Annotated in this window: 35 protein-coding genes and 1 pseudogene (1 of these 36 cut by a window edge); 10 read left to right on the forward strand and 26 right to left on the reverse strand. The window is 73.6% G+C overall.

Annotated elements, in window-relative coordinates:
* The 3 genes from OO54_RS12065 to OO54_RS12075 form a co-directional block, all read right to left on the reverse strand.
* A protein-coding gene (locus OO54_RS12065; protein WP_033202852.1) for an alpha/beta hydrolase crosses the window boundary here: on the reverse strand, positions 1–20 show its beginning. Its footprint begins 1540 nt before the window's first position; the window shows 20 of its 1560 coding nt (coding positions 1–20); it begins with the start codon at positions 18–20; its stop codon lies off the left edge, out of view.
* Positions 21–120: 100 nt separating this feature from the next.
* On the reverse strand, positions 121–1323 hold the full coding sequence (locus OO54_RS12070) for a DNA polymerase III subunit delta' (RefSeq protein WP_033202853.1): 1203 nt from the start codon (positions 1321–1323) through the stop codon (positions 121–123).
* A 93-nt stretch (positions 1324–1416) separates the two neighbouring features.
* Positions 1417–1596: a hypothetical protein gene (locus tag OO54_RS12075; protein ID WP_017240108.1), complete on the reverse strand. Its 180-nt coding sequence runs from the start codon at positions 1594–1596 to the stop codon at positions 1417–1419.
* A 188-nt stretch (positions 1597–1784) separates the two neighbouring features.
* On the opposite strand from OO54_RS12075, the gene OO54_RS12080 reads away from it, so the two are divergent.
* Together OO54_RS12080 and OO54_RS12085 are read left to right on the forward strand one after the other, a co-directional pair.
* Positions 1785–3041: a sensor histidine kinase gene (locus OO54_RS12080; protein WP_033202886.1), complete on the forward strand. Its 1257-nt coding sequence runs from the start codon at positions 1785–1787 to the stop codon at positions 3039–3041.
* Positions 3029–3673: a LuxR C-terminal-related transcriptional regulator gene (locus tag OO54_RS12085; RefSeq protein ID WP_017240110.1), complete on the forward strand. Its 645-nt coding sequence runs from the start codon at positions 3029–3031 to the stop codon at positions 3671–3673. The genes OO54_RS12080 and OO54_RS12085 overlap by 13 nt, the downstream gene beginning before the upstream one ends.
* 11 nt (positions 3674–3684) lie before the next feature.
* Here the strand turns inward: OO54_RS12085 and OO54_RS12090 are convergent, their stop codons facing one another.
* The 14 genes from OO54_RS12090 to OO54_RS12155 form a co-directional block, all read right to left on the reverse strand.
* A complete protein-coding gene (locus OO54_RS12090) occupies positions 3685–6270 on the reverse strand; it encodes an FtsX-like permease family protein (RefSeq protein WP_033202854.1) in 2586 nt (861 codons plus the stop codon).
* Positions 6267–7118, reverse strand: a complete 852-nt coding sequence (locus OO54_RS12095) for an ABC transporter ATP-binding protein (RefSeq protein WP_033202855.1) — start codon at positions 7116–7118, stop codon at positions 6267–6269. The genes OO54_RS12090 and OO54_RS12095 overlap by 4 nt, the downstream gene beginning before the upstream one ends.
* Before the next feature lie 119 nt (positions 7119–7237).
* Positions 7238–10606, reverse strand: a complete 3369-nt coding sequence (gene tmk / locus OO54_RS12100; RefSeq protein ID WP_200146803.1) for a dTMP kinase — start codon at positions 10604–10606, stop codon at positions 7238–7240.
* Positions 10607–10791: 185 nt separating this feature from the next.
* Positions 10792–13629, reverse strand: a complete 2838-nt coding sequence (gene topA / locus OO54_RS12105) for a type I DNA topoisomerase (protein ID WP_033202856.1) — start codon at positions 13627–13629, stop codon at positions 10792–10794.
* Between the two features lie 263 nt (positions 13630–13892).
* Positions 13893–14090 carry a hypothetical protein gene (locus tag OO54_RS12110; protein WP_017240114.1) on the reverse strand — a complete coding sequence of 66 codons (198 nt, stop codon included), beginning with the start codon at positions 14088–14090 and terminating at the stop codon, positions 13893–13895.
* Between the two features lie 235 nt (positions 14091–14325).
* Positions 14326–15117, reverse strand: coding sequence for an ABC transporter permease (locus tag OO54_RS12115; protein ID WP_051786875.1), 792 nt, complete (start codon positions 15115–15117; stop codon positions 14326–14328).
* Positions 15118–15131: 14 nt separating this feature from the next.
* Positions 15132–15905, reverse strand: coding sequence for an ABC transporter permease (locus tag OO54_RS12120; protein ID WP_033202857.1), 774 nt, complete (start codon positions 15903–15905; stop codon positions 15132–15134).
* The gene (locus OO54_RS12125) at positions 15902–16993 is read right to left on the reverse strand and encodes an ABC transporter ATP-binding protein (RefSeq protein WP_033202858.1); all 1092 of its coding nucleotides are present in this window, start codon (positions 16991–16993) and stop codon (positions 15902–15904) included. Before OO54_RS12125 ends, OO54_RS12120 begins: the two co-directional genes overlap by 4 nt.
* Before the next feature lie 111 nt (positions 16994–17104).
* The gene (locus OO54_RS12130) at positions 17105–18109 is read right to left on the reverse strand and encodes an ArsR/SmtB family transcription factor (RefSeq protein WP_033202859.1); all 1005 of its coding nucleotides are present in this window, start codon (positions 18107–18109) and stop codon (positions 17105–17107) included.
* Positions 18106–19656: a N5-glutamine methyltransferase family protein gene (locus OO54_RS12135; RefSeq protein ID WP_051786876.1), complete on the reverse strand. Its 1551-nt coding sequence runs from the start codon at positions 19654–19656 to the stop codon at positions 18106–18108. The genes OO54_RS12130 and OO54_RS12135 overlap by 4 nt, the downstream gene beginning before the upstream one ends.
* A 94-nt stretch (positions 19657–19750) precedes the next feature.
* Positions 19751–20431, reverse strand: a complete 681-nt coding sequence (locus OO54_RS12140) for a hypothetical protein (RefSeq protein ID WP_033202860.1) — start codon at positions 20429–20431, stop codon at positions 19751–19753.
* A gap of 273 nt (positions 20432–20704) precedes the next feature.
* Entirely contained in the window at positions 20705–23023 is a 2319-nt protein-coding gene (locus OO54_RS12145; RefSeq protein WP_033202861.1) for a sodium-translocating pyrophosphatase, read from the reverse strand.
* Between the two features lie 337 nt (positions 23024–23360).
* Complete coding sequence (locus OO54_RS12150; RefSeq protein WP_033202862.1) at positions 23361–23819, reverse strand: ATP-binding protein; 459 nt, start codon at positions 23817–23819, stop codon at positions 23361–23363.
* A 15-nt stretch (positions 23820–23834) separates the two neighbouring features.
* Positions 23835–24188 carry an STAS domain-containing protein gene (locus tag OO54_RS12155; protein WP_015034520.1) on the reverse strand — a complete coding sequence of 118 codons (354 nt, stop codon included), beginning with the start codon at positions 24186–24188 and terminating at the stop codon, positions 23835–23837.
* Positions 24189–24268: 80 nt separating this feature from the next.
* Here OO54_RS12155 and OO54_RS12160 point away from each other — a divergent pair, with 80 nt between their 5' ends.
* Positions 24269–26914, forward strand: coding sequence for a DEAD/DEAH box helicase (locus OO54_RS12160; RefSeq protein WP_234439671.1), 2646 nt, complete (start codon positions 24269–24271; stop codon positions 26912–26914).
* A 40-nt stretch (positions 26915–26954) separates the two neighbouring features.
* Here the strand turns inward: OO54_RS12160 and OO54_RS48545 are convergent.
* The 7 genes and pseudogenes from OO54_RS48545 to ssd all read right to left on the reverse strand — a co-directional run.
* Positions 26955–27356 (reverse strand): annotated as a pseudogene (locus OO54_RS48545) (Rv3654c family TadE-like protein); the annotation flags it as partial.
* Positions 27353–27769 carry a TadE family type IV pilus minor pilin gene (locus OO54_RS12165; RefSeq protein ID WP_234439670.1) on the reverse strand — a complete coding sequence of 139 codons (417 nt, stop codon included), beginning with the start codon at positions 27767–27769 and terminating at the stop codon, positions 27353–27355. The pseudogene OO54_RS48545 and the gene OO54_RS12165, both read right to left, overlap by 4 nt.
* Positions 27756–27983 carry a DUF4244 domain-containing protein gene (locus OO54_RS12170; RefSeq protein WP_051786877.1) on the reverse strand — a complete coding sequence of 76 codons (228 nt, stop codon included), beginning with the start codon at positions 27981–27983 and terminating at the stop codon, positions 27756–27758. Before OO54_RS12170 ends, OO54_RS12165 begins: the two co-directional genes overlap by 14 nt.
* 155 nt (positions 27984–28138) lie before the next feature.
* On the reverse strand, positions 28139–28903 hold the full coding sequence (locus tag OO54_RS12175) for a type II secretion system F family protein (protein WP_033202864.1): 765 nt from the start codon (positions 28901–28903) through the stop codon (positions 28139–28141).
* Positions 28903–29790: a type II secretion system F family protein gene (locus OO54_RS12180; protein ID WP_051786878.1), complete on the reverse strand. Its 888-nt coding sequence runs from the start codon at positions 29788–29790 to the stop codon at positions 28903–28905. Before OO54_RS12180 ends, OO54_RS12175 begins: the two co-directional genes overlap by 1 nt.
* Positions 29790–30965 carry a TadA family conjugal transfer-associated ATPase gene (locus OO54_RS12185; protein WP_033202866.1) on the reverse strand — a complete coding sequence of 392 codons (1176 nt, stop codon included), beginning with the start codon at positions 30963–30965 and terminating at the stop codon, positions 29790–29792. The genes OO54_RS12180 and OO54_RS12185 overlap by 1 nt, the downstream gene beginning before the upstream one ends.
* On the reverse strand, positions 30962–32083 hold the full coding sequence (gene ssd / locus OO54_RS12190) for a septum site-determining protein Ssd (protein ID WP_033202867.1): 1122 nt from the start codon (positions 32081–32083) through the stop codon (positions 30962–30964). The genes OO54_RS12185 and ssd overlap by 4 nt, the downstream gene beginning before the upstream one ends.
* A 448-nt stretch (positions 32084–32531) precedes the next feature.
* Here ssd and OO54_RS12195 point away from each other — a divergent pair, with 448 nt between their 5' ends.
* Positions 32532–33398, forward strand: coding sequence for an HAD family hydrolase (locus tag OO54_RS12195; RefSeq protein ID WP_033202868.1), 867 nt, complete (start codon positions 32532–32534; stop codon positions 33396–33398).
* 352 nt (positions 33399–33750) lie between these two features.
* Here the strand turns inward: OO54_RS12195 and OO54_RS12200 are convergent, their stop codons facing one another.
* Positions 33751–34569, reverse strand: a complete 819-nt coding sequence (locus OO54_RS12200) for a Fic family protein (RefSeq protein WP_026058360.1) — start codon at positions 34567–34569, stop codon at positions 33751–33753.
* A gap of 102 nt (positions 34570–34671) precedes the next feature.
* Here OO54_RS12200 and OO54_RS12205 point away from each other — a divergent pair, with 102 nt between their 5' ends.
* Positions 34672–35658, forward strand: a complete 987-nt coding sequence (locus tag OO54_RS12205) for an ATP-binding protein (protein ID WP_033202869.1) — start codon at positions 34672–34674, stop codon at positions 35656–35658.
* On the opposite strand, the gene OO54_RS12210 is transcribed toward OO54_RS12205, so the two are convergent.
* A complete protein-coding gene (locus OO54_RS12210; RefSeq protein WP_033202870.1) occupies positions 35636–36964 on the reverse strand; it encodes a polysaccharide deacetylase family protein in 1329 nt (442 codons plus the stop codon). The genes OO54_RS12205 and OO54_RS12210 overlap by 23 nt on opposite strands.
* A 260-nt stretch (positions 36965–37224) precedes the next feature.
* Between OO54_RS12210 and OO54_RS12215 the strand changes: the two genes are divergently transcribed.
* The 5 genes from OO54_RS12215 to OO54_RS12235 all read left to right on the forward strand — a co-directional run bounded on the left by OO54_RS12215 (position 37225) and on the right by OO54_RS12235 (position 44956).
* Positions 37225–39579, forward strand: a complete 2355-nt coding sequence (locus tag OO54_RS12215; protein WP_033202871.1) for a SulP family inorganic anion transporter — start codon at positions 37225–37227, stop codon at positions 39577–39579.
* 296 nt (positions 39580–39875) lie between these two features.
* Complete coding sequence (acs, locus tag OO54_RS12220) at positions 39876–41831, forward strand: acetate--CoA ligase (RefSeq protein WP_033202872.1); 1956 nt, start codon at positions 39876–39878, stop codon at positions 41829–41831.
* Positions 41832–42072: 241 nt separating this feature from the next.
* A complete protein-coding gene (gene nhaA, locus OO54_RS12225; RefSeq protein WP_033202873.1) occupies positions 42073–43464 on the forward strand; it encodes a Na+/H+ antiporter NhaA in 1392 nt (463 codons plus the stop codon).
* Positions 43465–43538: 74 nt separating this feature from the next.
* Positions 43539–44024, forward strand: coding sequence for a phage holin family protein (locus tag OO54_RS12230; RefSeq protein WP_033202874.1), 486 nt, complete (start codon positions 43539–43541; stop codon positions 44022–44024).
* On the forward strand, positions 44021–44956 hold the full coding sequence (locus OO54_RS12235; protein WP_017240134.1) for an alpha/beta fold hydrolase: 936 nt from the start codon (positions 44021–44023) through the stop codon (positions 44954–44956). Before OO54_RS12230 ends, OO54_RS12235 begins: the two co-directional genes overlap by 4 nt.
* The last annotated feature ends 113 nt before the right edge of the window (positions 44957–45069 follow it).

Genomic DNA, 45069 nt, shown 5'->3' on the forward strand with positions numbered 1-45069 from the left:
AGCAAACGCCTGGAGTCCATTCCCGGAGCGTATCCGGCCGGGTACGCACCGTGTCCAATCGCGATTCCCCCCTCCCGGGGCGTGACCCGCCGGACCAGGGCGTGACCCGCCGGACAGGCCCTAGTCGCGCAGGGCCAGGGTCATCGCCTCCATGGCGAGGAGCGGGGCCACGTTCCGGTCGAGTGCCTCGCGGCAGGCGAGGATCGACTCGATGCGGCGGAGGGTCCGCTCGGGGGTGGAGGCGCGGGCGACCCGCTCGATGGCGTCCCGCACGTCCGTGTTGGCCAGGGCGGAGCGGGAGCGGAGCTGGAGGGCGAGCACGTCGCGGTAGAAGCCGGTCAGGTCGGTCAGCGCCAGGTCGAGGCTGTCGCGCTGGGTGCGCGTCTTGCGCCGCTTCTGGTCCGCTTCCAGGTCCTTCATCACGCCGGCCGTGCCGCGCGGCAGCCGGGCGCCCGGGGCCACGCCGAGGGCCGCCTTCAGCTCCTCGGTCTCCTTGGTGTCCAGCTCCTCGGCGACCTGCTTCGCGTCCTCCTCCGCCACGTCGAAGAGTTCCTGGGCGGCCTTGAGGCAGCCACCGACGTCCTCGACGCGCAGCGGCACCTTGAGGACGGCGGCCCTGCGGGCGCGGGCCCGCTCGTCGGTGGCGAGCCGCCGGGCCCGGTCGACGTGTCCCTGGGTGGCGTGGGCTGCCGCGTACGCCGCCTCCGGCTCGATGCCGTCGCGCCGTACGAGCACGTCGGCGACGGCCGCCACCGACGGCGTGCTCAGGTTCAGGTGGCGGCAGCGCGAGCGGATCGTGGGCAGCACGTCCTCCAGGGAGGGCGCGCAGAGCAGCCACACGGTCCGCTGGGCGGGCTCTTCCACGGCCTTGAGGACGGCGTTGGCCGACTTCTCGTTCAGCCGCTCGGCGTCGGCCACGAGGATCACCTGCCAGCGGCCGTTCGCCGGCGCCGTGTACGACTTGCGCACGGTGTCGCGCATGTCCTCGGCGCGGACCACGGCACCGATGGCCTTGACCGTGGTCACGTCGGCGTGGGTGCCGACCAGCGCGGTGTGGCAGCCGGTGCAGAACCCGCAGCCCGGCGCTCCGCCCAGCGCCCGGTCGGGGCTCACGCACTGCAGCGCGGCGGCGAACGCCCGCGCCGCGGTCTCCCGGCCGGCTCCCGGGGGGCCCGTGAACAGCCAGGCGTGGGTCATCTTCGAGGCCTCGGGCGCGGGCTCGCCGGCGGCATGGGCGGTCACGAGCGCGTCGGCGTCGCGCGCGGCGGCGGCGAGCTGCTCCTCGACCCGTGTCTGTCCGACCAGGTCGTCCCATACGGCCATGTCTGCCCCTCCTCAGGTACGCACTCCATTGTGGGGCAGTCCTCTGACAACCCCCGCCGGACGCGGAGCGGCACGCCACATCGCCGCGTCACCTCACGACCGGGCCCCGTCGCGGGGCCGGGTCAGCCAGAGGCCCGCGGCCGAGCCGAGCAGGACCGTGCCGGTGCAGACGCTCCCCGCGACCTGGAGGCCGCCGGTCCACCCGGCGAAGGTGCTGATGAAGACGTTGGCGACGACGCTCGCGGCGAGCAGCAGCCAGAGAAGGGCGCGCATGGGATGCCTCCGTGAAGTGGGTCGGGTTCCCGGTGGGCCGGGTTCCGGACGGGCCGGGGCCGGCGGTGGTCGCCGGCGGCTCTTCGATCCTCGTCCGCGGCGGGCCCGCGCACAGCGGTGCCCGCCCCCGGAGCGATGGTGTAGCCCGCTCCACCGTCTCCCCGGCGGCGGCCGCCTACCCTGTCTCCATGCGCGAGGCGATCAAGGAAGCGGCCAGGGGGTGGCTCCATCTCACTATCGGGGCCGCGATCTCGCTCTTCTGCTACCTGATGGTGGGCGTCGCCCTCTTCACCGCGTTCCTCACCGCCACGGTCATCGGCGCCGGCGTGCTCCCCGAGAGCGTGCTGCTGCTGCGCCGGATGGCCGGCTGGGAACGCCGCCGTACGGCCGCCTGGACCGGGACGCCCGTCCCCGAGGCGTACCTTCCGCTCGAAGGGCCGCTCCCCGCGCGCGTGCGGACGGCCGTCACCGACCCCGGCACCCGGCGGGACCTGGTGTGGGCCGCCGCGCAGCTGCTCTACGGCTCGGTGCTCTGGTACCTGTCGCTGATCGTGTGGGCGCCCGCGCTGCTGGTCGACGGGGTCTGGACCGGGCTCGCGGGGCGGCGCCCGGTGGCCCTGCCGCTGATCGGCCGGCTGGCCGGACTCGCGGCCGACTGGTCGCGGGCACTGCTCACGCCGACCCCGTCGGCCGCCCGGGACGCCGCGCTGGCCGCCCGCATCGAGCAGCTGACGGCCACCCGGGCGGGCGCGGTCGCCGCGCACGGTGCCGAGCTGCGCCGGATCGAACGCGACCTCCACGACGGCGCTCAGGCCCGTCTGGTGGCGCTCTCCATGCGGATCGGCCTTGCCCGAAGGGTGTACGACTCCGATCCCGCGGCCGGCCGCAAGCTCCTCGACGACGCCCAGACGCAGGCCGAGGAGGCCCTCGCCGAGCTGCGGCACGTGGTCCGCGGCATCCACCCGCCGATCCTCACCGACCGCGGTCTGACCGGAGCGGTACGCGCCCTCGCCGCGAGCAGCGGCCTGGAGGTCGCGGTCTCCGTGACCGGCCTCGCCGACCACACGGGCACCGGAGACGGCCACGACCGGGACGCCTCGACCGGTCACGGTCACGGCGGGAACGGCTCGGCCGGGCACGGCACCGCCCCCCGCGCCCCCGCCGCCGTCGAGGCCGCCGCGTACTTCGTCGTCGCCGAGGCCCTCACGAACGCCGCCAAGCACAGTGGTGCCGCCCGCGCGTCCGTCGGCCTCGCACGCGAGCGGACCGGCCTGCGCGTGCACGTGCGGGACGAGGGCCGGGGCGGGGCCGAGGCGCGGGAAGGCGGCGGGTCAGGGTTGACGGGCATGCGCCGTCGCGTGGCGGCGCTCGACGGCACCGTACGTCTGACCAGCCCCGAAGGGGGCCCGACCGTGATCGAAGTGGAGCTTCCGTGCGTGTGGTGATCGCCGAGGACAACGCCCTCCTGCGGGAGGGCCTGGTCCTGTTGCTGACCTCCTCCGGCCACGAGGTCGCCGGGGTCGCGGCCACCGGCCCCGAGATCCTGCCGCTGCTCCTGGAGCACCGCCCGGACGTGGCCGTCCTCGACGTGCGGATGCCGCCCGGCTTCCGCGACGAGGGGCTGCGGGCGGCGCTCGCGGCGCGGGAGGCGCTGCCCGGCCTGCCGGTGCTCGTGCTCTCCCAGTACGTGGAGGAGACGTACGCGGCGGAGTTGCTGGGCGGCGGCGCGCGGGGTGTCGGCTACCTCCTGAAGGACCGGGTGGGGAGGGTCGACGAGTTCCTGGACGCCCTGGAACGGGTCGCCTCCGGCGGTACGGCCCTGGACCCGGAGGTCGTCACCGAGCTGCTGGCCCGCCGCCGCGACGACCCGCTGGACTCCCTCACGCCCCGCGAGCGGGAGGTCCTGGAGCTGATGGCGCAGGGCCTCGACAACGGCACGATCGCCCGCTCGATGGTGGTCACCGAGCGGGCCGTGCACAAGCACATCGGCAACGTCTTCGCGAAGCTCGGCCTGCCGCCGAGCGATGGCGGCGGCCACCGCCGGGTCCTCGCCGTGCTGGCGTACCTCGACGCCTGAGGGGCGTCGGGTCAGTTCCCCGCCCGGCGTCCCGCGCCGGGCAGGAACACCCCGGCCGCCACCGTCACCACCACCGTCCCGACGATGAGCCCCGCTTGCGCGGGCGGCAGGTACGGCAGGCCGCCGGTCAGTGCCCAGGCGAAGGCAGTGAGCGGCAGGGCGGCCACCGCGGCCCCGACGAGCAGGCCCGTCGCGGTGAGGAATCCGGCTTCGAGGCCGAGCATCCGGCGCAGCTGACCGGCCGAGGCGCCCACCTGGCGCAGCAGCGCCAGCTCCCCGCGGCGCCCCGCGGCGATCAGGGCGAGGGTGCTGAGGACCGCGAGGAGGGTGAGCCCGCCGATGGCGGCGACCACGGCGGCCGACACGATCCCGTTCAGTTCCGCCCCGGGAAGCGTGACCTGCTCGGGCACGACGGAACCGCCCGTCGAGGTCAGGCCCGTGGACGTGCGGCCCGCAGACATCAGGCCCGTGGACGTCGGGCCCGCCGGGCCGGGTTCCGTGGCGGCCAGTACGCGCGCGGGGTACGGATCGCTCATGTGCGGGGCCAGTTCGGTCTTCGGCAGCAGGAACTCGCCGAGGGCGAGGGAGCGTTCGTACACGGCCACCACCCGAAGCCGCTTCGGCGTCCCGTCGCCGAGCCGCAGCTCGACCGTCGAACCGGGCTTGACTTCAAGGGAGTCGGCCGTGGTCGCCCCGACGGCGACGGTGCCGGGCCGGCCGAGTCCGGCCAGGTCGCCCGTGACGACGCCGGGGTCGAGCGTGCCCGCCAGACCGGCGGCGTCCACGCCGAGGACGGGGAGCCGGTCGAGGCGCGGCGATCCGGCCTGCGTGCGGGCCAGGACGACCGTGGAACGCAGCACGTCCGTGGCCGACTTCACCCCCGGCAGTCGCCGCACCCGTTCCGCCGTCGTGCCGGAGAACGCGAGGTCGGCGGTGGTCGCGGCCCGCGCCTGTTCCGCGGCGGCACGTTCCATGGTCGTGCCCGCCGAGAGCTGCACGAGCGCGAAGGCGGTGACGAGGACGACGGGGACGAGCGCGGCGCCGAGGCGGCGCGAGTGCGCGGTCGCCGCCGCCGCCGTGAGGCGTCCGGGCGCGCCGCCGAACCACCGGAACGGCCGGTCCAGGACCGTCATCGCGGCCCGCGCGATCCACGGACCGAGCAGCGCGCAGCCGATGACCAGCGTCACCGTGGCCGCCCCGGCGGCGGCCGCGGCCGCGTCGCCTCCCTGGGCGGTGGCGGTACCGGCCGCCGTGGCGCCGAGCACGAGCAGCGCGATCCCGAAGGCGCGGCGCGCACCGCCCTTCCCCGGGCGGCCTGGGCGCCGCGCGGCGAAGAGGACGACGAGCCGGGTGATGCCCACCACGACGGCGACGACGACGAGGACACCGGCGAACAGCCAGGCCGGGGCGGGAAGTTCGAGGCCCTCGGGGACGACTCCGGTACGGCCCCGCAGCGTCGACCGCAGTGTGAGGAACACCGGTACGGCCGTGAGCGCGCCGAGCAGCGCCGCCGCCGCCGCGACCCGGGTCACCTCCCGGCCGGCCGCCGCCCGCACCTGGCGGGGCGTCGCGCCGACGGACAGCAGCAGGTCCCGCTCGGCGGAGCGTTGCCCGAGCGCCTGAGCGACCAGGGAGGCGAGCACGAGGACGGCGACGAGGACGATCGTCCCGGAGACGGCGGCGAGCATCTGGAGGAGGTCCGCGCGGGCGGGCAGCGCGGCGAGGTGCTCGGCCCCGCCCCGGCCGTCGCCGGTGAGCGCCCGGAGCGGCTGCCCCGCGGCGGTGTCCTTCAAGCCCACGGCGTCCAGGGCGGCCCGCACGCGCGCGTGGAGGGTGTCCACCGGTACGCCGGGCTCGCCGAGGACACCGACGGCGTCCACGGACCCCGGGTGTCCGGCGAGCCTCCGCGCCTCCCCCGCCGTGAAGTACAGCGCGGCCGGCCCGTCCGCCACGCCGACGACCGTACGCCCGGCGACGGTGTCCCCGACCCGCGGACCGCCGCGGCCCCCGGCCCCGCCGCCGACGGCACCCGCACCCGCACCCGCACCCGCACCCGCACCCGCACCCGCACCCGCACCCGCACCCGCGACGATCTCCCCGGCCTCCCGGGGTTCCCGGCCGTCGACCAGCCGGTACGGAGCGAGCGCGGCAGCCTCCCAGGACCGCCCGGTGTAGGTACGCGCCCCGGCGGCCGCGCCGGCGGCCGGTGCGGCCTGCGCACCCGCACCCGCATCCCGTACGACGAACGTGTCGTCCGGTACGGCCGTCCGGACGCCGGGGACCGCGCGGAGTACGTCGACGGCGGCCGCCGGCACGCGTACCCGCTCGGTGAGACCGGCCGTCGTCGTGGTGGGCTCGCTGCCCCACGGGGTGGCCGTCCAGCGGACCGCCTGGTCACCGGCGACGACGACGGGCGCGGCCGCGAACCGCTCCACGCGCGCGTGGCCGAGCCCGGCCGAGCCGAGGGCGAGGGCCAGGGCGCCGAGCAGCGCGGAGGTGACGGCGACGGCCGCGAACACGGCGGCCCACGCCTTGCGGTGCGTCCGCAGCGACCGGGCGGCGAGCAGCTCGACCGCCTGGTTTCCCGGCCGGATCATCGCGCCACCGCCCCGAACCGCCCGGCCCCGGCGAGAGCGCCCCGCACATCCCGTGCGCCGGCTCCGGCGCGGAGGCCCCGCGCCTCCCGCGGCCCGGCCTCGGCGCGGACGCCGAGGGCCTCCCGTACGCCGGTCTCGTCCGGGTGGTCGAGGCGGCCGACGAGCCGGCCGCGCTCCAGGAACACGGCTTCGTCCGTCCAGGCGGCGGCGACCGGGTCGTGGGTGACGAGGACGACCGTGCGGCCCCGCTCGTCGACGGCGCGGCGCAGGAGCGCGAGGACACCGGCGGCGGTGACCGGGTCGAGGGCGGCGGTGGGCTCGTCGGCGAAGACGACCTCGGGTTCGTTGACGAGGGCACGGGCGATCGCGACCCGCTGGCGCTGGCCGCCGGAGAGGTGCTCGGGGGTGTCGTCGGCGCGGTCGGCGAGGCCCACGGCGTCGAGACCGGCCAGGGCGCGGGCGTCGAGCGCCGGGCCGCCGCGGGCTCCGGCGAGGAGCAGCGGCAGGGTGACGTTCTCGCGGACGTTCAGGGCGGAGACGAGGTTGAGCGACTGGAAGACGAAGCCGATCCGGTCGCGCCGGAGCCGCGTGAGACCGGAGGCCTTCAGGGTGGCGAGGTCGGTGCCGCCGATCCGTACCGTTCCGGCCGTCGGCCGTTCGAGGCCGGCGGCGCAGCGCAGCAGTGTGGACTTGCCGGAGCCCGACGGACCCATCACCGCCACGAACCGGCCGCGCGGCACGGCCAGGCTCACCCCGTCGAGCGCGGGTGCGCCGCCTCCGTACGTCCGGGTCACCCCGTCCAGGGCGAGGGCCGCCGCACCGCTCTCCGTCACTGCTGTCGTCATCATGCCGACAACGCTAGAAAAGCGCAGGTCACATCGGTATGGGGCTGGCTTCCGGGTGGGGGGTGGAGCTAGCTACACCCCCCACCGGGCGCGAAGCCGGCCACACCCCCGCCGGGGGACGTTCAGCGGCGGCGGCCGTCGTCCTCGTCGTCGTGCGGGCCGAACAGCTCGTCGGCGAGGGTCGGCAGGTCGTCGAGCGGGGTCTCCTCGGCCCAGTCGGAGCGGCGGCGGGGCCGGCCGTTCTCGTCGAGCTGGGGCAGCTCGCGGGTGCGGTCGTTCGCCCCGTACGGCTCGTCGCGCTCGTCGCGGAAGATGCCCTGCGGGACCCGGTCGGCGGGGTCGGACGCGCGGGGGGCACGTACCGGAGCGGTGTCGCGTACGGGAGGCAGGACCGCGGTCTCGTCGGCGTCCCGGGTCTCCCGGACCCGGGGCAGGACGGCCGTCTCGTCGGCCGCGGGCCGTACGACGGGGGTGGCCACGGTGACCTCGTTCGGCGAGACCTTCGGCTCGTCCGGCTTCACGATCGGGGTCTCCACGGTGACCGCGTCCGGCTTCACGATCGGGGTCTCCACGGTGACCTCGTTCGCCGACTCCTCGGCGGCACGGGCCGCCTTCTCGGCGGCCAGTCGCTCGGCCTCGGCCTTCTTCTCCGCGGCTGCCTTCGCCGCCTCGGCCCGCTCCGCCGCGGCCTTCTCCGCGGCGGCCCGCTCGGTGGCGGCCTTCTCCTGGGCGGCCTTCGTGGCGGCGGCCCGCTGGGCGGCGGCCTGCTCGGCGGCGGCTCGTTCCGCCGCCGCCTTCTCGGCTGCGGCCTTGGCGGCGGCCTCGGCCGCGACCTTCTCCGCGGCCGCCCGCACCGCGGCCTCCTCGGCCGCCTTCGCGGCGGCGGCGGCCTCGGCCATCCGGCGGGCCTCCTCGGCGCGGAGCAGTGCCTCTTCGGCCTTGCGCTGCTTCTCCAGGCGGCGTTCCTCGGCCTCCGCCCGGAGCCGGGCCTCCTCCTCGGCCTCCTTGCGGAGCCGCTCCTGCTCCTCCTGGCGGGCCTTCTCCTCGGCGGCGAGGCGCTTGCGCTCCTCCTCGGCGGCGAGCTCCGCGGCGATCCGGGCCTCCTCGGCCTGGCGGCGGGCCTCCTCCGCCTGCCGTTCGGCCTCCACGCGGCGGGCCTCTTCCTCCTCGCGCCGCTTGCGCTCCTCCTCCTCGGCGCGGAGCTTGGCGAGCTGCGCCTGCCGCTCTCGCTCCAGGCGCTCCTCCTCGGCCTTGCGGGCGGCCTCTTCCTCGGCCTGGCGGCGGGCGTCCTCCTCGGCCTTCCGGCGCGCCTCCTCGGCGGCCTTCACCTCGGCCTCGGAGAGCGGCAGCATCCGGTCGAGCCGGTGGCGTACGACGGTGGTGACGGCCTCCGGCTCCTGGCCGGCGTCGACGACGAGGTAGCGGCTCGGGTCGGCGGCCGCGAGGGCGAGGAACCCGGCCCGTACGCGCGCGTGGAACTCCGGCGGCTCGGACTCCAGCCGGTCGGGGGCCTCGGTGAACCGTTCCCTCGCGGTCTCCGGGGAGACGTCGAGCACCACGGTCAGGTGCGGGACGAGTCCGCTGGTCGCCCAGCGGGAGATGCGGGCGATCTCGGTCGGGGACAGGTCGCGGCCCGCGCCCTGGTAGGCCACGGACGAGTCGATGTACCGGTCGGAGAGGACGATCGCGCCCCGCTCCAGGGCCGGTCGGACCAGGGAGTCGACGTGCTCGGCGCGGTCGGCCGCGTACAGCAGGGCCTCGGCGCGGTTCGAGAGCCCCGCCGACGACACGTCGAGGAGGATCGAGCGGAGCCGCTTGCCGATCGGGGTGGCGCCGGGCTCGCGGGTGACGACGACCTCGTGGCCCTTGGCGCGGATCCAGTCGGCGAGGGCCTGGACCTGCGTGGACTTACCGGCGCCGTCGCCGCCCTCCAGGGCGATGAAGAAGCCGGTCGTGGAGGGCGCCTGGACCGGGTCGGAGCCGCGCAGCGCGTCGCGCAGGTCGCGGCGGAGCGGTACCCCGGCGCGGTCGTCGGTCTTCGCGAGGACGAGCGCGGCGACGGGCAGCAGCAGGGCGCCGACGAGGACGAGCGTGAAGGCGGCGCCGCCGTGCGCGAGGACGAAGTCGCCGGAGGCGAGCCGGTGCGGGCCGATCGCGGCGGCGAGGAGCGGCGCGGCGAGCGCGCCGACGGCCATGCCGACGCGGGCTGCGGCCTGGAGGTGTTCGGTGGTCCGGGCCCGGCGGGGCTCCTCGGTCTCCTGGTCGACGAGGTGGTGGCCGGTGTTCGCGGCGACCCCGGCGGCGTACCCGGCGAGGACGGCGAGGAACAGCACGGTCGCCGTGTCGGGCACCAGGCCCATCGCGATCAGGGCGACACCGGTGACGGCGGTGACCAGGGCCAGCAGCCGGCGCCGGGACAGGACGGGCAGGACGGAGCCGGCGGTGCGGATGCCGACGGCGGTGGCGCCGCTGAGCGCCAGGACGAGCAGCGCGTACGTGACGGGGCCGCCGCCCAGGTCGTACGCGTGGAGGACGGCGACGGACGCGGCGGCGGCGATGGCCCCGGCGACGGTGGCGCAGGTCAGGACGAGCAGCGGCAGGGCGCCGGTGCGGCCCTTCTCGGCCGCGGCCTTCCCGTCCGGCGCGGTGCCCTTCCCGGCGGTCGGACGGCGCAGGCCTTCGAGGGGCGAACGGGGCCGGGGCGTCTCCCCGCCGGGCAGCGCCATGGCGTACACGACGGTGACGGAGGCGGCGAAGAGCCCGGCGGCGACGTACGAGCCGAGGGCGGCCTGGTGCAGCGAGAACCAGTCGAGTCCGGCGCCGAGCAGGTTCCCGATGAGGGTCGCGACGAGCAGGGCGGCGGCCGCGGCCGGGACGGCGAGGAAGCCGGTGCGCTGCGAGAGCCTGCGCAGGGCGCCGAGGTGGTCGGGCAGCGGCCGTACGGCGGCGCCCTCCAGCGGCGGTGCGGGCAGCAGCGCGGGCGCGGCGCTCTCGCGGCCGATCGTCCAGAGCCGCTCGGCCGCACCGGTGACGAAGACGGTGCCGAGCAGGTACCAGAGCGCGGCCGAGGGGGTCCAGTCGATCCACAGCGGGGCGACGACGAGCAGCGCGATCCGCACCCCGTCGGCGCCGATCATGGTCCAGCGCCGGTCGAGGGCGCCGCCGGGGCCGGTGAGCGCGGTCAGCGGTCCGAGCAGGACCGCTCCGAAGACGACCGTGGCCAGCAGGCGCGCGCCGACGACGGCGGCCACGGCGAACGCGGCGCCCCGGTAGCCGCCCCCGAGCGCGCCCTCGGAGACGGCCGCCTGCAGGCCGAGGAGGACGAGCACGAGGAGGGCGAGGGCGTCGCCGGTGCTGCCGAGCGCGTGGGCGCTCCACAGCCGGCGCAGCGGCTGGTGGCGCAAGAGGGCGCTGACGGCGCGCTCCCGGGAATCCGCGACGAGGGCGGCGTCGGAATCACCGAGGCGGTCTGGCTGCTCTGCTCGCGTCATCCGTCCACCCTATCCGGACGCCCTCGCTCACCGCGGCCTCCGCCCGAACATCCGGACGAGGCTGTGACGGGACGGCGACGGGGGCGGAGACACCCGGTCTCCGCCCCCGTCGTCCCGCGCGCCCTCCGCCCGGCGTACCGGGCGGTTCCGCGAGCGCTCCGCGCCGCCGTCCGGCGCGGTGGGTACTACTCCGGCTTGGCCGCCGCCGTCTTCTTGGCGGTGGTCGTCTTCTTCGCCGTCGTGGTCTTCTTCGCGGCGGTCTTCTTGGCGGTGGTGGTCTTCTTCGCCGCGGTCTTGGTGGCCGTCTTCTTCGCGGTGGCCTTCTTCGCCGGGGCCTTCTTGGCGGCTTTCTTCGCCGGTCCCTTGGCCCGCTTCTCCGCGAGGAGCTCGTAGCCGCGCTCCGGCGTGATGTCCTCCACGCTGTCGCCGGTGCGCAGGGTGGCGTTGGTCTCGCCGTCGGTCACGTACGGGCCGAAGCGGCCGTCCTTGACGACCACGGGCTTCTCGCTGACCGGGTCGGTGCCCAGCTCCTTCAGCGGCGGCTTGGCCGCGGCCCGGCCACGCTGCTTCGGCTGGGCGTAGATCGCGAGCGCCTCTTCGAGGGTGATCGTGAAGAGCTGCTCCTCCTCGGTGAGCGACCGCGAGTCCGTGCCCTTCTTCAGGTACGGGCCGTAGCGGCCGTTCTGCGCGGTGATCTCGACGCCCTCGGCGTCCGCGCCGACGACCCTGGGCAGGGACATCAGCCGGAGCGCGTCCTCCAGGGTGACGGTGTCGAGGGCCATCGACTTGAAGAGGGAGGCCGTGCGCGGCTTCACCGCGTTCTTGCCGGTCTTCGGGGTGCCCTCGGGCAGGATCTCGGTGACGTACGGGCCGTAGCGGCCGTCCTTCGCGACGATCTGGTTGCCGCTGACCGGGTCGGTGCCCAGCTCGAAGTCGCCGCTCGGCTTGGCGAGCAGTTCCTCGGCGTGCTCGACGGTCAGCTCGTCGGGCGCGAGGTCGTCGGGGACGTCGGCGCGCTGGTGGCCCTCGGCGTCCTTCTCGCCGCGCTCGACGTACGGGCCGTAGCGGCCGACGCGGAGCACGATGCCGTTGCCGACGGGGAACGAGGAGATCTCGCGGGCGTCGATGGCGCCGAGGTCGGTGACGAGTTCCTTGAGGCCGCCGAGGTGGTCGCCGTCGCCGTTCCCGGCGTCCGCCGCACCGCCGGAGGCGGCCGTGCCGGCCTCGCCCTCACCGAAGTAGAAACGCTTCAGCCACGGCACGGACTGGGCTTCGCCCCGCGCGATGCGGTCGAGGTCGTCCTCCATCCGGGCGGTGAAGTCGTAGTCGACGAGCCGCCCGAAGTGCTTCTCCAGGAGGTTGACGACGGCGAAGCTCAGGAAGGACGGCACGAGGGCCGTGCCCTTCTTGAAGACGTAGCCGCGGTCGAGGATGGTGCCGATGATCGACGCGTACGTCGACGGGCGGCCGATCTCGCGCTCTTCGAGCTCCTTGACCAGCGAGGCCTCGGTGTAGCGGGCCGGCGGCTTGGTCGCGTGCCCGTCGGCCGTGATCTCGTCGGCCGTCAGGGCGTCGCCCTGGGCGACCTGCGGCAGGCGCCGCTCGCGGTCGTCGAGCTCCGCGTTCGGGTCGTCGGCCCCCTCCACGTACGCCTTCATGAAGCCGTGGAAGGTGATCGTCTTGCCGGACGCGCTGAACTCGGCGTCGCGGCCGTCGGCCGCGCGGCCGCCGATCTTCACGGTGACCGAGTTGCCGGTGGCGTCCTTCATCTGGGAGGCGACGGTCCGCTTCCAGATGAGTTCGTAGAGACGGAACTGGTCGCCGGTCAGGCCGGTCTCCGCCGGGGTGCGGAAACGATCACCCGAAGGGCGAATCGCCTCGTGCGCCTCCTGCGCGTTCTTGACCTTGCCCGCGTAGACGCGGGGCTTCTCCGGCAGGTAGTCGGCGCCGTACAGCTGCGTGACCTGGGCCCGGGCCGCCGCGACGGCGGTGTCGGACAGGATCGTGGAGTCCGTACGCATGTAGGTGATGAAGCCGTTCTCGTACAGCTTCTGCGCCACCTGCATGGTCGCCTTCGCACCGAAGCCCAGCTTGCGGCTCGCCTCCTGCTGGAGGGTCGTGGTCCGGAAGGGCGCGTACGGCGAGCGGCGGTACGGCTTCGACTCGACCGAGCGCACGGAGAACGCGGTGTCGGCGAGCGCGGCGGCCAGGGCCCGCGCGTTCGCCTCGTCCAGATGGAGGACGCTCTCGGTCTTCAGCCGGCCGTCGGCGCCGAAGTCACGGCCCTGCGCGACCCGCTTGCCGTCGACCGACGCGAGGCGTGCGACCAGCGAGGACGGGTCGGAGGCGTCACCGGTGCGGCCGGTGCCGAAGGTGCCGGTGAGGTCCCAGTACTCGGCGGAGCGGAAGGCGATGCGCTCGCGCTCCCGCTCGACGACGAGACGGGTGGCGACGGACTGCACGCGGCCGGCGGACAGCCGCGGCATGACCTTCTTCCACAGGACCGGCGAGACCTCGTAGCCGTACAGCCGGTCGAGGATGCGGCGGGTCTCCTGGGCGTCGACCATGCGCTGGTTCAGCTCGCGCGGGTTGGCGACGGCCTCGCGGATCGCGTCCTTGGTGATCTCGTGGAAGACCATCCGGTGGACCGGGACCTTGGGCTTCAGGACTTCCTGGAGGTGCCACGCGATGGCCTCGCCCTCGCGGTCCTCATCGGTGGCGAGGAAGAGTTCGTCGGACTCGGCGAGGAGCTCCTTGAGCTTCCTGACCTGCGCCTTCTTGTCGGCGTTGACGACGTAGATGGGCTGGAAGTCGTGCTCGACGTCGACCCCGAGGCGGCGCACCTCGCCGGTGTACTTCTCCGGCACCTCGGCGGCGCCGGAGGGGAGGTCGCGGATGTGCCCGACGCTCGCCTCGACGACGTAGCCGGGGCCGAGGTAGCCCTTGATCGTCTTCGCCTTGGCAGGCGACTCGACGATGACGAGTCGGCGGCCGCCGGGTGCGGTCTCGCTGGTCGGGGACAACTTCGCTCTTCTCTCCGGGATCGACACTCTCTTGGCACGTACGGCACTGGCACGCACGGCAGCGGCACGGACGGTGACGCTCCCGTCGCTGCGGAGTGTGACGGTACAACCCGCCCCCGTGTCAAACGGCGAAAGCCCGCAACGGCCACTCGAACGGTAACCCGAGTTTTGGCATTCCTGCCGCCCGGACCGTCGGACGGGCGGGGCGGGCACCCGGGCCGGGGCCGTCGCCGGCCCGATCACGGGCGGGACCTGGGCAGGGCTCAGAGGCGGCCGAAGCACCAGAGGCCGAGGGCCAGGAAGGCGGCACCCGAGAGGCCCGTCAGCGCGGCCGCGGTGCGCGGGGCGACCCCGTACACCACGGGCTCACGGTGCAGCGAGCGCACGGTGGTCCACAGCAGCAGCGCGCCTCCGAACAGCGTGAACGCCGCCCCCGCGAAGATCGCCGGCCCGCTCTCCATGCCCGTACCCCGTTCCGTCCACGTGCGGTGTTCTTCGTCTCCCGGGGCCGAGGCTGGCACCTCCGGGCGTCGTGGGCGCGAATTCCGGGTGAACGACGCGGGGCGCCCCGGGCGGTTTCACGAAGATGGCCGGTAGTGACCCATTCCTCACTCCTCTTTTTCCCCTCCCCCTTCCTCCCCCACCCCTCGCCCCGCCCCTCCCCGCTGCCCCTCCCCTGACGTCGCGTCTCTTCCGTCACATCGTGTCGAGCGTGGCCCGGCGCCGGCTGCCGCGCTCGAACACCCCGAGCAGCACGACGGCGAGCAGCGCCCATCCGCCGCCGACCGCGAGCTCGGCCCCGAGCAGCGCCCCGTCGAGGCCGGCGCCGGCGGTCAGCGCGCGGGCCGCGTCCGCCGCGTGCGTGAGCGGCAGCAGGTCGCCGGCCGTCCGCATCCACGCGGGCAGCGTCTCCCGGGGCACGGCGGCGCCCGTCAGGAGGAGCAGCCCCGAACTGGCCACGTTCGACACGAGGAACACGTCACGGAAGCGGAGCCCGAGCGCCCCGAGCGCCAGCCCGAACGCCGAGCAGGCGCCCGCCGCGACGAGCAGCACCAGACCGAGGCCGGGCAGCGCCCCGGCGGGCACGGGCAGCCCGAGCACCAGCGAGGCCGTGGTGAGCACGAAGGCGCTGACGAACAGCCCGTTGAGGACGTACGGGAGGGCTCGTCCGATCCACAGCGGGACCCGGTGCCGGGGCGAGAGCAGGACGGCCCCGAGGGTGCCGTAGCGCCGCTCGTTCGCGACGGCCATCGTGCCGCCGTACACGCAGGAGGCGGAAGCTGCGAGGACGGCGTTTCCGACGAGGTGGAAGCGGTCGTCGGCGACACCGAGTTCCCTGCCCAGGAAGACGAAGAAGAAAACCTGGAGGAGCGGCCCCACCAGCAGGGTTCCGATGAACATCGGCGGGGTGGTCCAGTTGAACAGGGCCCGGTAGGAGATCGCCCCGCCGACGACGACGAGCCGGGCGGTGCCGAGGAAACGGAACATGTCTCTCTGGCCTTTCAGGTGAGGGCGAGGGTGGCCGCGGCGCGCGCCCGGCGCTCCACACGACCGAGGACGAGGACGGCGGCCAGGGCGTACGCGGCGCCGAGCGCGACGGCCACCAGCAGCGGCCCGCCGACGTCCCCGCCGGAGGTCGCCGCGTGCACGGCCCGGGCGCCCCAGGTCGTGGGCAGCGCCCAGGAGACCGGGTGGGTCCAGACGGGCAGCACCGTCACGGGCACGAGGAGCCCGGACAGCAGCCAGACGGGGGTGTCGAGCGGGTTGGCGAGGGCGTTGGCGTTGCGCAGCAGGACGAACGTGGCGGCGAGCAGCAGCCCCATCATGCCGAGCGCCAGGACGCAGACCGGGACGGCGACCAGGAAGAGCAGCGGGTGCGCGAAGTCGAGCGGCACGTCGAAGAGCAGCACGCCCCACAGCACCGTCGCCCCCATCGCGTAGGTGCCGATGACGGCGGTCGCGAGGGTGATCGGCAGCAGGACGAGCGCGAGCGGCGTCGGCGCGACGACCAGGGTCTCCAGGGTGCCGAGCCAGCGCTGGTTCTGCACGGCGCCGCCCGAGCCGAAGAGCACCGAGCCCCAGATGCCCATGAGTCCGGCCCCGACGGAGGCCGTGAGCAGCCGGTCCGGGTCGCCGGCGGCGCGGAACAGGTAGACGGCGAGGGTCGCGTAGACGATCGGGACGAGGACGGCGAAGGTGATCTCGATCGGGGAGCGCGACATGTACGAGACGTGCGTCCGCACCCCGACGCCGACCAGCCGCAACACGCGCCTCACGCGGACACCTCCGCCGTGCCCTGGGCCTCGGCGGCGCCCTGAGCCTCCGCGGCCCCGGCGGGTGCGGGTCCCGCCGCTTCCGCCTCGCCCGCCGGGGCGGGGCTCGCGCTGCCGCCCGTCGCCTCCTCGACGATCGCGATGTAGGCGTCCTCCAGGGAGGGTTCACGGCTCGTGACCCGCCCGATCCGGATGCCGTCCAGCGCGGCGAGCACGGGTCCGTGCAGGTCGGAGGCTCCGCGGCCGGTCTGCACGGTCACCGTCTGGAGGGCGCCCCGGTCCTCGGCCGACGCACCCCGCACCCCGGGCACCCGCCTCAGCCGGTCGAGGCGCTCCTCGTCCACCCCGTACGCCTCGATCTCCAGCACGTCCCGTTCCCGCACCAGGGACTTGAGGCTGTCGGGGGTGCCGAGGGCGCGGATCCGGCCGCCCGCGATGACGGCGATCCGGTCGCAGAGTTCGTCGGCCTCGGCCATGTAGTGGGTGGTGAGCAGCACGGTGGTGCCGGCCGCGGCCAGGTCGGCGACGGTGCGGCGCAGGTCGCGGGCGGCGACGGGGTCGACGCCGATGGACGGCTCGTCGAGGAAGAGGACGTCGGGGCGGTGCAGCAGGCCGCGGGCGATGTGGAGACGCTGTCGCATGCCGCGCGAGTAGCCCTCGACGCGCTCCTTCTCCCGGCCCAGGAGGCCCACCAGGTCGAGGAGTTCGGCGATGCGCCGCTTCTGCTCGCGGGCCGGGACGCCGTACAGCTCGGCGAAGTAGCGGAGGTTGTCGAGCGCGGAGAGCCGGTCGTACAGGCCCCGGTCGCCGCCGAAGACGTACCCGATCCTGCGGCGTACGGCGACGGGGTCGCGGGCCACGTCGTGCCCGAACACGCGCGCCGTGCCGGAGGTCGGCAGGAGCAGGGTGTTGAGCATCTTGATGGTGGTGGTCTTCCCGGCGCCGTTGGGCCCGAGCAGGCCGAACAGTTCACCCGGCGCCACCTCGAAGGTGACGCCGCGCACGGCCTCGGTCTCGGTGCGCCGGGACTTCGGCCACCCGGTCCTGCTGGTGTAGGTGCGGCGCAGCGCGTCCGCCTCGATTGCGAGCATGCGCCGGACGGTAGAAGCCGTCCACCGGCCGCATCCATCGATTCGGAAGCCCCCGAATCGTCACGCGCGCACGGCCCGCGGCTCGTGCGCGCCCCGGCCCGTGCGCGGCTCTCACGCCACCGCGTGCAGCACGCCTTCCCCCGCGAGGAGCGCGAGCAGGGCGCGGCCGGTGTCGGTGAGCTGGTAGTAGACCGAACGGCCGACCCGGTGCCGGGTGACGACTCCGGCCTCGGAGAGGACCGACAGGTGCTCGGAGACCGTGCTGGGCGCGAGTCCGAGGCGGTCGGCGAGCCCGGCCGTGGTCAGCGGGCCTCCCAGCTCGCGCAGGACCGCCGCGCGGCCCCGGCCGAGCATCAGACCGAGCCGGTCCTCGGCGACGGGCTCGGGCTGTTCGCGCAGGGCGGCGGCGCCGCGGGCCTGGAAGCTGAGGGCGAAGACCTCGGGGTCGTCCGTCGAGTACAGCCGGCAGCCCTCGGCGAAGACCAGCGGCACGAGGACGAGCCGCCGCTCTCCGGGCGCGTACTCGGCGTCGACGTACTTGGTCAGTTCGAGTACGGGCGGCTGCCACCGCCCCCGCGTCTCCAGGCCGGCGAACAGCGCGTCGACGCCCTCGGTCGCGAACGTCCTGGCCCGCACCAGCACCTCGTCCTCGACGAGCCGCCGCATCGTCGGCCAGTACGGCTCGACCGCGCCCTCCCAGTAGGCCGCGTACGCGTCGGCGAGGGCCGCGCAGGCCGCCTCCGGGTCCTTCAGGTACGGCTGCACGAAGGGCGCCTCGGCCATGCCGGGGTAGCAGGCGGCCACCTGGGCGCGGACGAACGCCGGGTCGGTGGCCCGCAGCGCTGCCAGCTCCTCGTGGACGTGGACCGTGCCGAACGGCCGGGGCAGCAGGAAGTCGGAGACGCCGTACCGCCCGTCGGCGAACAGGTCCCACAGCGGGCGCAGCCGGTCGTCCTCGCGCCACACCTCGCGCGCCTGCCCGACCCACTCCTGGTACGGCCAGGAGGGGTGCCGGTGCGGCAGCGCGAGGTGCATGGAGCAGAACGCGTCGCGCAGCGGGCTGATCGCGATCCGGGTCGCGCCGAGCGAGGCCTCGTCCAGTTCGATCCGTATCAAGCGCCGTGCTCCTCGGCGGACTCCGCTCCGGCGGGCAGCAGGAAGCCCTCCTCCACGAGCAGCCGGATCGCCTGTGGGGTGCGGTCCCGCAGGACGACCGGGTCCTCCCCCATGAGCTGCCCGATCGCGTCGAGGATGCGGCCGGCGCTGAGCGTGCCGTCGCAGACGCCCGCGAACCCGGCGCCGACGTGGTCGACCTTCGTGGCGCGGCGCATGCCCCGGTTCTGCCGGAGCACGACGTGCTCCGGGTCCTCGGCGCCGGGCAGCCCGACCTGTTCCTGCATCACCTCGGGCGCCAGCGTGAACCGGTCGGCGAGGAGTGCGGCGTCGTCGTGGGAGCGCAGGTAGTCCTGGCGCTCGAAGTGGGCGCGGACGGTGGGGCCGAGGGGCTGCTCGACCGGGTGCGGCCACTCCTCGACGAGGATCGACGGCTCGACCGCGCCGGACGCCACGGCGTCGTTGCGCCGGATCGTGATCCAGCCGAAGCCGATCGCGCGTGTCCTGCGGGCCTCGAACTCGTCGAGCCAGCGGTCGTACGCCGCCCGGTACGCGTCCGGGTCCCCGCGGTGGTCGCCGCTGTCCCGCAGCCAGAGCTCGGCGTACTGGGTGACGTCCTGGACCTCGCGCTGGACGATCCAGGCGTCGCAGCCGCGCGGCACCCAGGACCGCAGCCGGTCCTGCCACTCCTCGCCCTCGACGTGCTGCCAGTTGGCGAGGAACTGGGCGTATCCCCCGTCGTTGAGCCGCTCGCCCGCCTGCTGCACGAGCGTGCGGCACAGGTCGTCGCCGCCCATCCCGCCGTCCCGGTAGGTCAGCCGGGCGCCGGGGGAGATGACGAACGGAGGGTTGGAGACGATCAGGTCGTACGTGTCGCCGTCGACCGGCTCGAAGAGCGAGCCTTCGAGCAGCTCGGCCTCCCGGGCACCGGAGAGCGCGAGCGTGAGCCGGGTGAAGTCCAGGGCGCGCGCGTTGAGGTCGGTGGCGGTGACCAGGGTGGCGTGCTGCGCGGCGTGCAGCGCCTGGATGCCGGAGCCGGTGCCGAGGTCGAGCGCGGAGGAGACCGGCGTACGGACCGTGATCCCGGCGAGGGTGGTGGAGGCACCGCCGACGCCGAGGACGACGCCCTCGGCCTTCGTGCCGATGCCGCCCGCGCCGCCGACGGCGCAGCCCAGGTCGGAGACGATGAACCAGTCCTCGCCGTCCGGGCCGCCGTACGGCCGGATGTCGACCGTGGCGAGCACGTCGTCGTCCTCGCGGACCACCCAGCCGTCGTCGACGGCCTCCTCCAGCGGCAGCGCCGCCGCCGCGACGTCGTGGCCGACGGGCTGCTGGAGCAGGAAGAGCCGGACGAGGGTCTCCAGCGGGGAGTCGCCGCGGGTGGCGCGCAGGGCGGGCACGGTCTCGCTGCGGGCGAGCGCCGAATACGCCGGGGCGCCGAGCAGGTCGAGCAGTCCGTCGGCGGTGAAGCCGGCGGCGAGCAGTGCCTCGCGCAGACGGGCTGCGTGCGCGGGCACCGGGAGGCGGGGGGGCAGGCTGGTCGTACTCACCGCTCCATTGTGACGGCCGCCACCGACATCCGGGCCGCCGACCCGGCGACCGGCGGCCGATCGCCCCCGCCACCGGGTCCGCGGGGACCGGGTCCTACTCCTCGGACTTGCTCGCCGAGGGCTTGGCGGAGGGCTTGGCGGACGGCTTCTTGCTCGGGTCCGAGCCGGTGCCCGAGCCGTCCGAGGAGCCGGAACCGGAGTTCGGCGAGGCGGAGGCCTTCGGCGGGACCGAGGCCGTCGGCTTCTGGCAGCCGGGCTGCTTGGCCATCGCCTGGCCCAGCTGGCCCTCCTCCAGCTTCGACAGGGCGTTCTGGTCCATCTTCTCGATCTTGGTCAGGCCGTCGGCGACGCCCTGGAGGCCGTCCGCGAACTTCTGCTGGTTCGTCGGGTCCAGCGCGTCGACCTGCTTCTTGAGCCCCTCGTAGGCCACCGCGGTGGCGTTGAGCTCCTTGATGGCGTCCTGCTTGACCTTCTCGCCGTTCTCGACGGGCGGCGCGCCGGCGGCCTCGACGGCCTTGGCGAGGGCGCGGTCGGCGTCGGCGATGTCCTGGAACGCCTTCGAGTCGGCGGCCTGGATCTCGGCCGGCTTGCTGTCGGCCGCGGTCGAGATGATGATCTGGTGGGCGTCGGCCCGCTTCTGGATCTGGGGCTTCGCCTGGTCGCAGAACGTCTTCGCCCAGTCACCCACCTTGTCGCCCTCGTCGTCGCTGCAACCCGACAGCGCGAGCACCAGTACCGCGCCGCCGGACAGTGCGGCCGCAAACTTCTTGTTCAACGGATCGGTCCCTTCCAAGGCTCTCGGCCCCGGAACATACACGCCGAACGGGCTACTTCCACCTTTCGTAGGATTGATTCATCCCACATTGCAGCCTTTTGAACCAAGGGGTGAGCCTCACAACCAGCCCCGATCCGTGCGGAAATGAGACGGACGACACGTCAGAAGGCCACCGGCGCAATTCCTGGAAGCACCGGTTCCGTCCGCGGAACGTCCGTCAGGAGACCGCCGACTCGGCGCCGGGAAGTGGCGGTTCCGGCTCCGGACCGCACGTCAGGCGACCGCGACCGAACGCCTCTTGGAGACCCGCACCGCGGCGACGATCACGACGACCGCGACCGCCGCCACCGCCGCCCGCAGTCCGGCGCTCGCGTCGTCGCCGTATCCGAACCGTACGACCGCGGGGGCGATCAGCAGCGCGACCAGGTTCATCACCTTCAGGAGCGGGTTGATCGCCGGGCCCGCCGTGTCCTTGAACGGGTCGCCGACCGTGTCCCCGATGACGGTCGCCGCGTGTGCCTCGCTGCCCTTGCCGCCGTGGTTGCCGTCCTCGACGAGCTTCTTCGCGTTGTCCCACGCGCCACCGGAGTTGGCGAGGAAGACCGCCATCAGCGCACCGGTGCCGATCGCGCCGGCGAGGTACGCGCCGAGCGGGCCGACGCCGAGCGCGAAGCCGACCGCGATCGGGGCCATCACGGCGAGCAGCCCGGGCGTGGCGAGTTCGCGCAGCGCGTCCCTGGTGCAGATGTCGACGACGCGCCCGTACTCCGGCTTCTCGGTGAAGTCCATGATCCCGGGGTGCTCGCGGAACTGCCGCCGCACCTCGTACACCACCGATCCCGCCGACCGGGACACCGCGTTGATCGCCAGCCCCGAGAAGAGGAAGACGACGGCCGCGCCGAGGATGAGACCGAAGAGGTTGTTGGGCTGCGAGATGTCCATGGAGAGGGTCAGCGCGTCCGCCTTCCCGCCGAAGTCCCCGACGTCGGCGACCGAGGTCGCGATGGCGTCCCGGTACGAGCCGAACAGCGCCGAGGCCGCCAGGACGGCGGTGGCGATGGCGATGCCCTTGGTGATGGCCTTCGTCGTGTTGCCGACCGCGTCCAGCTCGGTGAGGACCTGCGCGCCCGCGCCCTCGACGTCCCCGGACATCTCCGCGATGCCCTGCGCGTTGTCGGCGACCGGGCCGAAGGTGTCCATGGCCACGATCACGCCGACGGTGGTGAGCAGCCCCGTCCCGGCGAGCGCCACCGCGAACAGCGCCAGCATGATCGACGCGCCGCCGAGCAGGAACGCGCCGTACACGGTGAGCCCGATGAGCAGCGCCGTGTAGACCGCGGACTCCATGCCGAGGGCGACGCCCGCGAGGACGACGGTCGCGGGCCCGGTGAGCGAGGACTTGCCGACGTCCCTGACCGGCCGCCGGCTCGTCTCGGTGAAGTAGCCGGTGAGCTGCTGGATGAGCGCGGCGAGGACGATCCCGAGAGCCACGGCGACCAGGGCGAGGACCCGCGGATCGCCGCCGTGGTCGGGGATGCCCGGCTCGGTGACGCCCTTGAGGTCGGCGTACGAGGACGGGAGGTACGTGAAGGCGGCGACGGCGACCAGCGCCAGCGAGACCACCGCCGAGACGAGGAAGCCCCGGTTGATCGCGCTCATGCCGCTGCGGTCCGACCGCCGGGGAGAGACCGCGAAGATGCCGATCACCGCGGTGACCACGCCGATCGCCGGGACGATCAGGGGGAACGCGAGGCCGTGGTCGCCGAAGGCCGCCTTGCCGAGGATGAGCGCGGCGACCAGGGTCACGGCGTACGACTCGAAGAGGTCGGCCGCCATGCCCGCGCAGTCGCCGACGTTGTCGCCCACGTTGTCGGCGATGGTGGCGGCGTTGCGCGGGTCGTCCTCCGGAATGCCCTGCTCGACCTTGCCGACCAGGTCGGCGCCGACGTCGGCGGCCTTGGTGAAGATGCCGCCGCCCACCCTCATGAACATGGCGATGAGCGCGGCCCCCAGTCCGAAGCCCTCCAGGACCTTCGGCGCGTCGGCCGCGTAGACGAGGACGACGCAGGCGGCCCCGAGCAGGCCGAGGCCGACGGTGCACATGCCGACGACCCCGCCCGTGCGGAACGCGATCCGGGTGGCCCGGTGCGCGACCTCGGCCCGGTCCTTCTCGGGTTCGCCGGGCGCCGGAGTGGCCTCCCTGGCCGCCGCCGCGACCCGCACGTTGGCCCGTACGGCGAGCCGCATGCCGATGTACCCGGTGACCGCCGAGAACAGCGCCCCGACCAGGAAGAACAGGGACCGGCCGGCCCGCTGGGACCAGTTGTCCGCGGGCAACAGCATCAGCAGGAAGAACACGGCGGCCGCGAAGACGGCCACGGTCCGCAGCTGTCGCGCGAGGTAGGCGTTCGCCCCCTCCTGGACGGCGGCGGCGATCTCCCTCATCCGCTCGGTGCCCTGACCGGCGGCGAGCACCTGACGGACGAGGAGCCGTGCGACGACGAGCGCGGCGAGGGCGACACCGGCCACGGCGATCACGATCGTCCGGTTCCCGCTCGTGAGCACCGCGGCGGCGAGGGATGTGGGGTACATGGGGACGGATCATAGGGAGACGAACCAGTACAGACGGGGACGTCGCAGAGGCACCACGCGAATGCACCCATCCGGCGCGGGGCGCTCCCGTACACCCGTCCACGAAGAAGAGGCCCCGCGATGCGGGGCCTCTTCTTCACTACGCGTCCGGATCTCCGCTTCAGGCGCGGGTCCCCGCCAGGTGCACGGGTCTCGGCCACGTGTACAGCGCTTTACTCCGTACAGCGCTTTACTCCGTACGGGGCTTTGCTCCGTACGGGGTCTCCGCCACATACGGGGCTCTCCGCCACGTGCGCGGGGCTTCGCTCCGTGTACGTGGCTTCGCTCCGTGTACGGCTCAGGACAGGATGTCCGCCGGGCTCACCGGCCAGGTCATCCGGATGGTGCCGCCGTCCTCGCCGGCGCTCACCTCGACGTCGTCGACGAGCCCACGGATCACCGCGAGCCCCATCTCGTCCTCACCGTCGGCGTCGTCGAAGTCCTCGGCCGGAGCCGCGGAGCGCGCGCCGGGGACACCGGCCGCGTCGGCGGCCGCCACCCCCGCACCCGGCACCTCGTCGCCGACCTCGATGGAGAACGTCTTCTCCTCCTCGGTCAGCACGACCCGGATGGGGGTCGTGACGCCGTTGCTGCGGTGCAGCCCGACCGCACGGGAACACGCCTCACCGACGGCGAGACGCACCTCGTCGAGGACCGCCTCGTCCACGCCCGCCCGGCGCGCGACCGCGGCCGCCACCAGGCGGGCCGTACGGACGTGCTCGGGCTGAGCGCTGAAGCGGAGTTCAACGGTGGCCATGCGAACCCCCTGGGCTCAGTCGACGGCGTTGACGGCCTCGTCGACCGAGGTGTGGATCGGGAACACCTTGGTGAGGCCCGTGATCCGGAAAATCTTGAGAATGCGCTCCTGGTTGCAGACGAGACGGAGCGAGCCCTCGTGTGCGCGAACGCGCTTCAGGCCACCGACGAGCACACCGAGGCCGGTGGAGTCGAGGAAGTCCACGCCCTCCATGTCGACGACCAGGTGGTAGCTGCCGTCGTTCACCAACTCGACCAACTGCTCGCGCAGCTTGGGCGCGGTATACACATCAATCTCGCCACCGACCTCGACGACCGTACGGTCGCCACCAGCGCCGGACACATTGCGAGTCGACAGGGACAGGTCCACGGATCCTCCAGCACCTTGCTATCGGGCGATCGCCCCCTCGGGCCTCCCGGGCGGAGCCAGGGAACTGATCGCCAGCCGCGATGGCATTCAATCACTTACCAGCAGCCATGCACGACGCCTTGGAAGCATTGTCCGTCATGGCAGTGACACACTCGATGCCGATGGCCAAGAATCAGCGCCCCAGTCGACCGGCCGGGGACACGGGCAGTCGCCCCTCCCCCGGCGTGGTCCTCGACCGGCTCGCCGCGGGCGAGAGCCGGTCTTCGCGCATCACCCATACGGAGCACATGCCCGCCCGGGAGGGCCGTCATGCCGTCTGGCCGCACCGGATCCGGCCGGAGGTGATCGCGGCGATCCAGGAGGCCGGAATCGAGCACCCCTGGGCCCATCAGGCGGAGGCCGCCGAGCACGCCCTGGACGGCGAGTCCGTGGTGATCGCCACGGGAACCGCCTCGGGCAAGTCGCTCGCCTACCTCGCCCCGGTACTCACCACCCTCCTGGACGGCTCCGAGGCCGCCAACGGACGCGGGGCCACCGCCCTCTACCTCTCGCCCACCAAGGCCCTCGCCGCCGACCAGCGGCGCGCCGTACGGGAACTGGCCGCCCCGCTCGGCAACCGGATCCGCCCCGCCGTCTACGACGGCGACACGCCGGTCGAGGAACGCGAATGGGTCCGCCAGTACGCGAACTACGTGCTGACCAACCCCGACATGCTGCACCGGGGCATACTCCCCTCCCACCCCAGGTGGTCCTCCTTCCTGCGCGCCCTGCGCTACGTCGTGATCGACGAGTGCCACACCTACCGGGGCGTCTTCGGCTCCCACGTCGCCCAGGTGCTGCGACGACTGCGCCGGATCTGCGCCCGGTACGGCTCCGAACCGGTCTTCCTCCTCGCCTCCGCCACCTCCGCCGACCCCGCCGTGGCCGCCGGCCGCCTCACCGGCCTGCCCATCACCGAGGTCTCCGACGACGCCTCCCCGCGCGGCGAGCTGGTCTTCGCCCTGTGGGAGCCGCCGCTGACCGAGCTGCACGGCGAGCGCGGCGCGCCGGTGCGGCGCACCGCCACCGCCGAGACCGCGGACCTGCTCACCGATCTCACCCGCCAGGGCGTCCGCTCGGTCGCCTTCGTACGCTCCCGGCGCGGCGCCGAACTGATCTCGGTGATCGCCCAGGAACGACTGGCCGAAACCGACCGCGCCCTGGCCCGCCGGGTCGCCGCCTACCGGGGCGGCTACCTCCCCGAGGAACGGCGCGCCCTGGAGAAGGCCCTGCACTCCGGCGAGCTCCTCGGCCTGGCCGCCACGACCGCCCTGGAGCTGGGCGTGGACGTCTCCGGCCTGGACGCGGTCGTGATCGCCGGCTACCCGGGCACCCGGGCCTCCCTGTGGCAGCAGGCGGGCCGCGCCGGCCGCTCGGGCGAAGGCGCCCTCGCCGTCATGGTCGCCCGCGACGACCCGCTGGACACCTTCCTGGTCCACCACCCGGAGGCGATCTTCGACCAGCCGGTCGAGTCGACCGTCCTGGACCCCGACAACCCCTACGTCCTCGCCCCCCATCTCTGCGCCGCCGCCGCCGAACTCCCCCTGACGGAAACGGACCTGACGCTCTTCGGCCCGGCCGTCCCCGGCCTGCTGCCCCAGCTGGAAGGGGCCGGGCTGCTCCGCCGCCGCGCCACCGGCTGGTACTGGACCCGCCGTGAGCGGGCCGCCGACCTCACCGACATCCGGGGCGGCGGCGGCAGCCCCGTCCGGATCGTCGAGGCGGGCACCGGCCGGCTGCTCGGCACGGTCGACGAGGCCGCCTCCCACACCGCCGTCCACGAGGGCGCCGTCCACCTCCACCAGGGCCGCACCTACCTGGTGCGGGAGCTCGACCTCGAGGACTCCGTGGCCCTCGTCGAGGAGGCCGTCCCCCCGTACTCCACCACCGCTCGCGACACCACCTCCATCACCGTCCTCGAGACCGACACCGAGATCCCCTGGGGAGCCGGCCGCCTCTGCTACGGCTCCGTCGAGGTCACCAACCAGGTCGTCTCCTTCCTGCGCCGCCGGCTGATCACGGGCGAGGTCCTCGGCGAGACCAAGCTCGACCTGCCGCCCCGCACCCTGCGCACCCGGGCCGTGTGGTGGACGGTCACCGAGGACCAGCTCGACGCCGCCCGGATCACCCCGGAGATCCTCGGCGGGGCCCTCCACGCCGCCGAGCACGCCTCCATCGGCATGCTGCCGCTCTTCGCGACCTGCGACCGCTGGGACATCGGCGGCGTCTCCGTCCCGCTCCATCCCGACACCCTGCTGCCCACCGTCTTCGTGTACGACGGCCACCCGGGCGGCGCGGGCTTCGCCGAGCGCGCCTTCCACACGGCCCGCGCCTGGCTGACCGCCACCCGCGAGGCCATCGCCTCCTGCGAGTGCGAGGCGGGCTGCCCCTCCTGCATCCAGTCCCCCAAATGCGGCAACGGCAACGACCCCCTCCACAAACGCGGCGCCCTCCGCCTCCTCACGGAACTCCTGCGCGCGACCCCGGAAACCCCACCGGAGGCCCCTCAGGCGGTCTCCCCCCAGGAGGAGGCCCCTCAGCCCGCCCGCCCGACGGAGGAGGATCCCTCGGCGGCATCTCCGCCGGGCGAGGCTCCCCCAACGGTTCCCCCGACCACGGAGGCACCCCAGGCCGCGCCTCCCACGGAACAGGCTCCTGCTCCGGACCCGGGCCCGCCCGCGCCCTGACCTCCGGCCGGTACGGGCCGCGTACGACCCGGGCGGTCACCTCGGCGACCTCGCCCCGCACCGCGCAGCCCGCCAGCTCGGCGCCCTGCGCGGCCGCCACCCGTGACGCGGCGGCACAGGCCTCGACCTCGCCCCACAGGGCCCGGTCCGCGGCGGCGAGCGCGGCCAGATCGGCCGCGCCACCGGCCCGATGTCTGGCCGCCACCGCCTGCCCGAGCGCCAGCACCGCCCCGAACACCACACACAACACACACGCCCCGAACGCCACCCAAACGGTCGCCGCACCCCGATCCCGCGAACCACTCCGGCCCTGTGATCCACTCTGGCCTTTTGTGCCACTTTGGTCCCTCGAACCACTCCGGTCCCATGAACCACTCCGGTCCCTCAGTTCCCCCGGGCTCCGGCCGGCGTCCCCCTCCGGCAGCCGGCCGGTCTTCGTCACGGTGGGCCTCCGACGGGCGGACCGGCACTCGCCGGGTCTCCGGCTGACGGACCGCCGCTCGTCGGGGGCGCGCCGGGCGTGTCCTCCGCGAGGGCTGCCGCGTCCGCGCGCAGGGTGAGGCCCATGCCGCGGGGGCCGGGGGCCGCCGCCTCCACCGTCACGCGCCACAGTTCCCCGGAGCGCGTCACCGCCACCCGGGCGCCCTGGGGTGCGGCGGCCCGGGCGGCCGCCTCGGCGGAGGACACCGGTTCGGAGCGGGCCGCGACCCGTGCCCCGGCCCGTGCCGCGTCCACGCACCGGATCTGCGCGGCCGCGGCGGCCAGCGCCCAGAGCAGGGTGATGGTGAAGAGCGCGAGGACCGGCAGGACCATCGCCGCCTCCACGGTCACGAAACCCCGGTCAGAACGGCGCATCGAGGGCCTTCCCGATCACCGATTCCAACGCTCCGGAGACCGCTTCGCTGGTCACGATCTTGTACAGCACAGCCGCGAAGGCCGCCGCGGCGATCGTCCCCACCGCGTACTCGGACGTGGTCATCCCCGAGTCGCGGCGCACCGCCGACCTCCGGGCCCGCCACCAGCTCCGCACAGCCGCTGTCACCGACACCGCCGCCGCCTTGACCGTCATCCCTGCCTCCTCATCCCGTCCTGCCTGCCCTGTCGCCTTGCTCTGTCGTGCCATGCCTGTCCGTCCCGCCTGCCTTGCCTGTGACAGCCGTCGTGTCCGCCGTATCTGCCGTATCTGCTGTGTGTGCCGTGCCGCGGCCCCGCTCCCCGCGCCCTTCATCCGTCGAGCAGTCCCGTCGCCAGTCCGATCACCACCGGGGCCACTCCGACCGCAAGGAAGGCGGGCAGGAAGCAGAGGCCCACGGGGGCGCTGATCAGGACCTGGGCGCGGCGGGCCCGGGTCTCCGCCGAGCGGGCGCGGGCCGCGCGCAGGGCGGTCGCGTGCCGGGCGACGGCCTCCGCGGCGGGCGCGCCCGAGGAACCGGCCCGTTCCATGCAGCGGGCGAGTCCCGTGGCGCCCGGCAGCGCGCCGAATCTTCGCCACACTTCGGCCGGTTCGCCGCCGAGGCGCAGTTCGGCGGCCGTGCGGGTCAGCCGTTCGCCGAGGGGGCCGCCGAGTGACCGGCCGACGGCTTCCGCCGCTTCCCCGGGCCCGGCTCCGGAGGCCGCGCAGGCCGCCAACAGGTCGGCGGCGAGCGGAAGGTGACGCGCCGACTCGTCGTCGTCGTCGGAGGGTGCCGAGGCGCGCTTCGCGGATCCCTGCCGCAGTCCGGCGGCCACCAGGACGCCGGCGCAGAGGCCGCCGACCGTGCCGAACAGCGCCCAGCCGAGGCCGACCGCCGCGAGCGGTGCCAGCGCGCACGCCAGCCACGGCGGAGGCCCGGCCCGGGCCCGCCGGGCCGGTGGCGCCGGTTCCGGGAACAGGCTCCGCAGCCTCCTTCGCGTCCCCCGTGCCCGCCGGCCACAGACCAGCGCCCAGAGGGCCTTCGCCGTCCCGTAGATCACCAGGGCGAGGAGCGCCCCCAGTTGAAGTCCGGCCATCACGGTCGCTCTCCTCCTCGTACGATCCGCGCGGCCCACCACAAGCCGACCGCCTCCAAGGCCCCGCCCACCACCAGACAGCCGAGTCCCGCGGGTGTGTGCAGCAGGACCCGCAGCGGGTCGGCGCCCAGCGCCGCGCCGAGGGCGAGGCCGGCCGCCGGGAGCAGCGCGAGGACCGCCACCGTCGCCCACGCACCGGCCAGTTCGGCCCGCAGGCGCTCCCGCTGCTCGCGGTGCTCGCGCAGGGCCGCCTCCAGGCGGTCGAGCCCGGCGGCCAGACCGGCGCCGCCGTCCACGGCCACCTGCCAGCAGGCCGCCATGCCGGCGAGACCGTCGGCGCCGTCCTGCCGGGCCGCCCTGCGGAGTGCCTCAGGCACGTCCCCGCCGAACCGGGCCGCCGCGAGCACGCCCGCCTCCTCGCTGCCCAGCGCACCCGTCTCCCGGGCCGCGAAGGACAGCGCCTGTGCCGGCTGCCATCCGGCCCGTAGTTCCCCGACGACCGCCCCGCACAGGGCCACCACTCGCTCGGCCCGCGCCTCGCGTTCCTTGCGGCGCCCGGCGGCACGCAGACGCCGTTCCACGACCGGCACCGCGACCGCTCCCACCACCAGGGGCAGCGGCGACTCACCGAGCAGTGCGAGGGCTCCCGCCGCCGGCAGGCACAGCCACGCGCGCCGTCCCCGGAGCACCGCCCACCAGCGGGCGGCCGCCGCGGGCCACGCCGAACCGTCATCGGTCCCACCGCCGCGTCCGTCGGAAGCGCCGGCCACGAGCAGCGCCCGGGCCCGGCCCGCCCCACGCCGCCGCTCGACGGCCCACCACACCGCGAGCACCGCGCAGAACACCGCCGCCCCTTGCGTGGCCTCCTGTACCGGCTGTCCCGCCATCACGGTCCCCCTCCGATCAGCGACCGCAGTCGCTCCCAGCCCTGCTCCCGCTCGAACCCGGACTCGCCCCACCGCAGGGCGGGAACGGTCCGCACGAGGCCGTCCCGGTCCCGCTCCAGCACGTGGACCTCGGCGATCCGGCGCGGTCCGTCCCGGTCCCGTACGAGGTGGAGCACGGCGGAGAGCCCGGCGCCCAACTGGCTGTGGAGGGCGGCCCGGTCGAGTCCGGCCGCCGTTCCCAGCGCCTCCAGGCGGGCCGGCACGGCCGCGGCCGTGTTGGCGTGGAGCGTTCCGCAGCCGCCGTCGTGGCCCGTGTTGAGGGCGGCGAGCAGGTCCACCGCCTCCCCGCCCCGGACCTCGCCGACCACGAGCCGGTCCGGGCGCATCCGCAGCGCCTGGCGGACCAGGTCCCGCAGGGTGACGAGTCCGGCGCCCTCCTGGTTGGCGGGGCGCGCCTCCAGGCGCACCACGTGCGGGTGGTCCGGCCGCAGTTCCGCAGAGTCCTCGGCGAGCACGATCCGTTCCCGTTCGCCCACGAGGCCGAGCAGGGAGGCGAGGAGTGTGGTCTTCCCCGTGCCGGTGCCGCCGCTGACGAGGTACGACACCCGCGCGTCGATCAGGGCCCGCAGGATCGCGGCGCCGCCCGGCGGCACCGTGCCGGCCGCGGCGAGCTCGTCGAGGGAGAACGCTCGCGGCCGCACCACCCGCAGCGAGAGGCAGGTCGAGCCGACGGCCACCGGTGGCAGCACGGCGTGCATCCGGGTGCCGTCGGGGAGGCGTGCGTCCACCCAGGGGCGGGCGTCGTCGAGCCGGCGGCCGGCCACTGCCGCGAGCCGCTGCGCGAGCCGTCGGACGGCGCCGGCGTCCGGGAAGGAGACCGGGGCCCGTTCGAGGCCGGCGCCGCGGTCCACCCAGACCCGGTCGGGTGCCGAGACCAGGACGTCGGTGACGGCCGGGTCGGCGAGCAGCGGCTCCAGCGGTCCGGTGCCGATCAGTTCGCACCTCAGCTCCTCGGCCGCGCCGAGCACCTCGGTGTCGCCGAGCAGTCGCCCCTGGGCCCGCAGTGCCGCCGCGACCCGCGCCGGGGTGGGTTCGGCGCCGCTCGCCGCCAGCCGCTGCCGGACGGCGTCGAGGAGGCCCGCACCGCCGCCGGTCCACGTTCCGGTCGCGCTCATGCCGCACCGCCCGGGGCGAGCACGCGCTCCCAGAACGCGCCGCAGAACCGGCCGAGCGGCCCGCCGGGTTCGGCGCCCGGCGGCACGCCCGCGTCCTGGTCCGTCACGATCCCGGGGTCGTAGGGGAGTTCACCGGCGAGCGGCAGCCGCAGCGCGTCGGCGACCCACCGCTCGTCGAGCCCCGCCGCGTAGGGTCCGCGGACCACGGCCCGCACGTCGCGGGCGGCCATGCCGAGGGTCGTGGCCACCCGGTGGGCGGCCGCGACGGCCCGCAGTTCGCCCGGCACGACGAGCAGCACGAGGTCGAGTTGGGCGAGGGCCTCGGCGGCCGCCTCGTCGGTGCCGCGCGGCAGGTCGACGACGACGACCCCGCCGCGGCGGCGCGCCGCGCCGAGCACGGACCGCACCGCGTCGGGCGGCACCGGTGCGGCGGGCTCCCGGCCCCAGCTGAGCACCCGGACCCCCCGCACCGACGGCAGGGACTCCTCCAGGGCTCCGCCGGCCAGGCGGCCCTTCGAGGCCGCGAAGTCGGGCCAGCGTCTGCCCTGCTCGCGCTCGCCGCCGAGCAGCACGTCGAGTCCTCCGCCCAGGGGGTCTCCGTCGACGAGCAGGGTGCGCCGCCCGGTCCGCGCGGCGGCCAGCGCGAGGCCGCACGCGAGGGTGGAGGCGCCGGCGCCGCCGCGGCCGCCGACGACCCCGACGGTCAGCGCCTGCCGCTCGGCCCCTTCGGCCGCGTCGGCGATCCGGTCGACGAGGAGGCTCTCGGCGTCCGGCAGCCGCAGCACGCTCTCGGCACCGATCTCGACGGCGAGCCGCCACACCCCGGGATCGTCCCGGTCCCGTCCGACGATGACGGTCCCCGGCCGGCGCGCGGCGCCCCGGCAGCGGGCCGCGGCATCGTCGCCGACCAGCACGAGCGGCGGGTCGGTCCAGCTCGCGCGTCGCTCCGGCACGCGGTGGTGCACCTCGGGTTCCACCCCGGCGGCGGCGCACAGCCTGAGGAGGTCGTCGAGCAGCCCGAGGTCCTCGGTGACGATCAGCGGCCCGGCCCGGCGCGGCTCGTCCGGAGCCCTCGACTCCGGCCGGCGCGATTCCGTACGTGTCCTGGATGCCTCCACGGCACGCCCCTCTCGTGATTCCTGCCGTCCGCGAACTTCGCGGCAGGAATCACCGTGGGGCCGTCAGGGAAATCGTGCGGAAGTCACCTAAAAACTGGGGATAACCGAAGCCCTGTGAATAACTTCGCCACCCTTCAAGGGGCTCCCCGGAACGCATCCTCCCGGTTACGGTGAGTGATGAATCAGGCGTCCGGGAGGGCGTGGGCCGACACGCGGCCGAGGACCGGAAGGAAGGGAGCAGGCGATGTCACACACGGCCGAAACGGCTCCGGACATGCGACGACCCCCGCCGGGGGGGAGAGCGGGGGTCGTCTCTCCGGCCGACTCGGGGGGGGAGGAGCCGGACCGGGTTAGCACGGTCGCGAACGATCCGTGACTTCCATGGTGTACCCGAGAGCCTTCTCAGGCAAACCCACACGCCCCAGCGTACGCCGAATGGCGGGCACCTATGCTCGGGCTCGTGGAAAACCACTCCTTGCCGCGCACAGCCGCCTTCTTTGACCTGGACAAGACGGTCATTGCGAAGTCCTCGACGCTGACCTTCAGCAAGTCCTTCTACCGGGGCGGACTGATCAGCCGCCGCGCCGCCCTGCGGACGGCGTACATCCAGTTCGTCTTCCTGGCGGGCGGGGCCGATCACGACCAGATGGAGCGGATGCGCGAATACCTTTCCGCGCTCTGCAAAGGCTGGAACGTCGCCCAGGTGAAGGAGCTCGTCGCCGAGACCCTTCACGACCTGATCGACCCGATCATCTACGACGAGGCCGCCTCCCTCATCGAGGAGCACCACGCCGCGGGTCGCGATGTCGTCATCGTCTCGACGTCCGGGGCCGAGGTGGTCGAGCCGATCGGCGAGATGCTCGGCGCCGACCGGGTCGTCGCCACCCGGATGGTGGTCGGTGACGACGGCTGCTTCACCGGCGAGGTCGAGTACTACGCCTATGGGCCGACCAAGGCCGAGGCGGTCCGGGAGCTCGCGGAGTCGGAGGGCTACGACCTCTCGCGCTGCTTCGCGTACAGCGACTCGGCGACCGACATCCCCATGCTGGAGGCCGTCGGCCATCCGTACGCGGTCAATCCCGACCGGACGCTGCGCCGTGAGGCCGCGGCCCGGGAATGGCCGGTACTCGCCTTCGAGAAGCCGGTACGGCTCAAGCAGCGGCTGCCCGAGTTCCGGATGCCGCCTCGCCCCACTCTCGTCGCCGCGGCGGCCGTGGGCGCGGCAGCGGTGGGCGCCGGACTGGTCTGGTACGCCGCCCGGCGCAGGCAGGCCGCGCTCGCCCATCAGCTCGCTGGTGACTTTGCCCGAATTTGAGCGATGCGCCAGAGAAGTGGAGCCAGCACTTTCGCTTCTACCCGGACAGGAGTAGAAAGGAATCAGGCCCGCGAGACCGAGGACATCCGAGAGGATCACCTGTTGAGCATGAAGGCCCCACGGACCTAGCACCGAAACCGGGCACCCACGCGACGTCGACCCGTCGATTACGGGCCAGCCGCACCAGGCCACGGGCAAAGTTCCCGGCCTGATGGGCACATATCGAGGACGCTTGGTAACTGGGTGGAAGTGCCAGCGGCGGTACCAGAAACGGTGCCGCCGCAACCCGTTCCGGGCCCCCACGGGGGCCCGGAATCTTTTTGCCCTCAGGGCGCGGGCCCGGCCCCTGACGTCAGGCCGCGCCGCGCTGAAGGGCCTCGCAGACCGCCGTCGACTCCCGGACGCCGAGCTCGACCGAGCGCCCGCAGTGGGCGATCCAGGCACCCACGCCCTCCGGGGTGCCCGACAGGTACCCCTCGAACGCCGCGACGTAGGCCGCGCGCCCCTGCTCCGCGTGGCCGACCTCGGCCGGGCAGATCGCCTTGGGGTCGAGGCCGCTGCCGACCAGCACGATCCGCTCCGCCGCCCGCGCGACCAGACCGTTGTACGAGGTGAACGGCCGCAGCGCGAGCAGCTCGCCGTGCACCACTGCGGCCGTCACCAGGGCCGGGGCGTCGCCGCCCGCGACGATCAGTTCCGCGAGGCCGTCGAGACGGCCGGCGACCTCGGCCGGGGCGGGCGCCGGGGCCTCGATCAGCGGCTCGTCGACGGACTCGCCGTCCAACCGGGGCCGCCCCACCGACGCACCGGGGTCGCCCGCGGCGACCAGGTGGAGGCGGGCTAGGACCCGCAGCGGCGACTGGCGCCAGATGGAGAGCAGCTGCCCGGCCTCGGCGCCCAGGCGCAGGGCGGCGCCGACCGTGCGGGCCTCGGGGTCGGCGCTGAAGTCGGTGCGTCGCCGGACCTCCTCAAGGGCCCAGTCGGCGCCTGCGAGGGCGGCCGAGCCGCGCGCCCCGCGGAGAGCCGCCTCGGAGGAGATCTCGTTGCTGCGGCGGCGCATCACGCGGTGGCCGTAGACCCGGTCGACGGCCTTGCGTACGGAGTCCACCGCGTCGGCGACGCCCGGCAGGGAGCCGAGGGCGGCCAAGGGGTCAGAGGCGTGCGTACTCATAGGTAAGGAGGCTACGCGTCCTGCGGGCCCGCCCCACGAAGGAGTGGTCTTCTTCACGCTCCTTGACCACGGCACGCAATCATGCCACTACGCTAGGTGAACATGAAGATCGCTTTCGTCGGGAAGGGCGGCAGCGGCAAGACCACGCTGTCCTCGCTCTTCATCCGCCACCTCGCCGCCAACGAAGCCCCGGTCGTCGCCGTAGACGCCGACATCAACCAGCACCTCGGCGCCGCGCTCGGCCTGTCCGAGGCGGAGGCCGCCGCGCTGCCCGCGATGGGCGTGCACCTGCCGCTCATCAAGGAGTACCTGCGGGGCTCCAACCCCCGGATCGCCTCCGCCGACACGATGATCAAGACGACGCCGCCCGGGGAGGGTTCGCGGCTGATGCGGGTCCGCGAGGACAACCCGGTGTACGAGGCGTGCGCGCGGCCGGTCCGGCTCGACGAGGGCGATGTCCGGCTGATGGTGACCGGCCCGTTCACCGAGTCGGACCTCGGGGTGTCCTGCTACCACTCGAAGGTCGGGGCGGTCGAGCTCTGCCTCAACCACCTGGTCGACGGCGCCGACGAGTACGTGGTCGTCGACATGACCGCGGGTTCGGACTCCTTCGCCTCCGGTCTCTTCACCCGCTTCGACATGACGTTCCTGGTGGCCGAGCCGACCCGCAAGGGCGTCTCGGTCTACCGCCAGTACAAGGAGTACGCCCGGGACTTCGGCGTCGCGCTCAAGGTCGTCGGCAACAAGGTGCAGGGCCGGGACGACCTCGACTTCCTCCGCGAGGAGGTCGGCGAGGACCTGCTCGTGACCGTCGGCCACTCCGACTGGGTCCGCGCGATGGAGAAGGGCCACCCGCCGCGTTTCGAGCTCCTGGAAGCCGAGAACCGCATGTCGCTCCAGGCCCTCCAGGACGCGGCCGACGACTCGTACGCCCATCGCGACTGGGACCGCTACACCCGCCAGATGGTCCACTTCCACCTGCGCAACGCCGAGAGCTGGGGCAATGCCAAGACGGGGGCCGACCTGGCTTCGCAGGTCGACCCCGGGTTCGTGCTGTCCGAAGGGCTCAGTGCCGTTCAGCCTGCTTGACGGCGGGCGCCGGGACCGCCGGAACGCCGGCCGCCGGGGCACCGGCCGGGGCCGCCGGCTCGGGGGCGAGGAACGCCTTCCAGCCGGCGGCCGGGGGCTCGCCGACCTTGAGGGTCCGCATCTTGGCGATGACGTCGGGGTCCTGGGCGTCGAGCCAGTCGGCCAGCTGGCGGAAGGAGACGCACTTGACGTCCTTCTGCACGCAGACCGTGGCGATGGTCTCCTCGATGGCCCGCATGTACGTGCCGCCGTTCCAGGACTCGAAGTGGTTGCCGATGATCAGCGGCGCCCGGTTGCCCCGGTAGGAGCGCTCGAAGGCCTGCACCAGGCCGTCGCGCATCTGGTCGCCCCAGTACCGGTGCTGCGAGGGGTCGCCCTGGGTGGTGCCGGGTGACTGGTTGACCAGGAAGTTGTAGTCCATGGAGAGCGTCTGGAAGGCGCGCCCGGGAACCGGTACGAGCTGCATCGACAGGTCCCAGATGCCCTGGTCCTTCTTGGGCCAGATCTGGTCGTTGACGCCGCTGGTGTCGTAGCGGAAGCCCAGCTGCGCCGCCGCCTGGACGAAGTTCTTCCGACCTTCGAGGCAGGGGGTGCGGGCGCCGACGAGCTCCTTGTCGTAGTCGAAGGGCAGCGGCTGCTCGGCGCGCAGGCCCGCGTTGGTCTTCCAGTTCTTGACGAAGGACTTGGCCTGGCCGATCTCGCTCTTCCACTCCTCGACGGACCAGTTGCCGACGCCGCCGTCGGCGCCGCAGAAGTGCCCGTTGAAGTGGGTGCCGATCTCGTTGCCCTCCTGCCACGCGCCGCGCAGTTCGCGGACGGTGGCACGGATGCCCTCGGTGTCGTTGAACCCGATGTCGGAGCGGCCGGCGCTGTGCTGCGGCGGGTCGTAGAGGTGGCGCTTCTCCTCGGGCAGCAGGTACACGCCGCTGAGGAAGTACGTCATCTTGGCGTCGTACTTCTTGCCGACCGTGCGGAAGTGGGAGAACAGCTTCTGGCTGTCCTCGCCGGCGCCGTCCCAGGAGAAGACCACGAACTGCGGCGGGGTCTCCCCCGGCTTGAGGCGCTGCCAGACCGGCTGGTGGGGCTGGGCGCCGGTGAAGGCCGTGGAGCCGTCGCCGATCAGGCGGGGCGCGGTCTGGGGGGCCGCCGCGGGACCCTTCTTGGCGCCCTCACCGCCCTGCGCGGGCTTCGTGGCGGGATCGCCGGAGCCCGAGCAGCCGGCGAGGCCGGTGACGAGAGCGAGGGCGAGAGCGCCTACGGCGAGCGCCCTCTTCTGGACGGTGGTCGTTCTCCCTGCGGCTGTCATCCGCGTGCCTCTCCTCGGATCCTCAGATTTCCGTACAAGCGGCGTCAACGTCGCACCGCTGGGGCCGAGGAGCGTCAACGACAAGCGGCGTGCGCACGTTCTGTCACCGGATCCGGTGAATCATTGCCCTATTTGCCCTGAAAATAATGCCGGACTCTTTACTCTCCATTACTCTTCATTTACCGAGAGTTAGCCAATCGGTGTCCCGCCGCATCACCCCGCACGAGCCGCGACCGCGCTGCCCCGGAGGAGACGGGAACATGACCCTCTGCACCCCTGCCCGCACGACCACCCGCCCCCGAGTCCAGCGGCCCCACAGTCCGCCGGACGGACCGCGCCGCTTCCGCATCACCGGCGCCGACCTGTCCGCCTCGGTCGCCGTCTTCCTGATCGCACTGCCCCTCTCGCTGGGCATCGCACTCGCCACCGGAGCCCCGCTCCAGTCCGGACTCGTCGCGGCCGCCGTCGGCGGCATCGTGGCCGGCCGGTTCGGCGGCTCCCCGCTCCAGGTGAGCGGCCCCGCCGCCGGCCTCACCGTCGTGACCGCCGAGCTCATCCAGCTGTACGGCTGGCGCACCACCTGCGCCATCACCGTCCTCGCGGGACTCGCCCAACTCGGCCTCTCCGCCCTGCGAGTGGCCCGCTCCGCGCTCGCCGTCTCACCCGCCATCGTGCACGGCATGCTGGCCGGCATCGGCGTCACCATCGCCCTCGCACAGCTCCACATCGTGCTCGGCGGCACCCCCCAGAGCTCCGCCGTGGACAACGCCCTCGGTCTGCCTTCCCAGTTGGCGCACGTCCACCCGGCCGCGCTCGCCATCAGCGCCCTCACCGTCGCCGCACTGCTCTGCTGGCCCCGGCTGCCTGGCCGGGCGGGGCGGCTCGCGCGGAAGGTCCCGGCCGCGCTCGTCGCGGTGGCCGGGGCGACGGCGGTGGCGGCGTTCGCCGGACTCTCCGTGCCCCGGGTCGACCTGCCGTCCTGGAGCAGTCACGCCCTGCCGGGGCTGCCCGAGGGTCCGGCCCTCGGCATCGCGGCCGGCGTTCTCACGATCACGCTGGTCACCAGCGTGCAGTCGCTGCTCTCCGCCGTCGCGGTCGACAAGCTCGTCGCCGCCCGCCCGGGCGGCGCCCAGGGCGTCCCGCGTTCGTCGCTCGACCGCGAACTCGCCGGCCAGGGCGCGGCGAACCTGCTGTCGGGCGCGCTCGGCGGACTGCCTGTCGCCGGCGTGGCGGTCCGCAGTGTCGCCAACGTGTCGGCGGGTGCGGTGAGTCGGGCCTCGACCATGCTGCACGGCCTGTGGATCGTGCTCGCGGCCCTGCTGCTCGTGCCGCTGCTCGACCTGATCCCGCTGCCCGCGCTCGCCGCCCTCGTCATGGTGGTCGGCATCCAGATGGTCAGCATCACCCACATCCGTACGGTCACCCGCCACCGCGAGGTCGTCGTCTACGCGGTGACGCTGACGGGTGTCGTCCTCATCGGCCTCCTGGAGGGCGTCGCGCTCGGCATCGCCGTGGCCATCGCGGTGGCCCTGCACCGGCTCACGCGCACCCGCATCACCCAGGAGGAGCGGGACGGGCGCCAGCTGCTGCGCGTGCGGGGCCAGCTGACCTTCCTCGCCGTTCCCCGGTTGAGCCGGGCCCTGCACCAACTGCCCCACGGATCGGACGTGGTGGTGGAGCTGGACGGCTCCTTCATGGACCACGCGGCCTACGAGACGCTGAGCGACTGGACCACCGGGCACCTCGCCCACGGCGGCACGGTCGAGACGACCGGCCCCGCCGGCGTCCGGATCGCCGACCCCGCCCCGGCCACCGCCTCCGCCTCTCACCCCTGCTGCCGCCCGTGGACCCCCTGGCACAACCACCAGTGCGGGGAGCGGCCGGTCGAGCCGGCCGAGAGCGACGCTCCCGAGCGGACGAAGGGGCTCCACCTGGCGAGCGGCATCGGCAAGTTCCAGCGGAACACCGCCCCGCTCGTCCGGGACGAGCTCGCGCGACTCGCCCGGGAGGGCCAGCGCCCCTCGCAGCTGTTCCTGACCTGCGCCGACTCCCGCCTCGTCACCAGCATGATCACGTCGAGCGGCCCCGGCGACCTGTTCACCGTGCGCAACGTCGGCAACCTCGTCCCGCTGCCGGGAGAGGAAAGCGGGGACGACTCGGTGGCGGCGGCGATCGAGTACGCCGTGGACGTGCTCCGGGTCGACTCGATCACGGTCTGCGGCCACTCCGGCTGCGGCGCGATGCAGGCCCTGCTCAACGCCGGACCCGACGATCCGCCGACGCCGCTCCGCCGCTGGCTGCGCCACGGCCGGCCCAGCCTGGAGCGGATGGCGAGCCGGAGACACGCCTGGGCCCGGATCTCCGGGCGCCTGCCGGCCGACGCGGTCGAGCAGCTCTGCCTGACCAACGTGGTCCAGCAGCTGGAGCACCTGCGGGCGTACGAGCCGGTGGCGCGCCGTCTGGCCGACGGGACGCTCACGCTGCACGGCGTGTACTTCCACGTGGGCGAGGCGCAGGCCTATCTGCTCGCCGACGCGGACGAGGTCCACAGCTACGACGACGTCTTCACGCAGGTCATGCCGACGGGCCACCGCGAGCCGGCCCGAGCCTCCTGAACCCGGCCGACGCGCGTGGACCGGGGCCGGCTCCGCGCGTTCACCCCGCGCGCGCGAATCCGGTCGGCCGACGCGGCCCCCCTTTCGCGCCCGCGCGTCCTGAACCATCGGCTCCGGCCGTCCGTGAGACTGTGTGGCCCCTTCTCCCACCGCTCGGGAAGAAGGGGCCACCGCACGCCTGACGCCTCACAGGTCTAAACCAATTGTCCGGATGCTCTTGTCACCCGGGCATCTGACTGGTGAGCTATGACGCGGGACACACACGTACAGAGGACGCCCTGGGAAAGGGAGATGTCGTGAGCAACGAAAGCCTGGCCAATCTGCTCCGGGAAGAGCGCCGCTTCGCGCCGCCCGCCGAGCTGGCCGCGCACGCCAACGTGACGGCGGAGGCGTACGAGCAGGCCAAGGCGGACAGGCTGGGCTTCTGGGCCGAGCAGGCCAAGCGCCTGACCTGGGCCACCGAGCCGACCGAGACCCTCGACTGGTCGAACCCGCCGTTCGCCAAGTGGTTCGCGGACGGCGAGCTGAACGTCGCGTACAACTGCGTCGACCGGCACGTCGAGGCCGGCCTCGGCGACCGGGTCGCCATCCACTTCGAGGGCGAGCCCGGCGACAGCCGCGCGATCACCTACGCCGAGCTCAAGGACGAGGTCTCCAAGGCCGCCAACGCCCTGACCGAGCTGGGCGTCCGCAAGGGCGACCGGGTCGCCGTCTACCTGCCGATGATCCCCGAGGCGGCCGTCACGATGCTGGCCTGCGCCCGCGTCGGCGCCGCCCACTCGGTGGTCTTCGGCGGCTTCTCGGCCGACGCCGTGGCCTCCCGCATCCAGGACGCCGACGCCAAGGTGGTCGTCACCGCCGACGGCGGCTACCGCCGCGGCAAGCCGAGCGCCCTGAAGCCGGCCATCGACGAGGCCGTCGCCAAGTGCCCGCAGGTCGAGCACGTCCTCGTGGTCCGCCGTACGGGCCAGGACACCGCCTTCACCGAGGGCCGCGACGTGTGGTGGGACGACATCGTCGCCCGCCAGTCCGCGGAGCACACCCCGGAGGCCTTCGACGCGGAGCACCCGCTCTTCATCCTCTACACCTCCGGCACCACGGGTAAGCCGAAGGGCATCCTGCACACCTCCGGCGGCTACCTCACCCAGGCCGCGTACACCCACCACGCCGTCTTCGACCTCAAGCCGGAGACCGACGTCTACTGGTGCACCGCCGACATCGGCTGGGTCACCGGCCACTCGTACATCGTCTACGGCCCGCTGGCCAACGGCGCGACGCAGGTCATGTACGAGGGCACCCCGGACACCCCGCACCAGGGCCGGGTCTTCGAGATCGTGCAGAAGTACGGCGTGACGATCCTCTACACGGCGCCGACGCTGATCCGCACGTTCATGAAGTGGGGCGACGACATCCCCGCGAAGTTCGACCTCTCCAGCCTCCGCGTCCTGGGCTCGGTCGGCGAGCCGATCAACCCCGAGGCCTGGGTCTGGTACCGGGAGCACATCGGTGCGAACAAGTGCCCGATCGTGGACACCTGGTGGCAGACCGAGACCGGCGCGATGATGCTGTCGCCGCTGCCGGGCGTCACCGAGACCAAGCCGGGCTCGGCCCAGCGCGCCCTGCCGGGCATCGCCGCGACCGTCGTCGACGACGAGGCCAACGAGGTGCCGAACGGCGGCGGTGGCTACCTGGTCCTCACCGAGCCGTGGCCGTCGATGCTCCGCACGATCTGGGGCGACGACCAGCGCTACATCGACACGTACTGGTCCCGCTTCGAGGGCAAGTACTTCGCCGGCGACGGCGCGAAGAAGGACGAGGACGGCGACATCTGGCTGCTCGGCCGCGTCGACGACGTCATGCTCGTCTCGGGCCACAACATCTCGACGACCGAGGTCGAGTCCGCCCTGGTCTCGCACCCGTCCGTCGCCGAGGCGGCCGTCGTCGGCGCCGCCGACGAGACGACCGGTCAGGCCATCGTCGCCTTCGTGATCCTGCGCGGCACGGCGAGCCAGGACGAGAGCCTCGTCGCCGACCTGCGCAACCACGTGGGTGCCACGCTCGGCCCGATCGCCAAGCCGAAGCGGATCCTGCCGGTGGCGGAGCTGCCCAAGACCCGCTCGGGCAAGATCATGCGCCGTCTGCTGCGCGACGTGGCGGAGAACCGGGAGCTCGGCGACGTCACCACGCTGACGGACTCCTCGGTCATGTCGCTCATCCAGACCCAGCTGCCGGACGCCCCCAGCGAGGACTGAGCCACAGCGCCGTACGACGTGAGCGCCCGCCCCGAAACCGCTTCGGGGCGGGCGCTCACGCGTCCCGCCCATCCGACGGGACGAAAGGGGTCAATCTCCTTAAAGTGGATCTCGCCGGACACAACCCACGCTCGTTAGGTAAGGTAAGGACCGCGTCAGGAACGCGACAGGAAAACCTAGGTGAGCCGGGAAGTCTGGTCGGCATGTGCTTCGCCCTGCCTGCCCGACGGAGGTCTCCCACGTGTCTGCGCCCACCGACCGCAAGTTCCTCGGCCTGCTGTCCCTGCCCGAGCGGCGGTACATCGCCGACGCCCTGCGCGCCGAGACCGTCGGCGGCGTGCTCCTGCTCCTCGCCGCCGTCGTCGCCCTCGTCTGGGCGAACTCCCCGCTGAGCGCGAGCTACGAGTCGGTCAGCGACTTCCACATAGGCCCGGCCGCCCTCGGCCTCGACCTGTCGGTCCAGCACTGGGCCGCCGACGGACTCCTCGCGATCTTCTTCTTCGTCGCGGGCATCGAACTCAAGCGCGAGCTCGTCGCGGGCGAGCTGCGCGACCCCCGCGCCGCCGCGCTCCCCGTGGTCGCCGCGCTCTGCGGCATGGCCGCGCCCGCCCTCGTCTACGCCCTGGTCAACGCCATCGGCGACGGCTCGATGGACGGCTGGGCCGTGCCCACCGCCACCGACATCGCGTTCGCGCTCGCCGTCCTCGCCGTCATCGGCGCCTCGCTGCCGTCCGCGCTGCGCGCCTTCCTGCTGACCCTCGCCGTCGTCGACGACCTCTTCGCGATCCTGATCATCGCGATCTTCTTCACCAGCGACCTGGACTTCGCCGCGCTCGGGGGCGCCGTCGCCGGCCTCGTCGTCTTCTGGCTGCTGCTCCGCAAGGGCGTCCGCGGCTGGTACGTGTACGTGCCGCTGGCCCTGGTCATCTGGGGCCTGATGTACAACAGCGGCGTCCACGCCACCATCGCCGGCGTCGCCATGGGCCTGATGCTGCGCTGCACCACCCGGGAGGGCGAGGAACACTCCCCCGGCGAGCACATCGAGCACCTGGTGCGCCCGGTCTCGGCCGGCCTCGCCGTCCCCCTCTTCGCGCTCTTCTCCGCCGGCGTGAGCGTCTCCGGCGGCGCGCTCCGCGACGTCTTCACCCAGCCGGTCACCCTCGGCGTCGTGCTCGGCCTCGTCGTCGGCAAGGCGGTCGGCATCTTCGGCGGCACCTGGCTCACCGCCCGGTTCACCCGTGCGGAGCTCAACCCCGACCTGTCGTGGCCGGACGTGTTCGCCGTCTCCACGCTCGCCGGGATCGGCTTCACGGTCTCGCTCCTGATCGGCGAACTCGCCTTCGCCGGGGACGCCGTCCTCACCGACGAGGTGAAGGCCGCGGTCCTGATCGGCTCGCTCATCGCCGCCGTGCTCGCCTCGATCCTGCTGAAGCTGCGGGTCCGGAAGTACCAGGCGCTCTGCGCCGACGAGGAGCGCGACGACGACCACGACGGCATCCCCGACATCTACGAGCAGGGCAATCCGGAGTACCACCTCCGGATGGCGGAGATCTACGAGAAGAAGGCCGCCGAACACAGGGAGCGCGCCCAACTGGCGGGGGCATCGCGCGACGGGACCGACCGTCCGGCATGATCTGACTCGGACCGTAGATGAGGACTCGCACCGTGAAGAGAACCTCGGACCGCAGAAGAGAAGAGGGAGCAGCGATGAGCGACCCGTTCAACGGAACCGACCGCAGCCTCGGCCAGCTGGTCGCCTCGGCTACCGCCGAGATGTCCGCGCTGGTGCACGACGAGATCGCCCTGGCCAAGGCCGAGATCCGACAGGACGTCAAGCGCGGGGCCATCGGCAGCGCGGCGGGCATCGCGGCCGCCGTGGTGCTGCTCTTTTCGCTGCCGATGCTCAGCTTCGCGCTCGCGTACGCCATCAACACCTGGACCGGCGGGCACAACGGCAACGGGGGCTGGAACCTCGTCTGGTGCTTCCTGCTGTCCTTCACCTTCAACGTGCTGGTCGCGGGGCTGCTCGGGCTGATCGCGTACGCCAAGTTCAAGAAGGTCAAGCCGCCGGAGAAGTCCATCGCCTCCGCCAAGCAGACGGCGGCGATCATGCAGAACGCGAAGCCGCACCCCCGTCCGGCGCAGAGGCCGGCGCTGGAGAAGGCCTCGTCTGTGGCACGCTCGTCCGTATGACCCTCCCCGAGAGCAGCAACGGCAACGCCGGGCCCGTACGGCTCGACGGGCCGTGGACCCATCGCGATGTGGCGGCCAACGGCGCCCGTTTCCACATCGCCGAGATGGGCGACGGCCCGCTGGTGCTGCTCCTGCACGGCTTCCCGCAGTTCTGGTGGACCTGGCGCCACCAGCTGCCCGCCCTCGCCGAGGCGGGGTTCCGGGCCGTCGCGATGGACCTGCGCGGGGTGGGCGGCAGCGACCGCACGCCCCGGGGTTACGACCCCGCCAACCTGGCCCTCGACATCACCGGTGTCGTCCGCTCCCTCGGCGAGCCCGACGCGGCGCTGGTCGGGCACGACCTGGGCGGCTACCTCGCGTGGACGGCGGCCGTGATGCGGCCCAAGCTGGTGCGCCGCCTGGTGGTCTCCTCGATGCCGCACCCGCGCCGCTGGCGTTCGGCGATGCTGTCGGACTTCGCCCAGTCGCGGGCCGGCTCGCACATCTGGGGCTTCCAGCGGCCGTGGCTGCCGGAGCGTCAGCTCGTCGCGGACGACGCGGCGCTGGTGGGCGACTTGATCCGGGACTGGTCGGGGCCGAAGCCGGCCGACGACGACGCGATCGAGGTGTACCGGCGGGCGATGTGCGTCCCGTCGACGGCACACTGCTCGATCGAGCCGTACCGCTGGATGGTGCGGTCCCTCGCCCGCCCGGACGGCATCCAGTTCAACCGCCGCATGAAGAGGCCGGTACGGGTGCCGACGCTGCACCTGCACGGCTCGATGGACCCGGTGATGCGGACCCGCAGCGCGGCCGGTTCGGGAGAGTACGTGGAAGCGCCGTACCGCTGGCGGCTCTTCGACGGCCTCGGGCACTTCCCGCACGAGGAGGACCCGGTGGCCTTCTCCACGGAGCTCGTCAACTGGCTGAAGGACCCCGAGCCCGACCGCTGACGCACCCTCACCCGGGCCTAGTCTTCTGAGTCAGGAATTCTGTTCAGATGTATAGGCTTGCCCTATGGCACGTACGGGGCGGCCGAAGGCCGAGTTGATCCTGTCGGATAAGG

The organism is Streptomyces wedmorensis (genome assembly GCF_000716445.1).
Lineage (GTDB): Bacteria > Actinomycetota > Actinomycetes > Streptomycetales > Streptomycetaceae > Streptomyces > Streptomyces wedmorensis.

Coding starts and splice junctions, on each gene's coding strand:
- OO54_RS12070 (WP_033202853.1), bottom strand. CDS start 1,323: ATGGCCGTATGGGACGACCTGGTCGGACAGACACGGGTCGAGGAGCAG.
- OO54_RS12075 (WP_017240108.1), bottom strand. CDS start 1,596: ATGCGCGCCCTTCTCTGGCTGCTGCTCGCCGCGAGCGTCGTCGCCAAC.
- OO54_RS12080 (WP_033202886.1), top strand. CDS start 1,785: ATGCGCGAGGCGATCAAGGAAGCGGCCAGGGGGTGGCTCCATCTCACT.
- OO54_RS12090 (WP_033202854.1), bottom strand. CDS start 6,270: ATGATCCGGCCGGGAAACCAGGCGGTCGAGCTGCTCGCCGCCCGGTCG.
- OO54_RS12095 (WP_033202855.1), bottom strand. CDS start 7,118: ATGATGACGACAGCAGTGACGGAGAGCGGTGCGGCGGCCCTCGCCCTG.
- tmk (WP_200146803.1), bottom strand. CDS start 10,606: ATGACGCGAGCAGAGCAGCCAGACCGCCTCGGTGATTCCGACGCCGCC.
- OO54_RS12110 (WP_017240114.1), bottom strand. CDS start 14,090: ATGGAGAGCGGGCCGGCGATCTTCGCGGGGGCGGCGTTCACGCTGTTC.
- OO54_RS12115 (WP_051786875.1), bottom strand. CDS start 15,117: ATGTTCCGTTTCCTCGGCACCGCCCGGCTCGTCGTCGTCGGCGGGGCG.
- OO54_RS12125 (WP_033202858.1), bottom strand. CDS start 16,993: ATGCTCGCAATCGAGGCGGACGCGCTGCGCCGCACCTACACCAGCAGG.
- OO54_RS12145 (WP_033202861.1), bottom strand. CDS start 23,023: ATGTACCCCACATCCCTCGCCGCCGCGGTGCTCACGAGCGGGAACCGG.
- OO54_RS12150 (WP_033202862.1), bottom strand. CDS start 23,819: ATGGCCACCGTTGAACTCCGCTTCAGCGCTCAGCCCGAGCACGTCCGT.
- OO54_RS12160 (WP_234439671.1), top strand. CDS start 24,269: ATGGCATTCAATCACTTACCAGCAGCCATGCACGACGCCTTGGAAGCA.
- OO54_RS12165 (WP_234439670.1), bottom strand. CDS start 27,769: ATGCGCCGTTCTGACCGGGGTTTCGTGACCGTGGAGGCGGCGATGGTC.
- OO54_RS12170 (WP_051786877.1), bottom strand. CDS start 27,983: ATGACGGTCAAGGCGGCGGCGGTGTCGGTGACAGCGGCTGTGCGGAGC.
- OO54_RS12175 (WP_033202864.1), bottom strand. CDS start 28,903: ATGGCCGGACTTCAACTGGGGGCGCTCCTCGCCCTGGTGATCTACGGG.
- OO54_RS12180 (WP_051786878.1), bottom strand. CDS start 29,790: ATGGCGGGACAGCCGGTACAGGAGGCCACGCAAGGGGCGGCGGTGTTC.
- OO54_RS12185 (WP_033202866.1), bottom strand. CDS start 30,965: ATGAGCGCGACCGGAACGTGGACCGGCGGCGGTGCGGGCCTCCTCGAC.
- OO54_RS12195 (WP_033202868.1), top strand. CDS start 32,532: ATGCTCGGGCTCGTGGAAAACCACTCCTTGCCGCGCACAGCCGCCTTC.
- OO54_RS12200 (WP_026058360.1), bottom strand. CDS start 34,569: ATGAGTACGCACGCCTCTGACCCCTTGGCCGCCCTCGGCTCCCTGCCG.
- OO54_RS12205 (WP_033202869.1), top strand. CDS start 34,672: ATGAAGATCGCTTTCGTCGGGAAGGGCGGCAGCGGCAAGACCACGCTG.
- OO54_RS12210 (WP_033202870.1), bottom strand. CDS start 36,964: ATGACAGCCGCAGGGAGAACGACCACCGTCCAGAAGAGGGCGCTCGCC.
- OO54_RS12215 (WP_033202871.1), top strand. CDS start 37,225: ATGACCCTCTGCACCCCTGCCCGCACGACCACCCGCCCCCGAGTCCAG.
- OO54_RS12230 (WP_033202874.1), top strand. CDS start 43,539: ATGAGCGACCCGTTCAACGGAACCGACCGCAGCCTCGGCCAGCTGGTC.
- OO54_RS12235 (WP_017240134.1), top strand. CDS start 44,021: ATGACCCTCCCCGAGAGCAGCAACGGCAACGCCGGGCCCGTACGGCTC.